The organism is Hydrogenophaga pseudoflava NBRC 102511, from assembly GCF_001592285.1.
In the GTDB taxonomy this organism is placed as follows: Bacteria; Pseudomonadota; Gammaproteobacteria; order Burkholderiales; family Burkholderiaceae_C; genus Hydrogenophaga; species Hydrogenophaga pseudoflava.
In genome coordinates this window covers 108,128-164,011 of record NZ_BCWQ01000001.1, presented here as the reverse complement: position 1 = coordinate 164,011, position 55,884 = coordinate 108,128, and the positions used below count along the sequence as shown (strand labels likewise).

53 protein-coding genes (1 of these 53 running past the window's edge) are annotated in these 55,884 nt (G+C 68.5%); 24 read left to right on the top strand and 29 right to left on the bottom strand.

Translation table 11 applies throughout. The features are described 5' to 3' along the window. Window positions 1-900, top strand: the 3' portion of a protein-coding gene (locus tag HPS01S_RS00815; protein ID WP_066149808.1) for a DNA glycosylase AlkZ-like family protein. Its footprint begins 192 nt before the window's first position; the window shows 900 of its 1,092 coding nt (coding positions 193-1,092); its start codon lies beyond the left edge, outside the window; its stop codon occupies window positions 898-900. Here HPS01S_RS00815 and HPS01S_RS00810 read toward each other — a convergent pair. The 7 genes from HPS01S_RS00810 to HPS01S_RS00780 all read right to left on the bottom strand — a co-directional run bounded on the left by HPS01S_RS00810 (window position 887) and on the right by HPS01S_RS00780 (window position 10,307). Continuing rightward, entirely contained in the window at window positions 887-1,870 is a 984-nt protein-coding gene (locus HPS01S_RS00810) for a Bug family tripartite tricarboxylate transporter substrate binding protein (RefSeq protein WP_066149805.1), read from the bottom strand. The two genes, HPS01S_RS00815 and HPS01S_RS00810, sit on opposite strands and share 14 nt — an antisense overlap. Before the next feature lie 22 nt (window positions 1,871-1,892). After that, window positions 1,893-3,116, bottom strand: a complete 1,224-nt coding sequence (locus HPS01S_RS00805; protein WP_066149802.1) for an FAD-dependent monooxygenase — start codon at window positions 3,114-3,116, stop codon at window positions 1,893-1,895. 168 nt (window positions 3,117-3,284) lie between these two features. Further along, window positions 3,285-4,352 carry a VWA domain-containing protein gene (locus HPS01S_RS00800; RefSeq protein WP_066149801.1) on the bottom strand — a complete coding sequence of 356 codons (1,068 nt, stop codon included), beginning with the start codon at window positions 4,350-4,352 and terminating at the stop codon, window positions 3,285-3,287. Continuing rightward, entirely contained in the window at window positions 4,349-5,377 is a 1,029-nt protein-coding gene (locus HPS01S_RS00795; protein WP_066149798.1) for a DUF58 domain-containing protein, read from the bottom strand. The genes HPS01S_RS00800 and HPS01S_RS00795 overlap by 4 nt, the downstream gene beginning before the upstream one ends. Window positions 5,378-5,390: 13 nt before the next feature. Further along, window positions 5,391-6,392 carry an AAA family ATPase gene (locus tag HPS01S_RS00790; RefSeq protein ID WP_066149796.1) on the bottom strand — a complete coding sequence of 334 codons (1,002 nt, stop codon included), beginning with the start codon at window positions 6,390-6,392 and terminating at the stop codon, window positions 5,391-5,393. Window positions 6,393-6,408: 16 nt separating this feature from the next. Continuing rightward, complete coding sequence (locus HPS01S_RS00785) at window positions 6,409-7,341, bottom strand: S1C family serine protease (RefSeq protein ID WP_066149793.1); 933 nt, start codon at window positions 7,339-7,341, stop codon at window positions 6,409-6,411. 65 nt (window positions 7,342-7,406) lie between these two features. Continuing rightward, the gene (locus HPS01S_RS00780) at window positions 7,407-10,307 is read right to left on the bottom strand and encodes an aconitate hydratase (RefSeq protein ID WP_255284123.1); all 2,901 of its coding nucleotides are present in this window, start codon (window positions 10,305-10,307) and stop codon (window positions 7,407-7,409) included. A 113-nt stretch (window positions 10,308-10,420) separates the two neighbouring features. On the opposite strand from HPS01S_RS00780, the gene trhP reads away from it, so the two are divergent. Next, the gene (gene trhP / locus HPS01S_RS00775) at window positions 10,421-11,800 is read left to right on the top strand and encodes a prephenate-dependent tRNA uridine(34) hydroxylase TrhP (RefSeq protein WP_066149788.1); all 1,380 of its coding nucleotides are present in this window, start codon (window positions 10,421-10,423) and stop codon (window positions 11,798-11,800) included. A gap of 7 nt (window positions 11,801-11,807) precedes the next feature. On the opposite strand, the gene HPS01S_RS00770 is transcribed toward trhP, so the two are convergent. The 3 genes from HPS01S_RS00770 to HPS01S_RS00760 all read right to left on the bottom strand — a co-directional run bounded on the left by HPS01S_RS00770 (window position 11,808) and on the right by HPS01S_RS00760 (window position 14,626). Continuing rightward, window positions 11,808-12,947, bottom strand: a complete 1,140-nt coding sequence (locus tag HPS01S_RS00770; RefSeq protein ID WP_066149784.1) for a M48 family metallopeptidase — start codon at window positions 12,945-12,947, stop codon at window positions 11,808-11,810. An 11-nt stretch (window positions 12,948-12,958) separates the two neighbouring features. After that, a complete protein-coding gene (locus HPS01S_RS00765) occupies window positions 12,959-14,122 on the bottom strand; it encodes a YjgN family protein (protein WP_066149780.1) in 1,164 nt (387 codons plus the stop codon). 102 nt (window positions 14,123-14,224) lie between these two features. Continuing rightward, window positions 14,225-14,626, bottom strand: a complete 402-nt coding sequence (locus tag HPS01S_RS00760; protein WP_066149778.1) for a hypothetical protein — start codon at window positions 14,624-14,626, stop codon at window positions 14,225-14,227. A gap of 112 nt (window positions 14,627-14,738) precedes the next feature. Here HPS01S_RS00760 and HPS01S_RS00755 point away from each other — a divergent pair, with 112 nt between their 5' ends. After that, window positions 14,739-15,566, top strand: a complete 828-nt coding sequence (locus HPS01S_RS00755; RefSeq protein WP_066150872.1) for a helix-turn-helix domain-containing protein — start codon at window positions 14,739-14,741, stop codon at window positions 15,564-15,566. After that, window positions 15,563-16,444 (top strand): Rossmann-like domain-containing protein, encoded by an 882-nt coding sequence (locus HPS01S_RS00750; RefSeq protein ID WP_066149775.1) that lies wholly within the window; start codon window positions 15,563-15,565, stop codon window positions 16,442-16,444. Before HPS01S_RS00755 ends, HPS01S_RS00750 begins: the two co-directional genes overlap by 4 nt. 13 nt (window positions 16,445-16,457) lie before the next feature. Here the strand turns inward: HPS01S_RS00750 and HPS01S_RS00745 are convergent, their stop codons facing one another. From HPS01S_RS00745 to HPS01S_RS00730, 4 genes are all read right to left on the bottom strand, one after another. Then, window positions 16,458-17,054, bottom strand: coding sequence for a hypothetical protein (locus HPS01S_RS00745; protein ID WP_066149772.1), 597 nt, complete (start codon window positions 17,052-17,054; stop codon window positions 16,458-16,460). Window positions 17,055-17,204: 150 nt separating this feature from the next. Further along, window positions 17,205-19,802 (bottom strand): bifunctional aconitate hydratase 2/2-methylisocitrate dehydratase, encoded by a 2,598-nt coding sequence (gene acnB / locus HPS01S_RS00740; protein WP_066149770.1) that lies wholly within the window; start codon window positions 19,800-19,802, stop codon window positions 17,205-17,207. Window positions 19,803-19,843: 41 nt separating this feature from the next. Next, complete coding sequence (locus HPS01S_RS00735) at window positions 19,844-20,827, bottom strand: HpcH/HpaI aldolase/citrate lyase family protein (protein ID WP_255284122.1); 984 nt, start codon at window positions 20,825-20,827, stop codon at window positions 19,844-19,846. Window positions 20,828-20,850: 23 nt separating this feature from the next. Further along, window positions 20,851-21,837 carry a malate dehydrogenase gene (locus tag HPS01S_RS00730; protein WP_066149765.1) on the bottom strand — a complete coding sequence of 329 codons (987 nt, stop codon included), beginning with the start codon at window positions 21,835-21,837 and terminating at the stop codon, window positions 20,851-20,853. Between the two features lie 189 nt (window positions 21,838-22,026). Between HPS01S_RS00730 and HPS01S_RS00725 the strand changes: the two genes are divergently transcribed. The 14 genes from HPS01S_RS00725 to HPS01S_RS00660 all read left to right on the top strand — a co-directional run bounded on the left by HPS01S_RS00725 (window position 22,027) and on the right by HPS01S_RS00660 (window position 34,780). After that, complete coding sequence (locus HPS01S_RS00725; RefSeq protein ID WP_066149762.1) at window positions 22,027-22,851, top strand: GntR family transcriptional regulator; 825 nt, start codon at window positions 22,027-22,029, stop codon at window positions 22,849-22,851. 150 nt (window positions 22,852-23,001) lie between these two features. Beyond that, complete coding sequence (sdhC, locus tag HPS01S_RS00720) at window positions 23,002-23,433, top strand: succinate dehydrogenase, cytochrome b556 subunit (protein ID WP_066149759.1); 432 nt, start codon at window positions 23,002-23,004, stop codon at window positions 23,431-23,433. Between the two features lie 23 nt (window positions 23,434-23,456). Next, on the top strand, window positions 23,457-23,822 hold the full coding sequence (sdhD, locus tag HPS01S_RS00715; RefSeq protein WP_066149756.1) for a succinate dehydrogenase, hydrophobic membrane anchor protein: 366 nt from the start codon (window positions 23,457-23,459) through the stop codon (window positions 23,820-23,822). A 3-nt stretch (window positions 23,823-23,825) separates the two neighbouring features. Further along, entirely contained in the window at window positions 23,826-25,628 is a 1,803-nt protein-coding gene (gene sdhA / locus HPS01S_RS00710) for a succinate dehydrogenase flavoprotein subunit (RefSeq protein ID WP_066149753.1), read from the top strand. A gap of 31 nt (window positions 25,629-25,659) precedes the next feature. Continuing rightward, window positions 25,660-26,364 carry a succinate dehydrogenase iron-sulfur subunit gene (locus tag HPS01S_RS00705; RefSeq protein WP_066149750.1) on the top strand — a complete coding sequence of 235 codons (705 nt, stop codon included), beginning with the start codon at window positions 25,660-25,662 and terminating at the stop codon, window positions 26,362-26,364. An 11-nt stretch (window positions 26,365-26,375) separates the two neighbouring features. Next, entirely contained in the window at window positions 26,376-26,672 is a 297-nt protein-coding gene (locus HPS01S_RS00700; protein ID WP_371836586.1) for an FAD assembly factor SdhE, read from the top strand. 18 nt (window positions 26,673-26,690) lie between these two features. After that, window positions 26,691-28,001 carry a citrate synthase gene (locus tag HPS01S_RS00695; RefSeq protein WP_066149747.1) on the top strand — a complete coding sequence of 437 codons (1,311 nt, stop codon included), beginning with the start codon at window positions 26,691-26,693 and terminating at the stop codon, window positions 27,999-28,001. A 135-nt stretch (window positions 28,002-28,136) separates the two neighbouring features. Next, on the top strand, window positions 28,137-29,078 hold the full coding sequence (locus HPS01S_RS00690; RefSeq protein WP_066149744.1) for a LysR family transcriptional regulator: 942 nt from the start codon (window positions 28,137-28,139) through the stop codon (window positions 29,076-29,078). Window positions 29,079-29,109: 31 nt separating this feature from the next. Further along, window positions 29,110-30,531 carry a 3-isopropylmalate dehydratase large subunit gene (gene leuC, locus HPS01S_RS00685; RefSeq protein ID WP_066149741.1) on the top strand — a complete coding sequence of 474 codons (1,422 nt, stop codon included), beginning with the start codon at window positions 29,110-29,112 and terminating at the stop codon, window positions 30,529-30,531. Between the two features lie 35 nt (window positions 30,532-30,566). Beyond that, window positions 30,567-30,818, top strand: a complete 252-nt coding sequence (locus HPS01S_RS00680; protein ID WP_066149738.1) for a hypothetical protein — start codon at window positions 30,567-30,569, stop codon at window positions 30,816-30,818. Window positions 30,819-30,829: 11 nt separating this feature from the next. Continuing rightward, on the top strand, window positions 30,830-31,477 hold the full coding sequence (leuD, locus tag HPS01S_RS00675; RefSeq protein WP_066149735.1) for a 3-isopropylmalate dehydratase small subunit: 648 nt from the start codon (window positions 30,830-30,832) through the stop codon (window positions 31,475-31,477). 25 nt (window positions 31,478-31,502) lie between these two features. Continuing rightward, entirely contained in the window at window positions 31,503-32,570 is a 1,068-nt protein-coding gene (gene leuB, locus HPS01S_RS00670; protein WP_066149732.1) for a 3-isopropylmalate dehydrogenase, read from the top strand. Window positions 32,571-32,751: 181 nt separating this feature from the next. Then, the gene (locus HPS01S_RS00665) at window positions 32,752-34,239 is read left to right on the top strand and encodes a protein adenylyltransferase SelO (protein WP_066149729.1); all 1,488 of its coding nucleotides are present in this window, start codon (window positions 32,752-32,754) and stop codon (window positions 34,237-34,239) included. A 94-nt stretch (window positions 34,240-34,333) separates the two neighbouring features. Continuing rightward, on the top strand, window positions 34,334-34,780 hold the full coding sequence (locus HPS01S_RS00660; RefSeq protein ID WP_066149726.1) for an SRPBCC family protein: 447 nt from the start codon (window positions 34,334-34,336) through the stop codon (window positions 34,778-34,780). 82 nt (window positions 34,781-34,862) lie between these two features. Here the strand turns inward: HPS01S_RS00660 and HPS01S_RS00655 are convergent, their stop codons facing one another. Continuing rightward, window positions 34,863-35,615: a tRNA-uridine aminocarboxypropyltransferase gene (locus tag HPS01S_RS00655; RefSeq protein WP_066149723.1), complete on the bottom strand. Its 753-nt coding sequence runs from the start codon at window positions 35,613-35,615 to the stop codon at window positions 34,863-34,865. A gap of 23 nt (window positions 35,616-35,638) precedes the next feature. Here HPS01S_RS00655 and HPS01S_RS00650 point away from each other — a divergent pair, with 23 nt between their 5' ends. Next, window positions 35,639-36,271, top strand: a complete 633-nt coding sequence (locus tag HPS01S_RS00650) for an MSMEG_1061 family FMN-dependent PPOX-type flavoprotein (protein WP_066149720.1) — start codon at window positions 35,639-35,641, stop codon at window positions 36,269-36,271. Window positions 36,272-36,289: 18 nt separating this feature from the next. Here the strand turns inward: HPS01S_RS00650 and HPS01S_RS00645 are convergent, their stop codons facing one another. Further along, entirely contained in the window at window positions 36,290-38,419 is a 2,130-nt protein-coding gene (locus HPS01S_RS00645) for an alpha/beta hydrolase family protein (RefSeq protein WP_066149717.1), read from the bottom strand. Between the two features lie 151 nt (window positions 38,420-38,570). Between HPS01S_RS00645 and HPS01S_RS00640 the strand changes: the two genes are divergently transcribed. From HPS01S_RS00640 to HPS01S_RS00630, 3 genes are all read left to right on the top strand, one after another. Beyond that, the gene (locus HPS01S_RS00640; RefSeq protein ID WP_066149714.1) at window positions 38,571-39,734 is read left to right on the top strand and encodes a Gfo/Idh/MocA family protein; all 1,164 of its coding nucleotides are present in this window, start codon (window positions 38,571-38,573) and stop codon (window positions 39,732-39,734) included. Beyond that, window positions 39,731-40,591: a peptidoglycan DD-metalloendopeptidase family protein gene (locus HPS01S_RS00635; RefSeq protein WP_066149712.1), complete on the top strand. Its 861-nt coding sequence runs from the start codon at window positions 39,731-39,733 to the stop codon at window positions 40,589-40,591. Before HPS01S_RS00640 ends, HPS01S_RS00635 begins: the two co-directional genes overlap by 4 nt. A 95-nt stretch (window positions 40,592-40,686) precedes the next feature. Continuing rightward, window positions 40,687-40,902, top strand: coding sequence for a hypothetical protein (locus HPS01S_RS00630; protein WP_066149709.1), 216 nt, complete (start codon window positions 40,687-40,689; stop codon window positions 40,900-40,902). A 9-nt stretch (window positions 40,903-40,911) separates the two neighbouring features. On the opposite strand, the gene serS is transcribed toward HPS01S_RS00630, so the two are convergent. From serS to HPS01S_RS00615, 3 genes are read right to left on the bottom strand one after another with little or no spacing between them, the layout of a single operon-like run. Further along, a complete protein-coding gene (gene serS / locus HPS01S_RS00625) occupies window positions 40,912-42,222 on the bottom strand; it encodes a serine--tRNA ligase (protein ID WP_066149707.1) in 1,311 nt (436 codons plus the stop codon). Between the two features lie 22 nt (window positions 42,223-42,244). After that, on the bottom strand, window positions 42,245-43,201 hold the full coding sequence (ispH, locus tag HPS01S_RS00620; RefSeq protein ID WP_066149704.1) for a 4-hydroxy-3-methylbut-2-enyl diphosphate reductase: 957 nt from the start codon (window positions 43,199-43,201) through the stop codon (window positions 42,245-42,247). Further along, complete coding sequence (locus HPS01S_RS00615; RefSeq protein WP_066149701.1) at window positions 43,201-43,650, bottom strand: FKBP-type peptidyl-prolyl cis-trans isomerase; 450 nt, start codon at window positions 43,648-43,650, stop codon at window positions 43,201-43,203. The genes ispH and HPS01S_RS00615 overlap by 1 nt, the downstream gene beginning before the upstream one ends. Window positions 43,651-43,782: 132 nt before the next feature. Here HPS01S_RS00615 and radC point away from each other — a divergent pair, with 132 nt between their 5' ends. After that, on the top strand, window positions 43,783-44,475 hold the full coding sequence (gene radC / locus HPS01S_RS00610; RefSeq protein WP_066149698.1) for a RadC family protein: 693 nt from the start codon (window positions 43,783-43,785) through the stop codon (window positions 44,473-44,475). Between the two features lie 34 nt (window positions 44,476-44,509). Next, the gene (locus HPS01S_RS00605; protein ID WP_066149695.1) at window positions 44,510-45,151 is read left to right on the top strand and encodes a Smr/MutS family protein; all 642 of its coding nucleotides are present in this window, start codon (window positions 44,510-44,512) and stop codon (window positions 45,149-45,151) included. Between the two features lie 12 nt (window positions 45,152-45,163). Here the strand turns inward: HPS01S_RS00605 and HPS01S_RS00600 are convergent, their stop codons facing one another. The 10 genes from HPS01S_RS00600 to HPS01S_RS00555 all read right to left on the bottom strand — a co-directional run bounded on the left by HPS01S_RS00600 (window position 45,164) and on the right by HPS01S_RS00555 (window position 55,560). After that, entirely contained in the window at window positions 45,164-45,577 is a 414-nt protein-coding gene (locus HPS01S_RS00600; RefSeq protein ID WP_066149692.1) for a group II truncated hemoglobin, read from the bottom strand. Between the two features lie 12 nt (window positions 45,578-45,589). Beyond that, window positions 45,590-48,133, bottom strand: coding sequence for an ABC transporter permease (locus HPS01S_RS00595; protein ID WP_066149690.1), 2,544 nt, complete (start codon window positions 48,131-48,133; stop codon window positions 45,590-45,592). 177 nt (window positions 48,134-48,310) lie between these two features. Beyond that, on the bottom strand, window positions 48,311-48,943 hold the full coding sequence (upp, locus tag HPS01S_RS00590) for a uracil phosphoribosyltransferase (protein WP_066149688.1): 633 nt from the start codon (window positions 48,941-48,943) through the stop codon (window positions 48,311-48,313). A 57-nt stretch (window positions 48,944-49,000) separates the two neighbouring features. Next, entirely contained in the window at window positions 49,001-49,879 is an 879-nt protein-coding gene (locus HPS01S_RS00585; RefSeq protein ID WP_066149685.1) for a formate dehydrogenase accessory sulfurtransferase FdhD, read from the bottom strand. Window positions 49,880-49,918: 39 nt separating this feature from the next. Continuing rightward, window positions 49,919-50,272 (bottom strand): hypothetical protein, encoded by a 354-nt coding sequence (locus HPS01S_RS00580; protein WP_066149682.1) that lies wholly within the window; start codon window positions 50,270-50,272, stop codon window positions 49,919-49,921. A gap of 16 nt (window positions 50,273-50,288) precedes the next feature. Then, window positions 50,289-51,497: a formate dehydrogenase subunit gamma gene (locus HPS01S_RS00575; protein ID WP_066149680.1), complete on the bottom strand. Its 1,209-nt coding sequence runs from the start codon at window positions 51,495-51,497 to the stop codon at window positions 50,289-50,291. Window positions 51,498-51,507: 10 nt separating this feature from the next. Next, a complete protein-coding gene (locus HPS01S_RS00570) occupies window positions 51,508-51,747 on the bottom strand; it encodes a hypothetical protein (RefSeq protein WP_066149677.1) in 240 nt (79 codons plus the stop codon). Beyond that, window positions 51,747-52,352, bottom strand: coding sequence for a formate dehydrogenase FDH3 subunit beta (fdh3B, locus tag HPS01S_RS00565; RefSeq protein WP_066149674.1), 606 nt, complete (start codon window positions 52,350-52,352; stop codon window positions 51,747-51,749). The genes HPS01S_RS00570 and fdh3B overlap by 1 nt, the downstream gene beginning before the upstream one ends. 11 nt (window positions 52,353-52,363) lie before the next feature. Further along, entirely contained in the window at window positions 52,364-55,324 is a 2,961-nt protein-coding gene (locus HPS01S_RS00560) for a formate dehydrogenase subunit alpha (RefSeq protein WP_066149670.1), read from the bottom strand. A 17-nt stretch (window positions 55,325-55,341) separates the two neighbouring features. Then, window positions 55,342-55,560, bottom strand: a complete 219-nt coding sequence (locus HPS01S_RS00555) for a formate dehydrogenase (RefSeq protein ID WP_066149667.1) — start codon at window positions 55,558-55,560, stop codon at window positions 55,342-55,344. Between the last annotated feature and the right edge of the window lie 324 nt (window positions 55,561-55,884).

Sequence of the window (55,884 nt, the reverse complement as noted above, 5' to 3'; positions counted from 1 at the left end):
CGTTACCCGAAGCTTGCGATCGAAGAGGACTTCTTCGTCAACTACGGCTTCGTCACACCCGAACTGCACGCGCTGATGCACCCGCGCTCGGACCTGCGCGAATGGCCCGCCGAACGCTGGGCGCAGGCCGAGGCGGTCTGGCACTTCGTGCAGGCGCGTGGCGAGGCGCACCCGCGCGCGGTGGACGAGCACTTCGCCCACGGCCACACCACCAACGGCTTCGGCGGCCGGTCCAAGGCCAGCACCCAACTGCTGGACGCGATGCACTACCGCGGCCTGCTGCGCGTGGCGCGGCGCGACAACGGCATCCGCCTCTACGCCGCCCACCAGCCGCAGACCGCGCCCGACGATGTGCCCGCCACGCTGGACCGGCTGGTGGACGTGCTGGTGAACAAGTACGCGCCCCTGCCCCAGCCCGGCCTGCGCCAGCTGGTGGCCATGCTCCAGCACGCGGTGCCGCAGTGGAAGGGCCTGTTGCGCGCGGCGCTGCAACGCGCCACCCAGCGCCTGCCGAGCGCCGAGCTGGACGGCGTGCGCTGGTTCTGGCCGGATGGCGAAGACCCGGCCGCGCGCCGCTGGAAAGTGGAAGAGCGCGTACGCCTGCTCGCCCCCTTCGACCCCGTGGTCTGGGACCGCGACCGCTTCGAGCGGCTGTGGGGCTGGGCCTACCGCTTCGAGGCCTACACCCCGCCCGCGAAGCGCGTGCGCGGCTACTACGCGCTGCCGCTGCTGTGGCGCGACGAAGTGATCGGCTGGGGCAACCTGTCGGTGGTGGGTGGGCGCCTGCAGGCCGACATCGGCCATGTCAACGGACAGGCGCCGAAAGACCAGGAGTTCCGGCAGGCGCTGGATGCCGAGCTGGCGGACATGGCCGCCAGCCTCGGGGTCAGTTCGGCTTGATGTTGTTCTTCTGGATCACTTCGGCCATCGCTGCCGTGTCCGCGGCGATGCGCTTGGCCAGGCCCTCGGGCGAGGTGCCCGCCACCTGCCAGCCCTGGTTCAGGATCTTCTGGCGGATCTCGGGGCGGCGCACGATCTCGGCCAGAAGCGTGGCCAGCTTCTGCACATGGGCCTTGGGCATGCCCACCGGTGCGGCCACCGCGTTCCAGATCTCCAGCTGCAGGCCCTGCACACCCGCGTCGGCCAGGCTCGCCACCTCGGGCACCACGCTGCTGCGGCCCGTGGATGTGACGCCGACCGCCTGCAGCTTGCCGCCCTTGACCTGGGCCATCGCCAGCCCCGGCGGCAGCAGCGCCATCTGGACCTGGCCGCCGATCAACCCGGTGATCACCTGCGGGTTGCCCGGGTAGGGCACATGCACCGGCGCGATGCCGGCCTTGGCCTTGAGCAGTTCCATGCCCAGGTGGGCCACCGTGCCCACGCCGGGGGTGCCGTAGTTGAGCTTGTCGCCCTGCGCCTTGGCCTGGTCGAAGAAGGCCTTGCCGACCGGTGCGCCTGCGGGCGCCGCCAGCACCAGCGGCGAGACCGCGATCAGCGAGACCGGCTGCAGGTCCTTGAGCGGGTCGTAGGTGGTGGCGGGGTTGAGGATCTTGGCGATGGTGAGGTTGCCGTTGATCATCAGCCCGATGGTGTGGTCGTCGGTGGCGCGGGCCACGGCGTCGGCACCGATGTTGCCGCCCGCGCCGGCCTTGTTCTCGACGATCACCGGCTGGCCGAGCGCCTGCGACAGCGGCTCGGCCAGCAGGCGCGCGGTCAGGTCGGGCGAGGATCCGGCCGGGAAACCGACCACCATCTTCAGCGGCTTGCTGGGCCAGGCGGTCTGGGCGAAGGTGGACGACGCACCGAGTGCAAAAAACATCCCTGCGGCGATGGTGGCGGCAATGGCTTGGCGGCGTGGCTGGCTGGGCATGGGTCGGCTCCTTGGAAAGTGGTCAGGCCGCGAGGGGATCGGGCGGCCCACTGTACAGCCAGGGATTGTCCATCAGCGATTCGCCCAGCACCGCCATGGCCGCATTGCGCGCCAGGCGCAAGGCTCCGCTGGCGTGGAAGATGGTGCCGTTGCGCTGCGAGCGGGCCTGCACGCGCGCGTTGCGCTGCCAGCGGGTCTGCGCGTAGCGCGCAAACAGCGTGGCCCAGTCGATGGGGCCCTGGGCCGCGCCGGCCAGGCGACCGAGCGTCCAGGCGTCTTCTATGGCCATGGCCGCTCCTTGCGCCAGGTAGGGCCGCAGCGGGTGGGCCGCATCACCCAGCAGGGCCACGCGGCCGCGGGCGTGTTCGCCGGGTCCGGCCACCGGCGAGCGGTCGTTCAGCGCCCAGAGCTTCCACTCCCCCACCCGGTCGAGCATGGCCCTGAGGTCCGGGCAGACCGGCCCCAGCGCGCGCAACAGGTCGGCCTGCCGCGCCTCGTGGCTCCAGCTCTGGGGGTCGCTGCCGGGCGGGCCGCCGTGGCCGCGACCGAGCAGCCCCTCGACCACCGCGACCACGTTGAACCACTCACCGCGCCGCACCGGGTAATGCACCACGTGCAGGCGGGGCCCAAGCCAGGCGGTGACCACCGGTTCGCGCATCACGTCCGGCAACTCGTTGGCCGCCACCATGCCGCGGTAGGCCAGGTGGCCGCTCACCCGCGCCGGCCGGTTGCCCAGCAGGCCGATGCGCACCCGGCTCCAGAGCCCGTCGGCCCCGACCAGGGCATCGGCCTCGTAGACGGCGTCGCGCTCGCAGGTCACGCGCAGGCCGTCGGCCGCCTCCTCGTACCCGGCCAGCCGGGTGTCCAGATGCAGCCGGATGCGGGACTCGCGCTGCACCGCTTCGAGCAGCAGGCCGTGCAGGTCGGCGCGGTGGATGGTGGCGTAGGGCGCGCCATAGCGGGCCCGGCTGGCGGCCCCCAGGCGGAGTCTGCCCAGAGAGGCCGCGTTGTGCGCGTCGCGCACCTGCAGCGACTCGGGAAACGCCGCACAGGCGCGCAGCGCACCGGACAGGCCCCAGGCCTCGAGCACCCGGACGGCGTTGGGGCCGAGCTGCAGGCCCGCCCCCACCTCACCGAACGCGGCGGCCTGCTCCAGCAGGTCCACCCCCACGCCAGCGCGCGACAGGGCCAGCGCACACGCCAGCCCACCGATGCCGCCACCGGCGACGACGACCTTTTGATTCATGGCGGCGATTGTGCCGGTGCGCCACCCGCCGGCGTTGACGAATGTCAGGGTTGTTTGCGACGGTCCGGCGCCGGGCCGCCCCAAGCCGGACCAGCCCCCGGACCCGGCAAGGACCGGGGCCCTCCCCGGTCCTGGGGCAGCGACCCGCGCAGCGACGGATCGTGGGGGCTACAGCACCCTGTTGAACCAGAACAGCGACAAGCCCGCAGACAACAGCACCAGCACCGCCGCCGCCAGCGCCAGCAGGCCCGAGACCTCGGTCTCCTTCTTCTCCACCGTCAGCCGCGTGCTCAGCGACTCGTACACCTGCTGGAGGTTCTCGGCCGTGCCGGCGTAGAAGTACTCGCCCTTGGTGTCGCGCGCCACCGCCTTGAGCGTGTCCTCGTCCAGCCGCACCCGCATCGACCAGCCCTCGAAACCGATCACCTCGCCGTCCACCGTGCCCACACCCACGGTGTAGACGCGCACGCCGCGGTCGGCCGCCATCTTGGCCGCCTCGTCCGTGTCGACACCGGTGGTGCGCTGGCCGTCGGTCAGCAGGATGATCGCGGCCGAACCGTAGGAGCCCGGCGGCACCGGCTCGAACGGCTTCTTCTCGGTCTGCGGCTGGTCGATGGCCCGGCCCTGCGGCGCGAACGGGTCGTTGCTGGCACGGCCGTAGGTCACACTGGCCAGATCGACTTCGCCCGGAAACAGCTCGGAGAGGGCCACCACGATGGCGCTGCCGATGGCCGTGGCGCGCTGCAGCTGGAACTTGTCGATGGCGACGTTCAGGTCTTCGCGGCTGAGCGTGACCGGCTGCACCACCTGGGCCGAGCCGGCAAAGGCCACGATGCCCACCTTCACATGCCGCGGCAGCTCCTTGAGGAAGGCCTTGGCCGCGTTCTGCGAGGCCACCAGGCGGTTGGGCTGCACGTCGGTGGCGCGCATGCTGCCCGAGACGTCCATGGCCAGGATGATGGTCTGCTGGGTCGAGGGCAGCGTGACGGTGGCCACCGGTCGCGCCGCGGCCAGCAGCATGGCGGCAAACGCCAGCAGCAGCAGCAGGGGCGGGATGTGGCGCCGCCATCCGGTTGTGCGGCCCATGGCTTCGCGCACGATGGACAGGCTGGCGTAGCGCAGCGCCACCTTCTTGCGACGGCGCAGGATCCACCAGTACAGCAGCACCAGCAGGGGCAGCACGGCCAGCAGCCAGAGGAACTGCGGCCAGAGGAAGTTGACGGGCAGGTCCTTCATGCGGCGGCTCCGGAAAGCGTGGGCGTGAGGTGGGCGGGCCGGCCCTGCCGCAGGCTGCTGCGGCGCTTGCGCAGGTCCACGAAACGCAGGATGGCGTCGGCCAGGTCGTCGCCGGTGGACAGCTCCAGCGTGTCCACGCCAGCGCGGCCCAGGCTCTCGCGCAGCGTGGCCTCGCGCTGCGCGGCCAGGCGGGCAAAGCGCTGGCGGAAGCCCTTGTCGGCGGTGTCCACCATCAGCTGCTCGCCGGTCTCGGCGTCGCGGATGGGGATCAGGCCCAGGTCGGGCAGTTCCAGCTCCAGCGGGTCCAGCAGGCGCACCGCCACCACGTCGTGGCGCCGCGCCAGCTCACCCAGCGGCTTCTCCCAGCCGGGCTCGCTGATGAAGTCGGACACCACGAACACCGTGGAGCGCTGGCGCACGCTGAGCGTCGCGGCGTGCAGCAGGTCGGCCAGGCGGGTGGCACCCGCTTCCTTCGTGCCACGCGGGGGCGGCGCCGAGGCATCGGCGCCGATGAGCTGCAAGAGCCGCAAGACCTGCAGGCGCCCGCCGCGCGCGGGCAGCACCGTGTCGACCGCGGCACCACCGCGCGCGCCATAGAGCATCGCGCCGACGCGGTTGCCGTGGCGGCTGATCATGCGCGCCAGCACGCCGACAAAGCCCTGCAGCAGCTCACGCTTGCGCTGCTCGCCCGAGCCGAAATCGACCGAGGGGCTGAGGTCCAGCAGGAACCAGGCGGCCATCTCGCGGTCCTCGGTGAACACGCGCACGTGCGGCGTCTGCAGCCGCGCGGTGACGTTCCAGTCGATGTGGCGCACGTCGTCGTGGTGCTGGTACTCGCGCAGGTCCGCCAGGTCCAGCCCAGTGCCGCGCATCAGCGTGCGGTGGTCGCCCTGCAGCAGGCCGTCGAGCCGTTTCAGGACCGTCCATTCCAGACGCCGCAGCAAGGCCTCCGTGCGCCCGCCGTCGCCCACCGGCAAATCGGCCGGTGGCGGTGGCGCCTTTCGCTTGAACAGGCTCAGCAGCATGGCGGTGCTCCGGTCAGGCCACCTTGCGCTCGTGCTCCAGCGGCTTGGCCGGGGCCGGCACCGCCTTCATGATGCGCTCGATCAGGGCGTCGCTGGTCAGCCCTTCGGACAGGCCTTCGTAGGACAGCACCACGCGGTGGCGCAGTACGTCGGGCACCAAGGCCACCATGTCCTCGGGCAGCGCGTAGCTGCGGCCGCGCAGCAGGGCCAGCGCCCGCGCGCCCTCGACCAGGCCGATGGTGGCACGCGGGCTGGCGCCGTAGGTGATCAGTCGGCCCACGTCCTTGAGCCCGTGCCTCTCGGGCGTGCGTGTGGCCGACACCAGCTTCACCGCGTACTGCACCAGTGAAGGATCGACATACACCTCGCGGCACTGGGCCTGCAGCGCCGCCAGCTGGTCGGTGGTGGCCACGGCGTTGACCTGCACCGCCGGGCCGGTGACGCGCTCGACGATGACGTATTCCTCCTCGTCGGTCGGGTAGTCCACCAGCACCTTCATCATGAAGCGGTCCACCTGCGCCTCGGGCAGCGGGTAGGTGCCTTCGGTCTCGATCGGGTTCTGCGTCGCCATCACCAGGAAAGGCTCGGGCACACGGTGCGTCTCGCCGGCGATGGTCACCTGCCGCTCCTGCATCACCTCCAGCAGCGCGCTCTGCACCTTGGCCGGCGCGCGGTTGATCTCGTCGGCCAGCAGCAGGTTGGCGAACACCGGGCCGAGCGCGGTGGAGAAGTCGCCCGTCTTCTGGTTGTAGATGCGCGTGCCCACCAGGTCGGCGGGCACCAGATCGGGCGTGAACTGGATGCGCTTGAAGCGGCCCTGCACAACGTTCGCCAGGGTCTTGACCGTCAGTGTCTTGGCCAGGCCGGGCACGCCCTCGACCAGCAGGTGCCCCTGCGCCAGCAACGCAACCATGACGCGCTCCAGGAACCGGTCCTGCCCGACCACCACGCGCTTGACCTCGTAGAGGATCTGCTCCATGAGCTGGGCGGTGTCGGGGCTGGTGTGGTCGCTCATGAAACGCTCCTTGGTGTCAGAAGGGAGGAAGACCGGCGGCGGAGGCCGCGCTCTCGATGGGCACAGCAAAACCGATGCCCAGGAAGGTCCGGGCGCGGGTCGGGTTGAGGATGCCGGTGACCACACCCACCACCTCGCCATCCATGGTGACCAGCGGGCCGCCGGAGTTGCCGGGGTTGGCGGCGGCGTCGAACTGGATCAGGTTGTCGATCTCCTGCGTGCCCTCGGGCGACTTGAAGGATCGGCCCAGGCCGGAGATCACGCCGGCCGAGGTCGAGGGGCCGATGCCGAAGGGGAAGCCCACCGCCACCACCTCATCGCCTGGCACCAGATCGGCGGTGGTGCGCAATGTGGCTGCGTGCAGGTCGTCTGGAAGGGTGTGGGCCTGCAGCACGGCCAGGTCGTGCTGGGCCTGCACGCCCGCCACGCTGGCCCGGGACTCGCTGCCGTCGGCGAAGGTCAGCTTGATGCCCTGGGCGGACTGCACCACATGCAGATTGGTCAGGATGATGCCCTCGTCCTGGATCACCACCCCGGTGCCCACGCCCTGCTCCACTTCCTCGCCCTTCTTGTCCTTGTCGTAGGCCACCACGCGCACCACGGCGGGGCGGATTTTCTCGGCGGCGCGCGCAGCGCGCGAGGGCAGGTTCTGGGTGCTGAGGGTGCGCAGGACGGCGGCGTCGATGTCCTTCTGTGTCAGGGCCCTGGGCGCCTTCGCGGACTGCTGCCACCAGAGACCGCCCAGCAGGGCCAGCACCAGCAGCCAGGCACTCCAGATCACGCGGTGGTCCCGGCCGGCGCCGGCCAGCCGCTGGCGCCAGTGCGGCCGGGGCGCTGCGGGTGCCGGTGCCGGTGGCGCCTCGCCCTGGACCACATCGCTCTTCACCCGCGCCGCCTCCGGCGCTGGGCCGGGGCGGGCCGATCGGCTGTAGAGCGGGGTCTGGCGCATGGCGGACTCCTGATGCGCCCGGCGCGGGCGCGTTGAACGGATGATGCCGGTTTGCGGCGCCGGGCTCAAGCGCCCAGCAACTGCCTCAACACGTAGGGGAGGATTCCGCCGGCCCGGAATTGGTTCACTTCCACCGGCGTGTCGATGCGCAGCACCAGCGGACGGGTCAGGCGCGTGCCATCGGCGCGGGTCACCACCAGGGTGGCTTCGCTCAGCGGCCGCAGGTCGGGCCGGGGCAGCACGTCGATCTGCTCGTCACCGCGCAGGCCCAGCGACTCCCAGGAATCGCCCGGCGCAAACTGCAGCGGCAGCACGCCCATGCCCACCAGGTTGCTGCGGTGGATGCGCTCGAAGCTGCGCGCCACCACCGCCCGGATGCCCAGCAGCTGCGTGCCCTTGGCGGCCCAGTCGCGGCTCGACCCGGTGCCGTACTCCTCGCCCGCGAACACCACCGTCGGCACGCCGGCCGCGCGGTAGCGCATGGCCGCGTCGTAGATGCTCATCTTCTGGCCCTGGCCCGTGCCCTCGTGCTGGTAGAGCGTCCAGCCGCCCTCCTCGCGCGAGCCGTCGGGGCCAGCGGGCAGCATCAGGTTCTTGATGCGCACGTTGGCAAAGGTGCCGCGGATCATCACCTCGTGGTGGCCGCGCCGCGCGCCGTAGCTGTTGAAGTCGGCCTTCTGCACACCGTGGGCCAGCAGCCACTGGCCGGCCGGCGAAGCTTCGGCAATCGAGCCCGCGGGCGAGATGTGGTCGGTGGTGATCGAGTCGCCGAACAGCGCCATGACGCGCGCGGCGCGCACGCCGGGGTCGGTCTGTTCCGGCGCCTGCAGCGCGAAGCCGTCGAAGAACGGCGGCTCGGCGATGTAGGTGCTTTGGGGCCAGGTGTAGGCCAGCCCGTCCACGCCACGGATGCGCTCCCACAGCGGGCCCGGCTCGGTGGCAATGCGCTCGTAGTTCTCCCGGTAGGCCTTGCCGTGCATCGCGGCCTTCATCAGCGCATGCACCTCGTCGCTGGAGGGCCAGATGTCGCCCAGGTACACCGCCTGCCCCCGGGTGCCGAAGCCGACCGGTTCGGTCATCAGGTCTCGCAGCACGGTGCCGGCGATGGCATAGGCCACCACCAGCGGCGGGCTGGCCAGGAAGTTGGCCTTGAGCCGGGGATGGATGCGCGCCTCGAAATTGCGGTTGCCCGAGAGCACAGCCGCGCAGACCAGGTCGTTCCGGGCGATGGCCTCGCCGATGTCCGGCCGGAGGTCCCCTGCATTGCCGATGCAGGTGGTGCAGCCATAGCCGGCCAGGGCGAAACCCAGTTTTTCCAGGTACGGCAACAGGCCGGTTCTGGTCAGGTACTCGGTGACGACCCGCGAACCGGGCGCGAGCGAGGTCTTGATGTGCGGCTGCACCTTCAGCCCAGCCTCGACGGCCTTCTTCGCCAGCAGCCCGGCGGCCAGCATCACGCTGGGGTTGCTGGTGTTGGTGCAGCTGGTGATGGCGGCGATCAGCACGTCGCCATTGCCGATGGTCAGCTGCTTCTGCGCCGCAGGCAGGGGCGGATCGGCCGGGGCGTGGGCGGTGGCGCGCGCGGGTTTGTTGGCCTCCATCTCGGCCACGAAGCGTGGTGCGCCAGGCGGGGTGGGCGTGGCGTTCTCGGGCGCCAGGGTGTCGGCCGGCTCACCCGGATCGGGCTGGTGGCGCGTGTGCAGCAGCGCCGCCGGCTGATTGAAGCCGTTTTCGGCGGCGGGCCGGCTGAACAGTTCGGCGAACTGCCGGGCCACATGGCCGAGTTCGATGCGGTCCTGCGGGCGCTTGGGACCGGCCAGGCTGGGCGTCACCTGCCCCAGATCCAGCCGCACCACCTGCGAGTAGTGGATGTCGCCCGCCGCCTGAGAGGCCCCCGCGGCCCCCGGCACACCGAACAGGCCCTGGGCACGGAAGTAGGCCTCGAAGGCCTCGATCTCGACGCTGCCGCGGCCGGTGCCGCGGAAGTAGTCGATGGTCTTGCCGTCGACCGGGAAGAAGCCCATGGTCGCGCCGTACTCGGGCGCCATGTTGGCGATGGTCGCGCGGTCGGGCAGGGAGAGTGAGGCCGTGCCCTCGCCGAAGAATTCGACGAACTTGCCCACCACCTTGTGCTTGCGCAGGATCTCGGTGACGGTGAGCACCAGGTCGGTGGCGGTGCAGCCCTCGCGCAGGCGGCCGGTCAGCTCGAAGCCCACCACATCGGGCGTGAGGAAGGCCACTGGCTGCCCCAGCATGGCGGCCTCGGCCTCGATGCCGCCCACACCCCAGCCCACCACGCCGATGCCGTTGATCATCGTCGTGTGGCTGTCGGTGCCCACCAGGGTGTCGGGGTAGTAGAGCCCGCCCTTGAGGTGCACGCCGCGCGCCAGGTGTTCGAGATTGACCTGGTGCACGATGCCGAAGCCCGGCGGCACCACGCCGAAGGTCTCGAAGGCCTGCATGCCCCACTTGAGGAACTGGTAGCGCTCCTTGTTGCGCTGGAATTCCAGCTTCATGTTCAGGTCCAGGGCGTTCTTCGTGCCGTAGTGGTCCACCATCACCGAATGGTCCACCACCAGGTCCACCGGCACCAGGGGTTCGATGCGCTTCGGATCGTGGCCCAGGCGCTGCGCGGTGCTGCGCATGGCGGCCAGGTCGGCCAGCAGCGGCACGCCGGTGAAGTCCTGCAGCACCACGCGCGCCACCATGAACGGGATCTCGTCGGTGCGGGGTGCGTCGGGCTGCCAGTTGGCCAGTTGCGCCACCTGCTCGGGCAGCACCTTCTCGCCGTCGCAGTGACGCAGCACGCTCTCCAGCACGATGCGCAGCGACACCGGCAGCCGGCTCACATTGGGGAACTGCTGCGCCAGGGCGGGCAGCGAATAGAAGCGCCCCGACTTGCCGGACGCAGTTCGAAAGGTTTTGACAGTGCTGGAAAACGGATGCTGGAAGCGGGTGTTCGGCACGGGGGCGTCTCCTTGGAATACGCGGCCCATTGTGGTCAGGGCGAATGCCTGTGCGGGGCGCGCGGGTATCCGGCAAGCACACAACCGGTCGATGCGGGACAATCCACACCCTGATGAAAGCCCCCGAACTGCTCCTGCCCGCCGGCTCGCTGCACCGCATGCGCGCCGCCTACAACTTCGGTGCCGACGCCGTCTACGCCGGCCAGCCGCGCTACAGCCTGCGCGCGCGCAACAACGAATTCCGCCTCGAACAGATCGCCGAAGGCATTGGCGAAGCGCACCAGCGCGGCAAGAAGTTCTTCGTCACCAGCAACCTCATCGCCCACAACGACAAGCTGCGCACCTACATCCGCGACCTGCAGCCGGTGGTCGAACTCAAACCCGACGCGCTCATCATGGCCGACGCCGGCCTGATCATGCTGGTGCGCGAGCAGATGGAAAAAGGCCTCTGGCCCGAGGTGCCGATCCACCTCTCGGTGCAGGCCAACACCACCAACAGCGCGGCGGTGAAGTTCTGGCAGAAGCAGGGCGTGACCCGCATCATCCTCAGCCGCGAGCTGAGCCTGGACGAGGTGCAGGCGATCCGCAACGACTGCCCGGACATCGAGCTGGAAGTGTTTGTGCATGGCGCGCTGTGCATCGCCTACTCGGGCCGCTGCCTGCTGAGTGGCTACTTCAACCGCCGCGACCCCAACCAGGGCACCTGCACCAACGCCTGCCGCTGGGAATACAAGACACAGGCCGCCACCACCGACACCGACACCGGCGACGCCGCCCCGGTGGCCACACTCGACGGCTTCAACTTCGCACAGGAAGACGAGGAGGCCGCCAGCGCCTTTTCGACGACGGGCTCAGGCCAGCGCCACCCCGAGGCCAACAAGGTCTGGCTGATCGAGGAAGCCGGCCGCCCCGGCGAGCTGATGCCCATCATGGAAGACGAGCACGGCACCTACATCATGAACAGCAAGGACCTGCGCGCCGTCGAGCACGTGGGCAAGCTGGCCGCCATGGGCATCGACTCGCTCAAGATCGAGGGCCGCACCAAGAGCCACTACTACGTGGCGCGCACCGCGCAGGTCTACCGCCGCGCCATCGACGACGCCATGGCCGGCAAGCCCTTCAACCCCGAGCTGCTGCTCGAACTCGAAGGCCTGTCCAACCGCGGCTACACCGGCGGCCTGATGGAACGCCGCCCGGCGCAGGACTACCAGAACTACATCACCGGCCACAGCGAAAGCCACCGCAGCCAGTTCGTGGGCGAGGTGCTGCAGGTGCGCGAAGACGGCTGGGCCGAGGTGGAGACCAAGAACCGCTTTGCGGTGGGTGACCGGCTGGAGGTGATCCACCCCAGCGGCAACCGCGTGGTGCAGCTGGACGCCATGCGCAACCAGGACGGCGAGGCCATCGACGTGGCCCAGGGCAGCCCCATCAAGGTCTGGGTGCCGCTGGCGGCGCCCAGCGAAGGCGCGCTGATCGCCCGGTTGATCGCCTGATTGGCTTTCAGCGCGCCGCGTCGCGGAAGAAGGCGGTGCGGTCCTCGTCTGCCGGGTGCGAGGCGAAGCCCAGTCCCCAGAAGCCGTCCGTCTCCTCGTCCTCTTTGACTTCGTTGCCTTTGGTCTGGCACACCGGCGCGCTGCCGGCCGGCACAGGCTTGAGGATGTCGTCGCCGCAGCGCTTGAACAGTGCGAAGCGCTCGAACAGCCGGGTCATCACCGCGGGCGACAGGCCCGCGTCGCGCAGCACGGTCACGCTGTAGGCGTCGGCCTCGCGCTCGGCCTCGCGCGAGTAGTGGGCCTGCCCCAGCCAGAGCGGCACCGTGGCCAGCACACCGCTGTAGTCGCCCCACAGGGTCGAGGTGACAAAACCCAGCACGCCCACCTGCACCAGCATGCGCACGCCATGCCGATGCTGCACATGCCCCAGCTCGTGCGCCAGCACGCCCGCGATCACGTCGGTGTCGTGCTGCAGCAGCCGTGCCATGTCGTCGGTCAGCAGCATGGTGCCGCCCGGCAGTGCCAGCGCGTTGGGACCGATGTCTTCGCTGCCGCGGATCAGCAGGCGCGAGGGCCGCACCGCCACGCCGCGCGCTGCCTGGGCCGCCGTGTGCGCGCGCAGCACCCGCTGCCAGGCCTGCTCGATGGCCTGTTGCTCCTGGGCGCTCAGCTGGCTGGGCTTCACGAAATCGTCGACCTGATCCAGCACCGTCTCGCCGATCTGCTGCTCGACACCTTCCGGGAAGCGGTCGGCCACCGCACGCGCCGCCCAGGGCAGGCCCCAGACGTAGCCAGCCACGCTCACTGCCACCAGCAGAAGCAGGCTGGCCAGCACGCCGCGCCAGCTCTGCTGCAGCCGCACCACCACCGATTCCACGTGACCCGCATCGCGGACCCAGGCGTCCCAGGCCGCCGCGTCGTCGGACTGGATGCTGCCGCCGTCGGGCAGCTGGGCGATGCGGGGCCCGCGCCGCGTGCGCTCGGGCCATTGCACCCGCCGGGCCTCGATCGTGCGGTCCACGTCCGGCCCCTTCAGGTGCAGCCGGCCCGCTGCGAGCGTGGCCTGCACCCCACGTGGCCGGCTGCTGCGGCCGTCGAAATAGCGGACCGCGAGGCCCTGGCTCGCGGACGGGGCCGAGGTGTCCATGCGTGCCGTGCTCAGAGGCCCACGTCCAGACCGAAGAAATCGCCGGCCGCGTCGCCCGCCGCCTCGGCGGGCCGATCGTGTTCCGCCGCCAGCAGGGCCTGCATGTCGGTGACGGTGCGCACGTGCACCGCCTCCAGCCGCAGGCGCGCCATGGCCACCTTGGCGAAGGGCCAGTACAGCCCCAGGGTGATGCCGATCAGCAGCCCGTTCTTTATGCTCATCCAGAGCATGTCGCGAAAACGCAGCTGGCTGATGAAGCGCATCTGGCCATTGCCGGTCTTGGTCCAGACCAGGTTCTGCAGGCGGGTGGTGATCCAGGGACCGATGCCCAGGAACATGAGCACCCAGAAGCCGACCACCAGGACAGGCAGCACCCACATCATCTCGCCCAGCAAGCCGCCCAGCGCGTCGGCGCTGCCGAAGCTGGTGACGACGTACAGCGCGATCAGCCCCATCACCCCGGCGAACAGCAGGAAGGGCTTGATCGCCAGCAGGTAGAACGAACCCACGCTGGCGCGGAAATCGGTCTGCAAGGGGCCGAGCGCGTAGTGCCGGTGCTGGTAGGCCTTCATGCGCCACAGCAGCCACGGCAGCGTCAGCACCAGCAGCACAAACGCCCCACCGAAGGACGCCATCACCCATTCGGGCGGGGCCTGCTCCGGGTCTTCGGGGATGGCAAAGGTCAGCAGCACCATCGGCAGCACCACCAGAAACGGCGGCAGGTGCGCGAGGTAGGCGTCGCGCAGCGAGCCCACGAAGCGGAACCGCAGGCCCCGCCAGCTGGTGTTGCCCATGCGGAAGGCCATGGACGAACGCCACAGGGCCGGCCACAGCGCGGCCAGCGCCACGAAGGCCACCAGGCTCGCCACGGCGGAGAAGCTGTTGGCCCAGTTGTAGAGCACGAACAGCACCCCGACCAGCACCCAGCCCTTGAACATCTGTTTGGGGTCGCCGTGAAAACCCAGCGGATCGCCGTCCACCAGGGTGTTGCCCCAGAAGTAGCGCTGGCGCCGCACCTTGGCCCAGGGCCAGTACAGGCCCAGCGTGACCAGGAGGAGGAGCAGGTTGACGATCCAGATGCGGAAGTACTCGCTGCCGGAGCCGGTGAATTCGATGGGCAGGCGGCGGACGGTGGCGACGGAGGAAGGCTCGATGTGGTTGTCGTTGAAAGGCATGTGACAGCGGGACAGTGGTGACAGACGCGGCATTGTGCCTCCCTGCCACCGGCGTCCCGCCGCGGCTGTCGCCTCCCGGAACCCGCCCGGCGGACCGAAGGCTCAGGCCATTGCCAGGCCCTGCGCCCGTCGTGCGCCGGCCCACTCCAGCTCGGCCAGGACCAGCACCATCAGCGCCTGCGCCAGCACCCAGCCCAGGCCCAGCGCGGTCAGCGACAGGCCGGCACCGAAGGCCAGCCAGAGGCTCGCCGCGACCCAGGCGAAGTTGCCCACCGCCAGCAGCTTGACGCCGCCCGCCGGGGGTTCGGCCCGGCTCGCGAGCCAGGCGGCCAGTGAGGCCGCGCCGAACACGACCAGCGCCGCCACCTGCAGCCAGGTGGCCGGAATGCCGGTCCAGCCGGACAGCGGTTCCGACAGCGCCAGATGGGACAGGCCCATGCCCAGGCCGCTGGCGGCATCGAGCCAGAGCACGCGGCGCAGGGTGGAAGCAGAGACAGTGAACATGGTGGACTCCTTGAAGTGAAACGATGGGAGCCCGATGCTCGCGGCGCCAGGGCATGGCGTCCATGACCTCGCGGGTCATGGTTCGCGCGGCGTCCGGGCCTACCATGTGCCCATGTCGAACGCCGCCTTTCCCCACGCCAGCCGCCGCCTCTCGGTCGGCGACCACCTGCGCCACTGGCGTCAGCTGCGCCACCTCAGCCAGCAGGACCTCGCCCTCGACGCCGAGCTCTCGACCCGCCACCTCAGTTGCGTGGAGACCGGCAAAGCCAGCCCCAGCCGCGAGCTGGTGCTGCGCCTGTGCGAACGGCTGGCGGTGCCGCTGCGCGAGCGCAATACGTGGCTGGTGGCGGCCGGCTACGCGCCCATGTACCGCGAACAGCGGCTGGACGAGCCGGCGATGGACGCGGCGCGGCGCGCGGTGCAGCACATCCTCGACAGCCACGAACCCTGGCCCGCCGTGGCCTTCGACCGCCACTGGCACATGGTGCTGTCCAACCGCATGGTCGCGCCGCTGCTGACCGACGTCGACCCGGCCCTGCTGCAGCCGCCGGTGAGCCTGCTGCGCGTGAGCCTGCACCCGGGCGGCCTGGCGCCGCGCATTGCCAACCTCGACCAGTGGCGCGAGCACCTGTTCGCGCGGCTGCAGCAGCAGATCCGCGCCACCGGCGACGAGGCCCTGGCGGACCTGCTCGCCGAGCTGCGCGCCTACCCGGGGCAGGCGCCCGGGTCGGCGGCGCGCCTGGCCGGCGAGCACCCGGGGGTGCTGATGCCCTTCCTGGTCCATACCCCGGCCGGCGTGCTGCACCTGATCAGCACCACCACCGTGTTCGGCTCGCCCGCCGACATCACCCTGCAGGAGCTGGCGCTGGAGACCTTCTTTCCCGGCGACGAAGCCACGGCACAGGCGCTGCGCGCGCTCGCCGCTACCATGGCTGCATGAACCAGCGCCAGAACCGGACTCCGATCTCCACCGCCCTGCTCCAGCAGCTCGCCGCCATCGCCACCCGATGGCCGAGTCCGAAGGTCCGGCGCCTGCACCTCCCGCAGCGCCCCGGCGAACCGGGCGAACACGACGCCGAGTTCTGCGCCATCGAGCTGGAAGACGGCGCCTTCGGCCTGTCCTACATCCTGCTCGGGGGCACGCTCGACCACCTGCTCGCCCGGCACGGCAGCGACCGGCACGACGCGCTGGCGGGCGCCGACCCGATGGCACTGGCGCAGCGGCTGGCCGGTGGCGACGAGGTGGAGCGCGCGGTCGCGCTGGCCGCGGTCAACGCGCTGACCGACTCGGTCTGGCGACGCATCGGCTACACGCCACCGCCGGCCGGCAACTCGCTGGGCGATGTGGTGCTCGGTCCGCAGGACCACCTGGGCATGATCGGTTTCTTCCCGCCGCTGGTGCGGCGTGTCGACGAAGCCGGCGGACGCCTCACCGTGGTGGAGATGAACGCGGAGATGGTGGCGCGGCAGCGGGAGCGTTTTCCGAAGGTCCACATCACGCTGGACCGCTCGGCGCTGGCCGCCTGCAACACCGTGGTCGGCACCTCGACCATGCTGCTCAACGATTCTCTGGACGAGATGCTGGCGGCGGCACCGAACGCCACACGCTTTGCCGTCATCGGCCCCTCGGCCGGGCTCTGGCCCGACGCGCTGTTTGATCGTGGCGTGACGCTGTTGGGCGGCACGCAGGTGGTCGATGGCGCCGCCTTCGCCGAGGCCATGGCCACCGGTGCGTCGTGGAGTTCTGCCAGTCGCAAGTTTGCGATTGCGCGCGACGGCTGGCCGGGCTGGGCGGCCCTCACGGGCGGCCCGGCCTGAAACGGACACCCGATCAGAAGGTGCGCGTTTCGTTGCGGCTGCCCGCCGCGATGGACAGTCCCCATTGCGCAAAGGTGATGGTGGAACCGTCGGAGGAGCCGTTGAAGCGCACGCCCAGCGCCTCCTCACCATCGATCCAGAGCACCTGGCTGGTGGTGGCCCCCTGCGACACGGCCACGGGCACCCGCTGGATCACTTCCCCCCGGGTCATGCCAGGGCGCAAGGCCAGGAAAGCCTGGTAGAGGGTGCCGGTGCCGCCACCGCCATTGCCCGCAAAGCGGAAGGTGCGCAGATAGGAGCGCCCGGTGGTGCGGTCGGTCCAGCGGGCCGTCGCGATCCGGTCGCCGGAGAAAGTCACCTCCAGGATTTCTGTATCGGTCTCCCAGCGCAGCACCGAGGCCGAGGTACCGGACACCGGCGCCCGGTTGACCAGGCGCTGCACATCGTCCCGGGTCATGCCGGCGCGCAGGTCGTTGAAGGCGGCGTAGAGCGGCTGGTCGTCGCCGTCATCGCCACCACCACAACCGGCCAGCGCCAGCCCGAGGCCGGACAGAAGACCCAGACCCAGCTGGCGACGGCTCAGCGCGGGATAGCGGAATGGCTTGTTCATTGTGAGTTCCTCCTGATGTATTGAAAGGCGTGGCAGGACGACCCGCCACGTCCGGGCCGGATGTTAGCGGCGGCCACCCTGTGCCAAACCGTCACCGGCAATGAAAAACGGCCCCGAAGGGCCGTTTTTCATTCATCGAAGGGATGCCGTTCAGGCCACCGTCTTCGCGGTCTCCACGTACTCCTCGATCTGGTCGAAGTTCATGTACTTGTAGATCTGGTCGGCCTTGGCGGTGATCACGCCGGTGGCGGCCAGGTACTCTTCCTTGGTCGGCAGCTTGCCCAGCTTGGACGCCACGGCGGCCAGCTCGGCCGAGCCCAGGAACACGTTGGTGTTCTTGCCCAGGCGGTTCGGGAAGTTGCGGGTCGAGGTGGAGATCACCGTCGCGCCTTCGCGCACCTGGGCCTGGTTGCCCATGCACAGCGAGCAGCCGGGCATTTCGGTGCGGGCACCGGCGGCGCCGAAGTTGGCGTAGTGGCCTTCCTTGGTCAGTTCGGCCGCATCCATCTTGGTCGGCGGCGCCACCCACAGCTTGACCGGGATGTCGCGCGCGCCGCCCAGCACGGTGGCGGCCGCGCGGAAGTGGCCAATGTTGGTCATGCACGAACCGATGAAGGCCTCGTCGATCTTGGTGCCGGCGACTTCGGACAGGAACTTGGCGTCGTCCGGATCGTTCGGGCAGCAGACGATCGGCTCGGTGATATCGGCCAGGTCGATCTCGATCACGGCGGCGTATTCGGCGTCCTTGTCGGCTTCGAGCAGCTCGGGCTTGGCCAGCCAGGCCTCGACCTTCTCGATGCGGCGCGCCAGGGTCTTCGCGTCCTGGTAACCGTCGGCGATCATGTTCTTCATCAGAACGATGTTCGACTTCAGGTACTCCTGCACCGGCTCCTTGTTGAGCTTGATGGTGCAGCCGGCGGCCGAGCGCTCGGCCGAGGCGTCGGACAACTCGAAGGCCTGTTCCACCTTCAGGTCGGGCAGACCTTCGATTTCCAGGATGCGGCCCGAGAAGATATTCTTCTTGCCGGCCTTGGCCACGGTCAGCAAGCCGGCCTTGATCGCGTACAGCGGAATCGCATGCACCAGGTCACGCAGGGTGACGCCGGGCTGCATCTGGCCCTTGAAGCGCACCAGCACCGACTCGGGCATGTCCAGCGGCATCACACCGGTGGCGGCGCCGAAGGCCACCAGACCGGAACCGGCCGGGAAGGAAATGCCGATCGGGAAGCGGGTGTGCGAGTCACCGCCGGTGCCCACGGTGTCGGGCAGCAGCAGGCGGTTGAGCCAGCTGTGGATCACGCCGTCGCCCGGGCGCAGGGACACGCCGCCGCGGCTGCTGATGAAGGCCGGCAGTTCGCGATGGGTCTTCACGTCCACCGGCTTCGGGTAGGCGGCCGTGTGGCAGAAGGACTGCATCACGAGGTCGGCCGAGAAGCCCAGGCAGGCCAGGTCCTTCAGCTCGTCGCGGGTCATCGGGCCAGTGGTGTCCTGCGAACCGACGGTCGTCATCTTGGGCTCGCAGTAGGTGCCGGGGCGCACGCCCTGGCCTTCCGGCAGGCCGACGGCGCGACCGACCATCTTCTGTGCCAGGGTGAAGCCGGCCTTGCTCTCGGCGGGCGCCTGCGGCAGGCGGAACTGGGTCGAGGCGGGCAGGCCCAGGAACTCGCGCGCCTTGGCGGTCAGCGAGCGGCCGATGATCAGGTTGATGCGGCCGCCGGCGCGCACTTCGTCGAACAGCACGTCGCTGCGCAGCTTGAACTCGGTGACGGTCTCGCCGTTCTTGACGATCTTGCCGTCGTAGGGCATGACTTCGATGACGTCGCCCATCTCCAGCTTGGAGACGTCCACTTCGATCGGCAGCGCGCCGGAGTCTTCCTGCGTGTTGAAGAAGATCGGGGCGATCTTGCCTCCCAGCGTGACGCCGCCGAAGCGCTTGTTCGGCACGAAGGGGATGTCCTGGCCCGTGGCCCAGATCACGCTGTTGGTGGCCGACTTGCGCGAAGAACCGGTACCGACCACGTCGCCCACGTAGGCCACGAGGTTGCCCTTCTTCTTCAGATCCTCGATGAACTGCATCGGGCCACGCTTGCCGTCTTCTTCGGGCTTGAAGGCCGCGTCGGGGCGCGTGTTCTTCAGCATCGCCAGGTAGTGCATCGGGATGTCCGGGCGGCTCCAGGCGTCCGGGGCGGGCGACAGGTCGTCGGTGTTGGTCTCGCCGGGCACCTTGAACACGGTGACGGTGATGCTCTTGGGCACTTCGGGGCGGGTGGTGAACCACTCGGCGTCGGCCCACGACTGCATAACTTCCTTGGCCTTGGCGTTGCCGGCCTTGGCCTTCTCTGCGACGTCGTTGAAGAAGTCGAACATCAGCAGGGTCTTCTTCAGACCTTCGGCGGCGACGCCTGCCACTTCGGCGTCGTCCAGCAGCTCGATCAGCGGGTGCACGTTGTAGCCACCCACCATGGTGCCCAGCAGCTCGGTGGCCTTGGCCTTGGAGATCAGGGCGACCTTTTCGTCACCATGGGCCACGGCGGCCAGGAACGAGGCCTTGACCTTGGCGGCGTCGTCCACGCCCGGCGGCACGCGGTGCGTCAGCAGGTCCAGCAGGAAGGCGTCTTCACCGGCGGGCGGGTTCTTGATCAGTTCGATCAGGGCGGCGACCTGCTTGGCGTCGAGCGGCAGCGGGGGAATGCCCAGGGCGGCGCGTTCAGCGACGTGGGCGCGGTAGTCGGTCAGGAAGGTCGACATGGCGTTCTCCGGTGGGGTGGGTGATGGTTGGTGTTCGAAAGTCATGCAAGAAACCAGCCGCGCACGGTCTCGGGCAGGGCATGCCCGGTCTGGTGCGCGCGCTCGATCACTTGCCAGTAATAGCGGTAGCTGGCGCGGTCGTGCAGCCGGCCTTCGTGCTGCACCGGCGCCCAATCAGCGGCCGCGGCGCGTTCGACGATGGCCAGCGCGGTCTCGATTTCAGCCTCGGCGGGTGAAAACGCGGCGACGATGGCGCGGATCTGGTCCGGGTGGATGCTCCACATGCGGGTGTAGCCGAGTTCGGTGGCCGCCTTGCGCACGGCGTTCTGCAGCGCGGGCAGGTCCTTGAACTCGGTCACCACGTTGTGTGAAGGCACCTTGCCGTGCGCGTGGCATGCCGCCGCCATCTCGATCTTGGCCCGCAGCACGTGCGGGTGGCTGAACTGCCCCGCCAGCGTCATCGCCGAGGCGGGAATCGCCCCGCCGTGGGCCGAGACGAAGTCCATCAGACCGAAGCTCAGGGATGCGACGCGCGGGTGGGCCGCGATGTCGAAGGCGCGGTGCACCGCGGCCGGCGACTCGATCAGCACATGCAGCGGCAAGGCGGCGGCGCCAGCGGCGTCCATGGCCGCCACGGCGCGTTCGACGTCGGCCACCGACTCCACCTTGGGCACCATGAGGTGGCACAGCCGCGCGCCGGCCTGACCGGCAATCGTGGCCACATCGGCCTCGAAGTGGGGATGGTTCACCGGGTGGACCCGGGCGGCGACGCGGGCGGCTGCTGGGGCGCCCAACGCCAGTTCCGTGACCAGGGCCGCGTGCTCGGCCTCACCACCGACGGGCGCCCCGTCTTCGCAGTCGAGCGTGACATCGAAGACGCAGGCGCCGAACTCGGCACTCAGTTCGGCCTGCAGCTGCAGGCTCTTCCTCATCCGCGCTTCGACACCGCTGTAGTGATCGCAGACCGGCAATGCAAATGCACCGGCCTGGGCTCCAACAAGGATGTCGCGCGGGTGAGGTTTCACGGAGTTACCAAGCGGTTACCAGCTCAGAGCAGGTGCTTGACGCCGTCCTTCTCGCCTTCGAGCTCGGCCAGGGTCTTGTTGATGCACTCTTGCGAGAAGGCGTCGATGGGCAGGCCTTCGACGATCTTGTACTCGCCACCTTCGCAGGTGACGGGGTAGCCGAACATGACTTCCTTGGGGATGCCGTATTCGCCATTGGACGGGATGCCCATGGTGACCCATTTGCCGTTGGTGCCCAGGGCCCAGTCGCGCATGTGGTCGATGGCGGCGTTGGCGGCGGAAGCAGCCGACGACAGGCCACGGGCGGCGATGATGGCGGCGCCGCGCTTGCCCACGGTGGGCAGGAACACGTTGGCGTTCCAGTCGTGGTCATTGATGGTGTCCTTGACAGACTTGCCGTTCACCGTGGCGAAGCGGTAGTCGGCGTACATGGTGGGCGAGTGGTTGCCCCACACAGCCAGCTTCTCGATGTCGCCCACGGCGCAGCCGATCTTGGCGGCGATCTGGCTGGCGGCACGGTTGTGGTCCAGGCGCAGCATGGCGGTGAAGTTCTTGGCCGGCAGGTCTGGGGCCGACTTCATGGCGATGTAGGCGTTGGTGTTGGCGGGGTTGCCGACCACCAGCACGCGCACATTGCGCGAGGCCACGGCGTTCAGGGCCTTGCCCTGGGCGGTGAAGATCTGGGCGTTGGCGGCCAGCAGGTCGGCGCGCTCCATGCCGGGACCACGGGGACGGGCGCCGACCAGCAGGGCGTAGTCGGTGTCCTTGAAGGCGGTCATCGGGTCGCTGTGAGCTTCGATGCCGGCCAGCAGCGGGAAGGCGCAGTCTTCCAGTTCCATGATCACGCCCTTGAGCGCGTTCTGGGCCTTCTCGTCCGGGATTTCCAGCAGCTGCAGGATCACGGGCTGGTCCTTGCCCAGCATTTCGCCGGAGGCGATACGGAACAGCAGGGCGTAACCGATCTGACCTGCGGCGCCAGTGACGGCAACACGGACGGGCTTCTTGCTCATGGTGAAAACTCCAGAAGGGACGTTGGGAAATTGAAATATCGATGGGGCTTGACCCCTTGGACAGCCCGCGAGTGTACCCGCGTAAACCCGTAGGCGTCAATTTGTCTTATGTCTTATATAAGATATGATTGCACATCAAAAATAGCGGGCCACGGCGTTGGGTCATTTGCCCGCTCACCCACCGACAACATGGCCTCCGCACATCCTTCGCAGCCCGACCTGTCCCAGGAGGAATCGCGCGCACCTGCCGACTCGGCGGGCACCGGACCGGCCGCGCCTCTTCCGCCAACACCGGCTTTCAGCCCCCTGTACCAGCAGATCAAGTCGCTGATCCTGCGCAGCCTGCAGGCAGGCGAATGGAAACCGGGCGACATGATCCCCAGCGAGTTCGACCTGGCCGCCCGCTTCCGCGTGAGCCAGGGCACGGTGCGCAAGGCGATCGACGAACTGGCCACCGACAACCTGCTGGTGCGCCGCCAGGGCAAGGGCACCTTCGTGGCCACCCACGCCGAACAGCACATCCAGTACCGCTTCCTGCGTGTGCTGCCCGACGCGAGCGCGCCGGAAGCCCAGGGCCCGGCCGAGCGGCGCATCATCGAATGCCGCCGCCTGCGTGGGCCGGCCGAGGTGGCCCGGCAACTCGACCTCAAGGGCGGCGACTCGCTGGTACAGGTCCGGCGCGTGCTCTCGTTCTCCGGCACGCCTGCCATCCTGGAAGACATCTGGCTGCCCGGCGCGCCATTCAAGGGCCTGAGCATCGAAACCCTGTCCAGCGACAAGGGTCCCATGTACGCCCTGTTCGAAGCACAGTTCGGCGTGCGCATGGTGCGCGCGACCGAGAAGATCAAGGCCGTGGCCGCCGATGCCGATGCCGCAGCACTGCTGGGGGTCGAAGTGGGCCACCCGCTGCTGAGCGTGGAACGTCTGGCCTACACCTACAACGACGTGCCGATGGAACTGCGGCGCGGCCTCTACCGCACGGAAACCCGGCACTATCACAACGAACTGAACTGAGTCGCCAACGCGCCGGAGCCCGACACGTCAAGGCCAGATGTCAGGCCTGGGTATGCTGCGTTGCAATAGAATTTCAAGGTTTGTAATTCGGGTTACCACCGAGTTACAAGCTCCCTTCCAACCCCGAACCCCACGGAAGAAAGCCCCACCATGACCGAGTTGACCAAGAAGCGGCCTGAGTTCCGCAACATCAACGCCTTCAAGGATCTGACCACCTACCGCCTGCCTCTGGCCGGCTGGGTGTCGATCCTGCACCGCGCCAGCGGTGGCCTGATGTTCATCCTGCTGCCCCTGATCGTCTGGCTGTTCGACACCTCGGTGTCGTCCGAGATCTCTTACGAACGTTTCAGCGCAGCCTTCTCGGGCGGCATCGGACTGGTTCCCGGCTGGCTGTTCAAGCTGGTGGTGCTGGCCATCATCTGGGCCTACCTGCACCACCTGATTGCCGGCCTGCGCCACCTGTACATGGACATGACGCACTCGGTGACCAAGGAGTTCGGCAAGTCCTCCGCCATCGTGACGCTGGCCCTGTCCATCGGACTGACGCTGATCCTCGGCGCCAAGCTGTTCGGCCTGTACTGATCCCGCGAAAGAAGGAGACCAACATGTCCGTCAATTACGGTTCCAAACGCGTCGTCACCGGCGCCCACTACGGGCTGCGCGACTGGCTCGCCCAACGCATCACCGGCGCGCTCTTCGCCCTGCTGACCCTCATCGTGCTGGCCAAGGTGCTGCTCACCAGCGGCCCTCTGGGTTACGAGGGCTGGGCCGGCATCTTCGCCCCCCAGTGGATGAAGGCACTGACCTTCGCGGCCTTCATCGCCATCGCCTATCACATCTGGATCGGCATGCGCGACATCTGGATGGACTACGTCAAGCCCACCGGCATCCGCCTGGCCCTGCACATCTTCACCATCGTCTGGCTCGTGGCCTGCCTGGGCTGGGCTGTTCAAGTTCTCTGGAGACTCTGATCCATGACCACCACCGCATCCCTTTCCAAGCGCAAGTTCGACGTGGTCATCGTCGGAGCCGGCGGCTCCGGCATGCGTGCCTCTCTGCAACTGGCCCGCGCCGGCCTCAAGGTGGCCGTGCTCTCGAAGGTCTTCCCGACCCGCTCGCACACCGTTGCAGCGCAAGGTGGCGTGTCCGCCTCGCTGGGCAACATGAGCGAAGACAGCTGGGAATACCACTTCTACGACACCGTCAAGGGTTCCGACTGGCTCGGTGACCAGGACGCCATCGAGTTCATGTGCCGCGAAGCGCCCAAGGTCGTGTATGAGCTCGAACACTTCGGCATGCCGTTCGACCGCAACCCCGACGGCACGATCTACCAGCGTCCGTTCGGCGGCCACACCGCCAACTACGGCGAAAAGCCAGTGCAGCGCGCCTGCGCCGCGGCCGACCGCACCGGCCACGCCATGCTGCACACGCTGTACCAGGCCAACGTGTCGGCCAAGACCACCTTCTTCGTGGAGTGGATGGCGCTGGACCTGATCCGCGACGCCAGCGGCGACGTGGTGGGCGTGACCGCCCTCGAAATGGAAACCGGCGACACCTACGTGCTCGAAGCCAAGACCGTGCTGCTGGCCACCGGTGGTGCCGGCCGCATCTTCCAGTCCTCGACCAACGCCTTCATCAACACCGGCGACGGCCTGGGCATGGCCGCCCGTGCCGGCATCGCGCTGCAGGACATGGAGTTCTGGCAGTTCCACCCCACCGGCGTGGCCGGCGCGGGCGTGCTGCTGACCGAAGGCTGCCGCGGCGAAGGCGCCATCCTGCTCAACAGCAATGGCGAGCGTTTCATGGAGCGCTACGCGCCCACGCTGAAGGACCTGGCACCGCGCGACTTCGTGTCCCGCTGCATGGGTCAGGAAATCCTGGAAGGCCGTGGCTGTGGTCCCAACAAGGACTACATCCATATGAAGCTGGACCACCTGGGTGCCGACACCATCCACAAGCGCCTGCCCTCGGTGTATGAGATCGGCGTGAACTTCGCCAACGTCGACGTGACGCGCGAGCCGATCCCGGTCGTGCCCACCATCCACTACCAGATGGGTGGCATCCCGACCAACATCCACGGCCAGGTGGTCGAGCGCTTCAACGGTGAAGACCGTCCGGTCAACGGCCTCTACGCGGTGGGCGAATGCTCCTGCGTGTCGGTGCACGGCGCCAACCGCCTGGGCACCAACTCGCTGCTGGACCTGCTCGTCTTCGGCAAGGCCGCCGGCAACCACATCATCGCCAACGTCAACCCCAAGCAGGAGCACAAGGACCTGCCCAAGGACGCCGCCGACAAGACCCTGGCCCGCCTGGCCCGCCTGGACAGCGCCAAGAACGGCGAGTACGCCCAGGACGTTGCCAACGACATGCGCGCCATCATGCAGACGCACGCGGGCGTGTTCCGCAGCCAGGAGTCCATGGACGCCGGTGTGCAGAAGATCAACGCCCTGCGCGAGCGCGTGGGCGCCATCGGCCTGAAGGACAACTCCAAGGTGTTCAACACCGCGCGCATCGAAGCGCTGGAAGTCGAGAACCTGATGGAGGCCGCCCAGGCCACCATGACCAGCGCGGCCGCCCGCAAGGAATGCCGCGGCGCCCACCTGGTGCGCGACTACGAACACGACGTCAACCACCCGACCTGCCCGCTGGGCCGCAACGACGCCGAGTGGATGAAGCACACCCTCTGGTACCAGGACGGCAACAAGCTGGACTACAAGCCGGTGCGCATGAAGCCCCTGACCGCCGAAACGGTGCCCCCGAAGCCCCGCACCTTCTGACCGGAATCAGCGAACACAAGGACACTGAAAAATGGCACAACGCACTTTCAAGATCTACCGCTACGACCCGGACAAGGACGCCAAGCCGTACATGCAGACCATCCAGGTCGAACTGGACGGCACCGAGCGCATGCTGCTGGACGCCCTGATCAAGCTCAAGGCCGTGGACCCCACGCTGTCGTTCCGCCGCTCCTGCCGCGAAGGCGTGTGCGGTTCGGACGCCATGAACATCAACGGCAAGAACGGCCTGGCCTGCCTGACCAACCTGAACACGCTCAAGGGCGACATCGTGCTCAAGCCGCTGCCCGGCCTGCCGGTCGTTCGCGACCTGATCGTGGACATGACGCTGTTCTTCAAGCAGTACCACAGCATCAAGCCCTACCTGATCAACGAGACCCCCGCCCCCGAGCGCGAGCGCCTGCAGAGCCCCGAAGAGCGCGAAGAGCTCAACGGCCTGTACGAGTGCATCCTGTGCGCCAGCTGCTCCACGAGCTGCCCCAGCTTCTGGTGGAACCCCGACAAGTTCGTCGGCCCCGCCGGTCTGCTGCAGGCGTATCGCTTCATCGCCGACAGCCGCGACCAGGCCACCGCCGAGCGTCTGGACAACCTGGAAGACCCGTACCGTCTGTTCCGCTGCCACACCATCATGAACTGTGTGGACGTCTGCCCCAAGAGCCTGAACCCCACCAAGGCCATTGGCAAGATCAAGGAACTGATGGTGCGCCGCGCCGTCTGATCCCGCGTTTTATGACCATGAATGCCAGCCCCGGTGACGCCGTGCTCGATGCCCCGGCATTGAGCAAGCTGCGCTGGCGCTGCCGCCGTGGGCTGCTCGAGAACGACCTGTTCATCGAGCAGTTCTTTGCCAGACATGAGTCTGGCTTGACTGTCAGGCAGGCCGAAGCTCTGGGGGTTCTAATGGACCTTTCCGACAACGATCTGCTTGATCTGTTGCTCGGCCGCAAGAAGCCCGAGGGCCTACAGGCCAGTGACGACGTCACTCAGGTGCTGGGCATGCTGCGCGCTGCCCGACGACCCGATTAACCTCTACCAGGAAACCGCATGAAACTCGTAGACAACAAAGCCACCCTGTCGTTCTCCAACGGCAGCCCCAGCGTCGAGATGCCGGTGTACGGCGGCAGCATCGGTCCGGACGTGATCGACATCCGCAAGCTGTATGCACAGACCGGCATGTTCACCTACGACCCCGGCTTCCTGTCCACGGCGTCCTGCCAGTCGGCCATCACCTACATCGACGGCGACAAGGGCGAACTGCTGTACCGCGGCTACCCGATCGAGCAGCTGGCCACCCAGGCCGACTACCTCGACACCTGCTTCCTGCTGCTCAATGGCGAACTACCCAATGAGACGGAGCGAGGCGACTTCCACAAGCTCGTGACCAACCACACGATGGTCAACGAGCAGATGCAGTTCTTCCTGCGTGGCTTCCGGCGCGACGCCCACCCCATGGCCGTGCTGACCGGTCTGGTAGGCGCCCTGTCGGCCTTCTATCACGACAGCACCGACATCAACAACCCCGAGCACCGCCGCATCGCCGCGATCCGCCTGATCGCCAAGATGCCCACGCTGGTGGCCATGTCCTACAAATACGGTGTGGGCCAGCCCTACATGTACCCGCGCAACGACCTGAGCTACTCGGGCAACTTCCTGCGCATGATGTTCGGCACGCCCTGCGAGGACTACAAGGTCAACCCGGTGCTGGAAAAAGCGCTGGACCGCATCTTCATCCTGCACGCCGACCACGAGCAGAACGCCTCCACCTCCACCGTGCGCCTGTGCGGCTCGTCGGGCACCAATCCGTTCGCCGCCATCGCAGCCGGTGTGGCCTGCCTCTGGGGCCCCGCTCACGGTGGCGCCAACGAGGCCTGCCTGAACATGCTGGAAGACATCCAGCGCAACGGCGGCGTGGCCAAGGTCGGCGAGTTCATGAACCAGGTCAAGGACAAGAACAGCGGCGTCAAGCTGATGGGCTTCGGTCACCGCGTGTACAAGAACTACGACCCGCGCGCCAAGCTGATGCAGGAAACCTGCAACGAGGTGCTGGCCGAGCTGGGTCTGGAAAACGACCCGCTGTTCAAGCTGGCCAAGGAACTGGAAAAGATCGCCCTGGAGGACGACTACTTCGTGCAGCGCAAGCTCTACCCGAACGTCGACTTCTACTCCGGCATCGTGCAGCGCGCCATCGGCATTCCGGTCAGCCTGTTCACCGGCATCTTCGCGCTGGCCCGCACCGTCGGCTGGATCGCCCAGCTCAACGAAATGCTGGCCGACCCCGAGTACAAGATCGGCCGCCCGCGCCAACTGTTCACGGGCGCCGCTCGCCGCGACGTCCCCGCCAGTTTCAAGCGCTGATCCCGCCTTGCCCCACAAAACCCGCCTCTGGCGGGTTTTGTTTTTTGCGGGGCCTGACATCGCCAATGACGATGCCAAAGTCACCTCAAAATCAAGAGAATCCATGAAGTCATCTTGAAACACGATGACTTCCTCATGAACGCCCCCGACCGCGCCTTCACCCGCCGACTTGACCTGACCACGCTGCAGCTGTTCGTGGCGGTGTGCGAGCGCGGCAGCATCGGCAAGGCGGCCGAGACCGAGTTCATGGCACCGTCGGCGGTCAGCAAGCGGCTGTCGGATCTGGAGACCACGGTCGGCACGCCGCTGCTCATGCGCCACGCACGCGGCGTCACGCCCACCCCGGCTGGCCAGAGCCTGCTGCACCACGCCCGCTCGGTGCTGTTCAGCCTCGACAAGATGCAGGGCGAGCTCTCGGAGTACGCCGACGGCGTGCGCGGCCATGTGCGGGTGCACGCCAACATCTCGGCCACGGTGCAGTTCCTGCCCGAAGACCTGGGCGGTTTCATCCGCGCGCACGACGCGATCAAGATCGACCTTGAAGAACACCTGTCCACCGAGGTGCTGCGGGCGGTACAGGAAGGCGCGGCCGACCTGGGCATCTGCCATGTCGGCGGCGACGACCCGATCCAGGGCCTGCAGACCCTGCCCTACCGGCAGGACCGCCTGGTGCTGATCGTGCCGGCCCGCCATCCGCTGACCGGACACACGGCCATGGCCTTCGCCGACAGCCTCGAATGGGACCACGTCGGCCTGCACGCCAACAGTTCCATCTACCGTGCCATGCACGCCGCCGCCACCGCCAGCGGCCGCAACATCCGGCTGCGCATCCGCGTCTCGGGCCTGGACGCCATGTGCCGCATGATCCACAACGGACTGGGCGTCGGCCTGATGCCGCGCCGCGCCTTCGAACTGATGCAGGGCGCCGGCGACCTGCAGGCGGTCGATCTCACCGACGACTGGGCCACGCGCCACATCGACCTGGTGGCGCGCGACTTTTCCAGCCTGCCCGTCAGTGCCCGGCTGCTGGTGGACCACCTGTCCACACCGCCCGCCGGGTCCGCCACCCCGACCTAGAATTTCAAGCCCCACAGGAGAACCCCACCCCATGGCACGCACGCTCTACGACAAGATCTGGGACGAACACGTCGTCCACACGGAGGAAGACGGCACGTCCGTCCTCTACATCGACCGCCACCTCGTGCACGAGGTCACCAGCCCGCAGGCCTTCGAAGGCCTGCGCCAGGCCGGCCGCAAGGTCTGGCGCGTGAGCTCGGTGGTCGCCACCGCCGACCACAACACGCCCACCACCGGCTGGGAACTGGGCTACGACGGCATCACCGATCCGATCAGCAAGGAACAGATCACCACGCTGGACAGCAACATCAAGGAATTCGGCGCTGCGGCGTTCTTCCCCTTCATGTCCAAGCGCCAGGGCATCGTGCACGTGATCGGCCCCGAGAACGGCGCCACCCTGCCCGGCATGACCGTGGTCTGCGGCGACTCGCACACCTCCACCCATGGCGCCTTCGGCGCGCTGGCGCACGGCATCGGCACCTCGGAAGTCGAGCACGTGATGGCCACGCAGACCCTGCTGGCCAAGAAGGCCAAGAACATGCTGGTCAAGGTCGAGGGCCAGCTCGCCAAGGGCGTGACCGCCAAGGACATCGTGCTGGCCATCATCGGCAAGATCGGCACCGCCGGCGGCACGGGCTACACCATCGAGTTCGCCGGCAGCGCGATCCGCTCGCTGTCCATGGAAGGCCGCATGACGGTCTGCAACATGGCCATCGAAGGCGGTGCGCGCGCCGGTCTGGTGGCCGTGGACGAGAAGACCATCGAATACGTCAAGGGTCGCCCGCTGGCCCCGACCGGCGTGGAATGGGACCAGGCCGTCGCCTACTGGAAGACGCTGCACTCCGACGCCGATGCGGTGTTCGACGCCGTGGTCGAACTCGACGCGACGCAGATCCTGCCGCAGGTCACCTGGGGCACCTCGCCCGAGATGGTGCTGGGCGTGGACGCCCGCGTGCCCGATCCCGAGAAGGAGAAGGACGCCAGCAAGCGCGGCGCCATGGAGCGGGCGCTGACCTACATGGCGCTCGAACCGGGCAAGCCGCTGGCCGACATCTTCGTCGACAAGGTCTTCATCGGTTCCTGCACCAACAGCCGCATCGAGGACATGCGCGAAGCCGCCGCGGTCGTCAAGAAGCTGGGCCAGAAGGTCGCGAAGAACATCAAGCTGGCCATGGTCGTGCCGGGCTCCGGGCTGGTGAAGGAACAGGCCGAGCGCGAAGGCCTGCACGAGATCTTCAAGGCCGCCGGCTTTGAATGGCGCGAGCCCGGCTGCTCGATGTGCCTGGCCATGAACGCCGACCGGCTGGAGCCGGGCGAGCGCTGCGCCAGCACCAGCAACCGCAACTTCGAAGGCCGCCAGGGCGCCGGTGGCCGCACCCACCTGGTCTCGCCCGCGATGGCCGCCGCCGCCGCGATCCACGGTCATTTCGTCGACATCCGCACCATCGCCTGAACGTCTTTCCCGAGCACTTTCCCAAGGAGCCCACCATGTCCTCGTTCAAGACCCTGCTCGCCACCGCCACCCTGATGTCCCTGGCCGCCTGCAGCACCAACACCGTGCAAGGCGTCAAACAGGACGCCCACGTCGTCAAGGACAAAGCCATCGAGGTCAAGGACGTGGTGGTCGACAAGGCCATCGAGATCAAGGACAAGGCCGTCGAAGGCGGCAAGTCCGCCGGCCAGGCGGTCGGCTCCGGGCTGGAGAAAGCCGGCGAAGCCGTCAAGGGCGCGACCAACTGAACACCCACACCATGCAGACATTCACCATTCACCAGGGCCTCGTGGCCCCCATGGACCGCGAGAACGTCGACACCGACGCCATCATTCCCAAGCAGTTCCTCAAGTCGATCCGCAAGACGGGCTTTGGCCCCAACCTGTTCGACGAGTGGCGCTACCTGGACCAGCCGGGCGAACCCGGCGTGCCCGAGAGCGCACGCAAGCCCAACCCCGACTTCGTGCTGAACCAGCCGCGGTACAAGGGCGCCTCGGTGCTGCTCACGCGCCGCAACTTCGGCTGCGGCTCCAGCCGGGAGCACGCGCCCTGGGCCATCGACCAGTACGGCTTCCGCGCCATCATCGCGCCCAGCTACGCCGACATCTTCTTCAACAACTGCTTCAAGAACGGCCTGCTGCCCATCGTGCTGAGCGAAGCGCAAGTGGACCAGCTCTTCAACGAAGTGTTCGCCTTCCCGGGCTACCAGCTGACCATCGACCTGGAGCGCCAGGTCATCGTCAAGCCGCAGGGCGAAGAGATTCCCTTCGAGGTCAATGCCTTCCGCAAATACTGCCTGATCAACGGGCTGGACGACATCGGCCTGACGCTGCGCCACAAGGACAAGATCGAGGCGTTCGAGAAAGAGCGCCTGGCGACCAAGCCCTGGCTCGCCCACACCATGTGATTCACCCCAACTTCAAACCCACCCTATGAAAATCGCAGTTCTCCCCGGTGATGGCATCGGCACCGAAATCGTCGCCGAAGCGGTCAAGGTCCTCGACGCGCTCGACCTGAAGTTCGAGATGGAATCGGCCCTGGTCGGTGGCGCCGCCTACGACGCGCACGGTCACCCGCTGCCCGAGTCCACGCTCAAGCTCGCCAAGGAAGCGGACGCCATCCTGTTCGGCGCCGTCGGCGACTGGAAGTACGACAAGCTCGACCGCCCGCTGCGCCCCGAGCAGGCCATCCTGGGCCTGCGCAAGAACCTGGGCCTGTTCGCCAACTTCCGCCCCGCCATCTGCTACGAGCAGCTGGTCGGCGCCTCCAGCCTCAAGCCCGAGCTGATCGCGGGCCTGGACATCCTGATCATTCGCGAGCTGACCGGCGACATCTATTTCGGCCAGCCGCGGGGCCGCCGCGAGGCCCCGGATGGCGAGTTCAAGGGCGCACCCGAGGCCTTCGACACCATGCGCTATTCCAAGCCCGAGATCGAGCGCATCGCCCACGTCGCCTTCCAGGCGGCGCGCAAGCGCAACAAGAAGGTGACCTCGGTCGACAAGGCCAACGTGCTGGAGACCTTCCAGTTCTGGAAGGACACCATGATCGAGGTGCACGCCCAGTACCCCGATGTCGAGCTGCAGCACATGTACGTGGACAACGCCGCGATGCAGCTGGTCAAGGCGCCCAAGGCCTTCGACGTGGTGGTCACCGGCAACATGTTTGGCGACATCCTGTCCGACGAGGCCTCGATGCTGACCGGCTCGATCGGCATGCTGCCCTCGGCCTCGCTCAACAGCAGGAACCAGGGCCTGTACGAGCCGAGCCATGGCAGCGCGCCCGACATCGCCGGCAAGGGCATCGCCAACCCGCTGGCGACCATCCTGTCGGCTGCCATGATGCTGCGCTTCTCGCTCAACCAGGAAGAAGCCGCCCAGCGCATCGAAGCCGCGGTGCAGAAGGTGCTGGCCCAGGGCCTGCGCACCGGCGACATCTGGAGCGAAGGCACGACCAAGGTCGGCACCGTGGAGATGGGCGACGCGGTGGTGAAAGCGCTGTAACGCCCCCCTGCGCCGCTGCGCGGCTTCCCCCCTCTCTGGCGCGCCTGCGGCGCTGGGAGGGGGGGGACGCACCCTGTGGCCCGGCGGAGCCGGTTCCACGGGTGCCCTGGAGGCAGACACGCGTTCCTCAAGGTTTTTGGGGTCTGGTCACAATGAGTGTTTTCCTGCTCTTGGCCTGCCCGTGTCCTCCCCCCTCTTCTCCTTCGACAACTCCTACGCGCTGATGGAGGGCATGTCCGTGCCCTGGCAGCCGGCGGCGGTGCCGGCGCCGCGCTGGTTGCATCTGAACCGGACGCTGGCCGACGAGCTCGGGCTCGATGCCGATGCCCTGGCGTCCGACGAGGGCCTGGCGGTGTTCGCGGGCAACCGCGTGCCCGAGGGTGCCACGCCAATTGCGCAGGCCTACGCCGGCCACCAGTTCGGCGGCTTCTCGCCACAGCTGGGTGACGGTCGCGCGCTGCTGCTGGGTGAGGTGCTGGACGCGCGAGGACAGCGCCGCGACATCGCGTTCAAGGGCTCGGGGCGCACACCGTTCTCGCGCGGCGGCGACGGCAAGGCGGCCGTCGGGCCGGTGCTGCGCGAGGTGCTGATCAGCGAGGCCATGCACGCGCTGGGCATCCCCACCACGCGCGCACTGGCGGCCGTGGCCACCGGTGAAACCATCCGCCGCGAGCGCCCGCTGCCCGGTGCCATCCTCACGCGCGTGGCGGCCAGCCACATCCGCGTCGGTAGCTTCCAGTTCTTCGCCGCGCGCAACGACACCGAACGCGTCCAGCAGCTCGCCGAACACGCCATCGCCCGCCACGACCCGGCGCTGGTCGGCCGCGAGGACCGGCTCCTCGCTTTCTACGAGGCCGTGGTGCAGCGCCAGTCGAAACTGGTCGCGTTGTGGATGTCGGTCGGCTTCATCCACGGCGTGATGAACACCGACAACATGACGGTCTCGGGCGAAACCATCGACTACGGCCCCTGTGCGTTCCTGGAGGCCTACGACCCGCAGACGGTCTTCAGCTCCATCGACACCCACGGCCGCTACGCCTTCGGCAACCAGCCGGGCATCGCGCAGTGGAACCTCGCGCGGCTGGCCGAAACCCTGCTGCCACTGTTCCACACCGGCGACGAGCAGGCCGTGGCCGCCGCCACCCGGGTGCTGGACGGCTTCGGCGCGCTTTTCGACCGGCACTGGCTCAACCTGCACCGCCTCAAGCTAGGCCTGCGCAGCGACAGCGCCGACGACGAGGCCGACCGCGCCCTGGTCAATGAGCTGCTGCAACTCATGCACGGGCACCGTGTCGACTTCACGCTGGGCTTCCGCCGTCTCTCGGCCGTGCTGCGCGGGTCGCCGCAGGACTGGCTCGTGCTCTGGGGCGATCAGCCCGCCGTCGCCGGCGAGTGGCTGGCGCGCTGGCAGCGGCGCCTGACCGCGCAGGGTGAGCCGGCGCACGAAGTGGCCGCCCGCATGGACGCCACCAACCCGCTGTTCATCCCGCGCAACCACCTGGTCGAGAACGCACTGGACGCCGCCAGCGAGTCCGGCGACCTGCGGCCTTTCGAGCGCCTGCAGGCCATCGTGACCGACCCGTACACCGAGCGCACTGAAGACGCCAGCGCCGCCCTGCCCGGCACGCCCGAACAGACCCAGGGCTACCGCACCTTCTGCGGCACCTGAGGCCGCGGATGTCGAAAACGGCGGCCCTGTTTCGTCGTCGTTCCAAGGCCTTGGGCCTTGCCGTTCACCGACACCCCGACCAAGGAGCAACCCCATGAGCACCGGCACCGTCCGCTTCCACCGCATCCTCAAGGCGCCGCCCGAGCGCGTCTACCGCGCTTTCCTCGACCCCGACGCGATGGCCAAATTCCTGCCGCCGCACGGCTTCACCGGCCGCGTGCTGGAGATGGACGCGCGCGTCGGCGGCGTCTACCGCATGCAGTTCACCAACTTCTCCAGCGGCCACACGCACGCCTTTGGCGGCAAGTACCTGGAACTGGTGCCGAACGAGAAGATCGTCAACACCGACCTCTTCGACGACCCCAACCTGCCCGGCCAGATGATCACCACCATCAGCCTCAAGGCCGTCTCCTGCGGCACCGAGCTGACGGCCGTGCAGGAGGGCATCCCCGCGGCGATTCCGGTCGAGATGTGTTACCTCGGCTGGCAGGAGACGCTGGCGCTGCTGGCCCAGCTGGTGGAGCCCGAGATCCCTGGCTGAACAGGCCCCCACGCTCCGCCGCTGCGCGGGTCGCTGCCCCCCGAGGGGGCTGTTTCGGCTTGGGGCGGCCCGGCGCCGAAACTCACTTCGTGGGCAGCGCGCGCACTCGCTGCGTCGCCTCGCTGTCCACCGACAGCGGCTGGTGGCCCCGCGCGCTCAGGTAGCGCTCGCTGAACAGGCCGAACCAGGCGTCCAGCGCGTCGGCGGCGGCGGCGTCACCGGCCAGGTCCAGGCACATCGCCGCGACCTCGGCGGTGCAGAAGTGGTGGTCCTGCGCCGAGCGTCGCAGCTTGTAGCGCGAGGCGTGCGCCGGTTGCAGCCCCAGCACCGGCGCGCTGTCCAGCCAGGGGCTCTTGCGGAACATCTTGCGCGCCTCGGACCAGGTGCCGTCCAGCAGCACGAACAGCGGCCGGCGCCCGTCGTCCACCACCGGCGCCGTCACGGCGCGCGACGGTGCGGCGTACTCGGTCGGGAACACCACATGGGGTCGCCATTGCGGATCGGCCAGCAGCGCCAGCAGGGCGGGGTCGACCTCGGTGCGCGACCAGCCGAAGGCCCAGGTGTCGGGCACCACGTCGGCGATCAGCCAGCCGGTGTTGGTGGGCTTGAGGGCCTCGATGTCACCCAGCAGCAGGCAGAAGCCCGCGTTCGACGGCACCACCGGCCGCAGCGCGCAGATGCAATGGGTGGCGGGCAGGCGGCAGCCGCTGCAGCGCACCAGACCGGCGCCGCGGGCGACATAGGGCTTGCTGGACGCCGCCAGGCGCAGCGTGCGCTGGCGCGCGACCGCGTGGGGAAAGGAGGGAGCGACGGCTTCCGGGGTGGCAGGAGACATCCGTCAAATGTATGCTCCCCGCGATGAACATCCTGACCTCCCTCGACGCCCTGCGCGCGCTCTACGACCCGGTGCGCGAGCGCTCGTCCAAGAAAGAGATTCCGCAGCTCGACGCTCACGCGCGCCGCTTCATCGGGCTTTCGCCCTTCGTGGTGATCGGCAGCGGCGATGCCGCGCACGGCATGGACACCTCACCGCGCGGTGGTGCGCCCGGCTTCGTGCACGCGCCGGACGTCCACACCCTGCTGATCCCCGACGCGCCGGGCAACAACCGGCTGGACACGCTGGAGAACATCGTGCGCGGCGGCGAGGAAGGCGCGCCGGTCGGGCTGCTGTTCCTGATCCCGGGCGTGGACGAAACCCTGCGCGTGAACGGCCGCGCCCTGCTCAGCACCGACCCGGACGATCTGCAGCGCTGCGCCGAACCGCACCGCCTGCCCAAGCTCGCGATCCGGGTCACCGTGCAAGCCTGCTACCTGCACTGCGCCAAGGCGCTGATGCGCTCGCACCTCTGGGACGCACAACACCAGGTCGAGCGTTCAGCGCTGCCCAGCATGACCGAGATGATGCGCGACCAGATCCGCGAATTCCGCGGCGAGGAGGTCGCCGCGGAAACGCAGGAGCAGATGCTTGAGCGCTACCGCCAGACGCTCTGACGGCGCTCCAGCCCAGCCTCAGGGCAGGAAGTTCAGCCCCTCGGGCAGCGGCGGCACCAGCGGCACCTCGAACAGCGGCCCGGGGCCGTCGGGGTCGATCACGAGGCTGCCGCCACTGCGGAAGAACTCCGCGATCTGCGTCTGCGCCAGCACCGCGATCGTCGGTCCCGCCGGACTCGCCAGCCCGGTCAGGAAGGTGTGCGGGTTCTTCGGCACCGCCGGGTTCGCGGCGAAGGCCAGGTCGTTGCGGAAGTAGGTGGTCTGCGCCTGCAGGCCACCGGCGCGCACGATGGCGGTGGTGGTCGGGTTGGGCACCGTCTGGTCGCCCTTGGCCATCTGCAGGATCACCGGCTTGGCCGCGCTGCCCGGCAGCGGCTGCTGGCGGATCAGGTGGGCGTAGGACACCGGGTTGCCCGCCTGCTGCACCCACTCCCAGCGGTCGATCACCTGCGCGATCTCCATTGCGCCCGGCACGTTGTTGACCACCGGCGGCAGGTCGCGCAGCGGCATGTTCTCGAAGAAGTTGAACGGCACCGGCAGGCTGGCCGACGGCGGCAGGTTCAGCAGCTGCGGCACCCGGGTGGCCAGCGCAAAGCCGGTCAGGCCGCGGAACGCGCCCAGCCGCGCCACCTCGGTGATCGAACCGCCCGGCACATTGGGCACACCCGCCTGGATGGACGGCTCGACGCCCAGCAGGATGGTGCCGTAGATGCCGCCAAAGGACTGGCCGGCGTAGTAGATGCGCTGGGCGTCCAGGTCGGCGCTGCCATCGCCTTCGACATCGATGCCCGCCTCCACCTGGCGCACCAGCTGCATCAGGTCGATGGCGGTCTGGCGCAAGCCGTCGCGGCTGGAGACCGCGGTGCGCGGCGGCGCGGCGCTCGATCCCTCGGTGCTGTCGATGGCGCCGTTGCCGTCCTGGTCGAAGCCGCGGCCGCCGGAAGGCACCGACACCACACCGCCGGCGGTGGTCAGGTTGAGCACGCCGGCCGCGCCGCCGCCGTGGCCCACCACGTTGATCGACAGCGTCGCAATGCCGCGCGAGGCCAGCACGGAGGCCACCGTCCACGGCGCGCCGAACATGCTGTCGGTGAAACCGTGGCCGAAGATGGCCACCGGCCAGCCCGCCGCGGGTTTGGCGCCGGCCGGCAGGAAGAGCTGGAACACCAGCTCGTTCGTGCCCTGCGGTTGCGGCCGGCCCACCAGCGTCGGGGTCGCGGGGATGTACTGGCCGGCGGCGAGGTAGTTGGGCGACTGGTAGCGGCCGTAGGCGATCAGGCCGACGGCGCCGGGCACCACATAGAGCGCACCCAGCGGCACGGCCTGCGGCGCCAGCGCGCCCGGGGCGGCCCCGACCTGGCGCTGCAGGTCGACCGCCGCCACACCGTTCAGCGGAAACACCGCGCGCACCGGTGCGCCGGCCGCGCTGCCGATCATGAAGTCCACCGGCGCCGGGTTCGTTGCCTTGATGCGGCGCATCACCTTCACCAGGTCCCCGGTGGCGCTCTGCGTGGTGAACACCGAGGCCGCCGCCACCGCCAGCCCGCGCCCCAGGCGCACCGCCGACGCCCCTTCGTGCATCTCGCGGTGGTGTTCGGCGCGGTGGCGCCCGCCGCCCAGCGCGGCACCGGGCACGATGCGCCGGCCCCTGGTGTCGCGCACGCCGTTGGTCACCACCAGCACGTAGCGCGAGCGCTCGGCCAGCAGCTCGTCGGGCTCGAACACCAGCGTGCGCGTGGCCGGGTCCCACAGCACCTGGTTGATGCCCACCTTCTGGCCGAAACCGCGCAGGGTCTGCGTGTCGCCCAGGTTGTAGAGGAACACGGTCTCGCTGCTGACCGAGGCCACATCGATGTCGCCGGTGAACGGCACCGTGATGCGCGGCTGGGTCGAGAAGCCGTCCAGCGTGTTGATCACGTCGATGTCCTGGCAGTCGCTCACCCGCACCGCGCAGTCGGGCCGGGGCAGGTTGACGCGGCGGAAGGTCGCGTTGCCGAAGTCGACCACCGTGTGGCGGTTGCTCGGGAACGGACCGGCCGTGTCGTCGTCGCGCACCGACACGTTCTGCGTGAACGCGGCGGCGGGCAACGACACCAGGGGCAGCACCAGGGACAGCGACAGCAGCAGGCGACGGGAAGCAACGGCCATGGCAGGACTCCTCTGTGTTGGAATGGACCCCGCTTGTACGCCGAAAGACTTCGTCCGGCCAGAGGGGATCACCGGTGGCAGGCCCGCCGGCTGTCACCTTGGTTGCGTATGCTGGAGGTCGTTTCTTGTTCTTTCCTCTCTAGATCCTGCCGTGAACGACCTCAACCCCGTCATCGCCCTGCTCGGGCGCCGCATTCGCCTCGCTGTCATCGGCGGCGGCCCGGGCTCCTTCATCGGGCCCATCCACCGCATGGCAGCCCGCCTGGACGACCGCTACGACATCGTCGCCGGCGTGCTCTCGTCCGACCCGCAGCGCTCGGTGGCCGCCGGCCTGGCGATGGGCCTGGCCCCGGACCGCTGCCACCCCGATCTGTCCACCCTGCTGGCGGTCGAATCGCAGCGCCCCGACGGCATCGACGCGGTCGCGATCATGACGCCCAACGACGGCCACTTTCCCGCTGCGATGGCGGCGCTGGAGCACGGCTTCGACGTCATCTGCGACAAGCCCATGACCAACACCCTGGCGGAGGCGCAGACGCTGCTCGAGAAGGTCCAGGCCAGCGGCCGGGTGTTCTGCCTGACCCACAACTACAGCGGTTACCCCATGGTGCGCCAGGCGCGCGCCATGGTGGCCGACGGCCAGCTCGGCGAGATCCGTCTGGTGCAGGTGGAGTACGTGCAGGGCGGGCGTGCCAAGCCCGGCCCCGGCCGCGTGGCCTGGAAGGCCGACCCGGCGCGCGGCGGCCCTTCGCTGGTGATGGGCGACATCGGCACCCACGCCCACCAGCTGCTGCGCTTCATCAGCGGGCTGGAGGTCGGGGAGGTCGCGGCCGAGCTCGGCTGCGTGGTGCCCGAGCGCAGCGCGCACGACTTCGCCGGTGTGCTGCTGCGCATGGCGGGCGGTGCGCGCGGCAGCTTCTGGGTCACCCAGGCCGCCGCAGGGGTGGAGAACGGCCTGCGCATCCGCGTCAGCGGCTCGCGCGGCTCGCTCGAATGGCAGCAGGAACATCCGCAGGTGCTGGACTTCAAGCCGCTGGACGCCCCCGCCCAGCGCCTGACGCCGCGCGGCCCGGGCGCCCTGCCGCTGGCGCTGCGCGGCACCCGCGTGGCCGCCGGCCACCCCGAGGGCTTCCCCGAGGCCTTCGCCAACCTCTATTCGGACGCGGCCGAGGCCATCGCGGCGCGGCGCACCGGCCAGAACCCCGACCCCTTGGCCCTGCACTTCCCCAACGCGCACGACGGCTGGATGGGCATGCGCTTCGTCGACGCGGTGATCCGCTCGGCGCAGGCCGGTGGCGCCTGGACGGCCGCATGACGCGGCCCACGCGCTCCCGCCGCCAGGTGCTCGGCACCCTGGCCGCCATGGGTCTGGGTGCGCTCAGCGTGGCCCGGGCCGACACCACAGGTCTGCCGACCACCGACTGGCCACAGGCATCGGCCGTGCCCGGCGGCGTGGCCCGGCTGGCCCTCGGCCCAGCCACGGACCGGCCCAGGGCCTGGGCCGGCGAGGCGCCCCTGCTGGTGGTGGGCGATCCGGCGGGCTGGACCGCGCTGGTCGGTATACCGCTGTCGGCCACCCCCGGGGACGCACAGATCGAGGTTGAGACCGGTGGGGGTCGGCGCGCCCTGCCCTACCGGATCGGCCCCAAGGCCTACGCCGAGCAGCGCCTGACGGTGGCCCCACGCACGGTCGAACTCTCGTCCAAGGACCTGGCGCGGCACGAGCGCGAACGGCTCCACCAGCAGGCCGTCATCGCCCGCTTCACCGAACCGGTGCCGCGCGACCTGCGCATGCAGGCGCCGGTGGACGGGCGCCGCTCCAGCTCCTTCGGGCTGCGGCGCGTGTTCAACGGGCAGGCGCGCCAGCCCCACAGCGGCATGGACATCGCGGCCGCGACCGGCACGCCGGTGGTGGCCCCGCTGGCGGCCCGGGTGGCCGACACGGGCGACTACTTCTTCAACGGCCAGACCGTCTGGCTGGACCATGGCGGTGGCCTGCTGTCCATGCTGTGCCACCTCAGCCGCACCGATGTGCGGGCGGGCGATTCGCTGGCGGCCGGCCAGCCGCTGGGCGCGGTGGGCGCCACCGGCCGCGTCACCGGCCCGCACCTGCACTGGAGTGTGCTGCTCAACCGGACCTCGGTGGACCCGGCGTTGTTTATTCACGCTTGATCCCGTTTTTTGGGGCGGGGAATGGCGGCCGGCCGGAGCGCCGCGGGCACAATGCGCGCTCCCCTTGTTGCCCGAATGTCCGCCCCGGAGGCCCCGTGTACCGTTTGCCGCTCGCCATCGCCGTCCTCATCGCCCTGGCGGCGTGCTCATCGACCAAGCGGCAATGGCAGAAGGAAGGTGTGAGCGCCTTCGACACCGCCAACGTGGAGTCGGAGTGCAAGTTCCAGACCGGACTTGCCAAGATCAAGGGCGACCAGGCCGAAGAACTGGTTCGCCACTGCATGCAGGCGAAGGGGTTCCGGCTGAATTGATGGCCCGGCTCAGCCGCCGATGCGCTCCAGGCCACCCATGTAGGGCCGCAGCACCACGGGCACGGTCACGCTGCCGTCGGCGTTCTGGAAGTTTTCCAGCACCGCCACCAGCGCACGCCCCACGGCGAGGCCGGAGCCGTTGAGGGTGTGCACCAGCTCGTTCTTGCCCTGGGCGTTCTTGAAGCGCGCCTGCAGGCGACGCGCCTGGAAGGCCTCGCAGTTGGACACCGAGCTGATCTCGCGGTAGGTGCCCTGCGCCGGCACCCAGACCTCCAGGTCGTAGGTCTTGCTGGCGCCAAAGCCCATGTCACCCGTGCACAGGCTCATCACCCGGTAGGGCAGGCCCAGCGCCCGCAGGATGGCCTCGGCGTGGCCGGTCATCTCTTCCAGCGCCTCGTAGCTCTTCTCGGGGTGCACGATCTGCACCATTTCCACCTTGTCGAACTGGTGCTGGCGGATCATGCCGCGCGTGTCGCGTCCGGCGCTGCCCGCCTCGGAGCGGAAACACGGCGTGTGCGCCGTCATCTTGATCGGCAGGTCGGCCTCGGCCAGCACGGTGTCGCGCACCACGTTGGTCAGCGTCACCTCGCTGGTCGGAATCAGGTACAGCGCCTGGTTCTCCTCAGCGCCCTCCTGCCCGCCCTTGTTCGCCGCGAACAGGTCGGCCTCGAACTTGGGCAGCTGGCCGGTGCCACGCAGGGTGTCGGCGTTGACGATGTAGGGCGTGTAGCACTCGGTGTAGCCGTGCTGCTGGGTCTGCGTGTCCAGCATGAACTGGGCGAGCGCGCGGTGCAGGCGGGCAATTGGGCCGCGCATGAAGGTGAAGCGCGAGCCGGCCAGCTTGGTGCCGGTGTCGAAGTCCAGGCCGAGCTTCTCGCCGATGTCCACGTGGTCGCGGACCGGGAAGTCGAAGGTCTTCGGTGTGCCCCACTGGCGCACCACCACATTGCCCTCTTCGCCCGCGCCCACCGGCACGCTCTCGTGCGGCAGGTTGGGCACGGCCAGCAGCAGGGTCTGCAGCTCGCCCTGGATCACGTCCAGCCGCGCGGCCGAGGCTTCCAGCTCGGCCTTCATCTCGCCCACCTGGGCCATCACCGCGTCGGCCTCGGCGTGTTGTCCCTTGCCCTTGAGCATGCCGATCTGCTTGGAAAGGCTGTTGCGCTGGGCCTGCAGGCTTTCGGTGCGGGTCTGCAGCGCCTTGCGCTCGTGTTCCAGCGCCTGGTAGGCGGACACGTCGAGGTAGGGCTGGGGGTTCTTGCGGGTTTCCAGGCGCGCGACGACGGCGTCCAGGTCTTTGCGGAGTTGGAGGATGTCTAGCATGGGGGAATTGTAGGGACCGGGTTCAGTGCAGATGGTCGATGGCGCCCTCGCCGTCGATCTTCAGCCCCTTGGGCAGCGGGAACTTGATGGTCTCGGTGATACCGTCGAGCTTGCGCACCGAAATCGCGCCGAGTTCGCGCAGGCGGTCGATCACCTGCTGCACCAGGATGTCGGGCGCCGAGGCACCAGCCGTCAGGCCCACACGTTGCTTGCCATTGAACCATTCGGCCTTCAGCTCGCTGGCGTTGTCGACCATGTAGGCCTCGGTGCCCAGGCGGTGGGCCACTTCGCGCAGGCGGTTGCTGTTGCTGCTGGTCGGGCTGCCGACCACGATGACGATGTCCACCTGCGGGCTCAGCAGCTTGACGGCGTCCTGCCGGTTCTGCGTGGCGTAGCAGATGTCCTGCTGCTTGGGCTCGCGCACCTTCGGGAACCGCGCCTTCACCGCGGCCAGGATGCCCGCCGTGTCGTCCACGCTCAGCGTGGTCTGCGTCACCACCGCAAGCAGCTCGGTCTGCTTCGGCTGCACCTTGGCCACGTCGTCGATGTCTTCGACCAGGTGGATGCCTTCGCTGAGCTGGCCCATGGTGCCCTCCACCTCGGGGTGGCCCTTGTGGCCGATCATCAGGAACTCGTAGCCCTCCTTGAACAGCTTGGCCACCTCGACGTGCACCTTGGTCACCAGCGGACAGGTGGCGTCGAAGATGCGGAAGCCCCGCCGCTCGGCCTCCTTCTGCACGGCCTGGCTCACGCCGTGGGCCGAGAACACCAGCGTGGCACCGGGCGGCACCTCGTCCAGCTCCTCGATGAAGATCGCGCCCTTCTCCTTCAGGTCATTGACCACGTAGGTGTTGTGCACGATCTCGTGGCGCACGTAGATGGGCCGGCCGAACTTGGCCAGCGCGCGCTCGACGATCTCGATGGCGCGGTCCACACCGGCACAGAACCCGCGCGGCTCCGCCAGAAGGATCTCGCTCATCAGAGCACTCCGATCAGCTGGACTTCAAATTTCACCGGCTGACCCGCCAGCGGGTGGTTGAAGTCGAACAGCACCGCACCGTCCTCGCGCACCTCGACCACGGAACCGGCGTACTGGCCCAGACCGTCGGGTGTGGGGAACTGCACCACGTCGCCCGCGGTGTACTTCTCGTGCGGGTCGCCCAGTTCGTTGAGCAACTTGCGCGCGACCCACTGGACCATCTCGGGCTGCCGTTCGCCGAAGGCCTCGCCAGCGGCCAGGTCGATCACCGTGGTCGTGCCCTCTTCCAGGCCGATCAGGCGCTGCTCGATGGCGGGCGAGAGCTCGCCGGCGCCCAGGCTCAGGGTGGCGGGCTGGCCCTGCTCGAAGGTGTCGATCACCACCTTGCCCTGGGGGCCGGACAGGCGGTAGTGCAGGGTGAGAAAGGAGCCTTCTTGGACGTGTGTCATGGACAAATGGGGGATGAAACAGGGGGTGCGGCGGACGCAGCGCGCACAGGACGACCCGGACGACGGCGCCGGGCGAGGGCCTCTATTGTAAAAACCGGCGACCGCCCCGGCGGCAACAGGGAGTACACACAGATGAATGGTTTGGCCGCCACCGGGCTCAAGAGCCTGCCTGCCGACGCGCGCCCGCGCGAAAAACTGCTCAGCCGGGGCCCCGGCGCACTGGGCGACGCCGAGCTGCTGGCGCTGCTGCTGCGCACTGGCATCAGCGGCAAACACGTGATCCAGCTCGCACAGGAACTGCTCGACCGCTTCGGCGGTGTCGGCGGGCTGCTGCACACCAGCGCGGAGGCACTCAAAACCGTCAAGGGTCTGGGGCCGGCGAAACGGGCCGAGGTGGTGGCGGTGCTGGAACTGGCCCGCCGGGCGCTGGCGCAGGAGCTGCAGCAGCGCCCGCTGTTCGACAGCCCGAAAGCAGTGCGCGAGTACCTGCAACTGCAGTTGGGCGCCCGCGCGCACGAGGTGTTCTGCGTGCTGTTCCTCGACAGCCAGAACCGGCTGCTGGCGCTGGAGGAGCTGTTCCGCGGCACCCTGTCGCAGACCTCGGTCTATCCGCGCGAAGTGGTGCTGCGCGCCCTGCACCACCATGCAGCCGCCGTGGTACTGGCCCACAACCACCCGAGTGGCGAAGCCCGCCCGTCGCGCGCCGACGAATCGCTGACGCAGTCGCTCAAGGCCTCACTGGCGCTGGTGGACGTGCGGGTGCTGGACCACTTCATCGTCACCCGCGACCAGGCCGCCTCGATGGCCGAAATGGGCCTGGTCTGACAGGTCATGCCCCCTGGGCGAGAATTGCGCCACCATGAAAGTGCGCGCCCTCGCCGACCTCAAGACGCTGCAGAAGGTGATCGCCCAGCGGGCGGCGGCCGAAGCCGCGGCGCGCGAGGCCGAGCGCCTGCACGCGCTGCGCATGGACCGCGAAAAGCGCCTGTTTGAACTGGCGGTCGGTCCGGTGCGGCCCCTGCCCCACCAGCGTCGGGTGGTCCATCCGCCCGCGCCGGTGTCGACCGAGCCGCGACAGCGGCAGCTCGACGAGCACGCGGTGATGCGCGAGGCGCTGTCGGACGAGTTCGACGTGGAGACCCTGCTGCACACCGACGAGGCGCTGAGCTACCGCCGACCGGGCCTGGGTCCGGATGTGACGCGCAAACTGCGCGAGGGCCACTGGAGCATCCAGAAACACATCGACCTGCACGGCCTGCGCACCGACGAGGCGCGCGAGGTGCTGGGTCGCTTCATTCGCGAGGCACACCAGCTGGGTCTGCGCTGTGTGCGCGTGGTGCACGGCAAGGGGCTGGGCTCGCCAGGGCGCACGCCGGTGCTCAAGGGCCGGGTGCAGCGCTGGCTGGTGCAAAAGAAGGAAGTGCTGGCCTTCGTGCAGGCGCGGCCGGCCGAAGGTGGCGCCGGGGCCTTGGTGGTGCTGCTCAAGCCAGTGGGGCGTTGAGGTCCCGCCGACTCACTGCGGCGTGTTCCGCATCCAGTCGGCGGTCTTGAAGAAACTGTCCCTCAGACGTGTCCGCAGGACTTCGGGCACGCCGGTTTCGCCCATCGCCTGGTCCATGCAGGCCAGCCACTGGTCGCGCTCGACGATGCCGATCTTGAAGGGCATGTGCCGCATGCGCAGGCGCGGGTGGCCGAAGCGGTCTTCGTAGTGCGAGGGGCCGCCGAGCCAGCCGCAGAGAAACCAGAACAGCTTCTGGCGCGCATCGTCCAGCGTGCTGCCGTGCGCCACCCGCAGCTCGTGGTAACCCGGTTCGATGTCCATCAGGTCGTAGAAGCGGTCGACCAGGGCGCGCACACGGGCTTCGCCGCCGATCCACTCGAACGGTGTGGCGGGGGATACGGGGACGGACGTTTCTTGTTCGTTCATGTTGTTTGAAGTTCAGACTGCAGCTCGACGCAGCGTTTCGACCACCGGCGTGCGCAACACGCTGCGCAGGCCCCACCAGCCCGCCGCCAGCGCCAGCACGCCGCCCGCCAGGCCGCCGGCCAGCGGCACCCAGGGGGACGGCTGCCAGCTGAACTCGAAGGCGTATTTCGCCAGCGCCCAGCCGACGGCGATGGCCACCACCGACGCGAGCACGCCCGCCAGCAGGCCCACGCCGAGCAGCTCGACCCGCTGCACGTCGCGCAGCAGCTTCGAACCCGCGCCCACCGCGCGCAGCACCGCGAACTCGCGCTCGCGCTCGCCGCGTGTGGCCGTGATCGTGGCCAGCAGCACCACCAGACCAGCCGCCAGCGCAAATCCGAACAGGAACTCCACCGCGCTGATCACCTGACCCAGCACGCGCTGCACCTGCGCAATGGTCTGGCTCATGTCGACGTTGGTGATGTTCGGAAACTGGCGCACCAGCGCGTTGTCAAAGGTTTTGTTGGCATCGGGCACGCGGTAGGCGCTGATGTAGGTGGTGGGCAGATCGGGCAGCTGCGACACCGGGAACAGCACGAAGAAGTTCACCCGCATCGAACCCCAGTCGACCTTGCGCAGGCTGGTGATGCGGCCCTCGACCGGAATGCCGGCCATCTCGAAGCCGAGCCGGTCGCCGAGTTTGAGACCCAGTTCTTTGGCCAGCCCTTCCTCCACGCTGAGCCCGTCCTGTTCCTCCGGCGTCCAGCGGCCGGCGACGATGTCGTTGTGGACCGGCGGCTGGGCGCTGTGCGAGAGGTTGAACTCGCGCTCGACCAGGCGCTGGGCGCGGTCGGTCTCGAAGTTCTCCGGCTGCACCGCGGCGCCGTTCACGCTCACCAGGCGGCCGCGGATCATCGGATACCAGTCGTACTGGCCGATGCCGCCGTCGGTCAGTGCCTGCCGGAACGGATCGGCCTGCTCGGGCTGGATGTTGATGACGAAACGGTTGGGCGCATCGGGCGGCGTGGCGTTGCGCCAGCTGGCGATCAGGTCGGTGCGCAGCAGCACCAGCAGCACCAGGGCCAGCAGCCCCACCGCGAGCGCGCTGATCTGCACCACGGCGTAGGCCGGCCGGGCGGAGAGCTGGCGCGTGGCCAGCACCAGCGCGCGCGGCGCGGTGCTCTCGTTGACGCTGCGGCGCAGCAGCCAGACCGCCGCCCAGCTCACCAGCGCAAACACCGCCACCGCGGCGGCAAAACCACCGACCGCGATGCCGCCGAGCTTGAGGTCGCGGCTGGCGGCCAGCAGCAGCACCGCAAAGCCTGCCACACCCAGGCCCAGCACCGCCAGCGTGGCGGGCTTGAGCTGGCCGACGTCGCGCCGGATCACCCGCAGCGGCGGCACCTGCGCCAGCTGCAGCACCGGCGGCAGGCCGAAGGCCATCATCAGCGTCAGGCCCATGCCCAGGCCCAGCAGCACCGGCCAGAACGTCGCGGCCGGCAGCGCCGACTCGACCAGCCCGGAGAGCAGCAGCACGAACACGTAATGCAACCCGAAGCCCGCCAGCACCCCCAGGCCGCTGGCCACCAGGCCGACCACGGTGAATTCGAAGGCGTAGGCGCGCGCCATGGTGCCCTGCGACAGGCCAAGCACGCGCATCATGGCGCAGTCGTCCAGGTGGCGCTGGGCAAAGCCGCGCGCCGCGATGGCCACCGCCACCGCCGACAGCAGGGCCGCCAGCAGCGCCACCAGGTTGAGGAATTTTTCGGCGCGTTCCAGCGTTTGCTGCATCTCGGGCCGGCCGCCTTCGAGCGACTCCAGCCGCAACCCGCGAATCTCCGGTTTCTTCAGTTCGGCCTCTGCCCAGGCCACGTACTGCTTCACTGCGGGGTCGGCGCCCGCCACCGCCAGCCGGTAGCCGACGCGGCTGGCCGGCTGCACCAGGCCGGAAGCGGGCAGGTCGGCGGCATTGATCATGACGCGCGGCGCGAAGCTCATGAAGCCGGCGCCGCGGTCGGTCTCGACCACGATCACCTTGGCCAGCGTGAGGCTCGCGTCGCCCAGCAGCAGCGGCTGGCCGATCTGGAGCTGCAGCGCCGACAGCAGGGCCGCGTCGACCCAGGCCGTGCCGGGGGCGGGAATGTCGCGGGTGGGCGCGTCGGCCGCCTCGGGGCCGTCGGCCACGCGCAGGCTGCCGCGCAGCGGATACCCGGGTGCCACCACCTTGAGCGCCACGAGGCGCGCCGCGCCGCCCTCTTCGTCCCGCGCCCTGCCCATGGTCGGGAAACTCAGGGTCTGCACCGTCTGCAAGCCCAGCTCGGCGGCCTTGGCGGCAAACGCCGGGGGTGCCGGCTGGTCGCTCTGGATCACCGCGTCGCCACCGATCAGCGCCCGCGCGTCGCGCTGCAGGCCACCCTGCAGCCGGTCGGCAAAAAAAGCCACCGCCGTCAGCGCCGCCACCGCCAGCGTCACCGCCAGCAGCAACAGCCGCAACTCGCCCGCGCGCCAGTCGCGCCAGAGTGAACGCCAGCCCAGGGACCAGAACGACACCGGAAGGGAATCAGGAGCAGCAGCCATCTGGCGACCTTACCCCAAGCGCATCAACCGCGCGCGACCGTATGGATATGCACGAAACACAGCCGGAGCGCGTGTCCGGTTCGAGAACGCGGCGGAACTGGCTCCGCCAGGCCGCTCGCGTTGCCCCTTGAGGGGCGGAGCCGGCTACACGCAGTGAGCCGGCGATGGGGGTGGGCCTTATTTCGTGCCGAAGATCCGGTCGCCCGCGTCGCCCAGACCCGGCACGATGTAACCATGCTCGTTGAGCTCACGGTCCACCGCCGGGGTGTAGATCGGCACGTCGGGGTGCGCGTCGTGGAAGGTCTTGATGCCCTGGGGGCAGGTGACCAGGCACACGAAACGGATCGAGCGCGGGTTCGTGGCCTTGAGCCGGTCCACCGCGGCAACAGCCGAGTTGCCGGTGGCCAGCATGGGGTCGAGCACGATCACGTCGCGCTCCTCCATGCCGCTGGGCATCTTGAAGTAGTACTCCACCGCCTTGAGCGTGGCCGGGTCGCGGTACAGGCCGATGTGGCCCACGCGCGCGCCGGGCAGCACCTGCAGCATGCCGTCCAGAAAGCCATTGCCGGCGCGCAGGATGGAGGCCAGCACGATCTTCTTGCCATCGATCACCGGCGACATCATCTTCTCCAGCGGCGTCTCGATCTCGATCTGCTGCATGGGCATGTCGCGCGTGAGCTCGTAGGCCAGCAGCGCCGACAGCTCGTGCACCAGCTCGCGGAAGCTCTTGGTGCTGGTGTCCTTCTTGCGCATCAGCGTGAGTTTGTGCTGGACCAGGGGGTGATCGATGATGTGGACGTCGCGGCTCATGAACGGGGACTCGAAAAAATGAATGGCCAGCCACCCTGGGCTGGCGCTGCCGCAAGTTTATGCCGCGGGGGGCGGCATGTCGTCGAAGACGATGCGCTGGGGGTGCGAGAAGCACAGGAAGCGCCTGTGCGTGGCCCGGCCGACGGCGCACAGGCCCACGCGCTGGGCCACGTGCAGTCCCATTTCGGTGATGCCGCTGCGCGAAACCACCACCGGCACCCCCATCTGGGCCGACTTGATGACCATCTCGCTGGTCAGGCGGCCGGTGGTGTAGAACACCTTTTCGCCTGCGGGCAGCGGCTGCTGCAGGGCCATCCAGCCCGCGATGGTGTCGACCGCGTTGTGGCGGCCCACATCTTCCACGAACAGCTGCAGGTCTTCGTTGACGAACAGCGCACAGGCGTGCACCGAGCCGGCGGTCTTGTAGGTGCTGTCGTGCAGGCGGATGGTGTTGACGATGCCGTACAGCTGCGACTGACGCAGCGTGGCTTGCGGCGGCAGCACGATGCGGTCCACATCGTCCATCAGGCCACCGAACACACTGCCCTGGCCACAGCCGGTGGTGACCACGCGGCGTGCGGTGCGCTCCTCGATGCGGTCGATGCCCGCGCGCGTCACCACGGCGGCGGCTCCCACGTCCCAGTCGACGGTGATGGACTCGATGTCGTGCACGCCGCCCACCAGCCGCTGGTTGAGCAGGTAACCCAGCACCAGCCATTCGGGGTGGGCCCCCAGGGTCATGAGGGTGACCAGCTCGCGCTTGTCCACGTAGACCGTGAGGTCGCGCTCGGCCGGGATGCGGATGGCGCGCGGCTGGCCGGACTCGTCCACCACCGTCACCTCGCGGGTGAGGTCGGCATGGGCCTGCGTCAGGCGCGGCCGCAGCGCAGCAGCTTGGTCGGGAGCGACGGCGTGGGGCAGATCGGCCAGGTTCATGCGGTCGAGGATACGCCGCCGCGCGGGCGGCGAAAGCCGTCAGGACTTCTTGGCAGGGGCTGCCGCGGCAGGTGCGGGCGCCGCCGGGGCTGCAGGAGCCGCCGCCGAAGCCGGCGCCGGCCAGACAAAGGGGCCCGGATCGGCGCAGGGCGGCGTGGCCGTGGCCGGCTTGGCCGCCTTGCCCGCGGCGGCCAGGGTCTTCTGGTGGTTGGCCGCCGCCTTGTCCATCGACAGGCAGAGCTTGTAGGCGTCCACCTTGCCGGCGTGTGCGGTCTTGGCCTTGGCCTCCTCGGCCTTGGCCTTGGCGGCGTCGTCCAGCACGGGGGCGGGCAACTTGGCCAGCGTGGCCGTGGACACGGCGGCCAGCGCCATCAGCAGGAATGTCTTCTTCATGGTGTCGTCCTCAGGGTCAGGCCTTGGCGGGCGCCTGCAGCGGTGCGGCCGGACCGGACTTGCTGCGCTGGGCGGGGATCTTGCCGGCCTTGACGTCGTCGTACCACAGCTCGTGGTGTTCCTTGGCCCAGGCCTCGTCCACATAGCCCGTCTTCATGGCGCCATAGGCGCCCTTGACGCCGACTGTGCCCATGTAGATGTGGCCCATGATGAGCGTCATCATCAACAGCGCGCACACCAGATGCAGCATGTGGGCGATCTGCATGTCGCCACGCAGGTACAGCATGCCCGGCAGCAGCTTGTCCAGGAACAGGCCCGAGCCCACCACCACGATGCCGGGAATGGTCACGCCCCACCAGAACAGCCCCTTCTCACCGGCGTTGAAGCGGTGAGAAGGCACTTCCTTGTCACTCAGCATGCCGCCGGCCTTGCTGAGCCAGACGAAGTCGGCGGCGTTGGCGATGTTGTCCTTGATGAAGGTGATCACGATGATCAGCAGCGACACCGCGAACAGCGGGCCCACGAAGTTGTGGACATTCTTCAGCGCGAAGGTCAGCCAGCCAAACAGCGTGCTGCCGATCACCGGCAGCAGGAAGAACTTGCCGAAGGCCATGACGATGCCCGAAACCGCCAGCGCGATGAAGGCGCCGGCGTTGGACCAGTGGGCGGCGCGCTCGAACGGGGTGAAGCGCTCGATCTTGCGGCCGGTGTCGGGCAGGTGGCCACCCAGCGGGCCCTTGGTCTTGTAGAAGATAGCCAGCGTCAGCAGCACGATGAAGAGCAGCGCACCGCCGTAGGGGATCAGCCAGTTGTTGCGCACCTGGCGCCAGGCCTCGCCCGCAGTCGTCAGGCGCGAACCCGGGTACTGCACGAAGGGCTGGATCAGGTTGCCGGCCTCGGGCGCCTGCGTCACCGGCAGGCTGCTGTAGCCGGTCACGCCCTTGCCCACATCGCGCCACATGGGCGCGTTGTTGCCGGGCTGCACCAGCTTGCGCTGGGCATTGGTCTGGCTGGCGTAGTTCGGGTCGGAGCTGGCGTCGGGCGCGATCTCGAAGATGTTCGCGCTCTTGACGCCGCCCACGGCCGGGGCCGCCTGCTGGGTGGCGGGCGGTGCGGGATCGTCGGGCGGGGTGCTGGCGGCCTGTGCGTGGACCAGGCCCAGCGTCCCGGCCAGCGACAGCGCCACGCCCCAGCCGCGCAGTCGGGCAAAGGTAGGTTGGCTCATGCGCGGTTCCTCACTGAGAGCTGACGCGGGTGTAGTCGTTCATGCCGTACTGGGCCCGCGCCTTGAGCTGCTGCTCCCAGCTGGCCTTGTCGCCGACCGTCCATCCCGGCTGCTGGTACTGGCTCTTGCCGACGCCGGCATAAGGCGCGGTGTCCTGGCGCACACCGGTGGTTTCCTGGGGCTTCTCGCCGCAGGCGGAGAGGACCGCGGCGCACGCCAGCAGCCCGAAGATGGTCAGGGTCTTGCGCATCACGACTTGGTCCCTCCCTGTGCGGTGCCGTAGGCCGTGCCCCAGCCCCAGACTTCGGCGCCCTTGCCACGGCGCAGCACGCGGCTGCGGAAGATGTCGGCCACCACGTCGCCGTCACCCGCGAGCAGGGCCTTGGTCGAGCACTGCTCGGCGCAGGCCGGCAGCTTGCCTTCGGCCAGGCGGTTGCGACCGTACTTCTCGAACTCGGCTTCGCTGCCGTGCTCCTCCGGGCCACCGGCGCAGAAGGTGCACTTGTCCATCTTGCCGCGCACACCGAAGGTGCCCTGGCTGGGGAACTGGGGGGCGCCGAAGGGGCAGGCGTAGCTGCAGTAGCCGCAGCCGATGCAGACGTCCTTGTCGTGCAGCACCACACCTTCGTCGGTGCGGTAGAAGCAGTTGACCGGGCAGACCGCCATGCAAGGCGCGTCGCTGCAGTGCATGCAGGCCACCGAGATCGACTTCTCGCCCGGCACGCCGTCGTTGAGCGTGACCACGCGGCGGCGGTTCACGCCCCAGGGCACCTCGTGCTCGTTCTTGCAGGCGGTGACGCAGCCGTTGCACTCGATGCAGCGCTCGGCGTCACAGATGAATTTCATTCGTGCCATCGCGCGTCTCCTTATGCTTTTTCGACGTTGCAGACCGTCGTCTTGGTTTCTTGCATCATGGTCACGATGTCGTAACCGTAGGTCGTGGCGGTGTTGATGGCTTCGCCGCGCACCACCGGCATGGCGCCGGCCGGGTAGTAAGCCTTCATGTCCTCACCCTGCCAGCGGCCGGAGAAGTGGAAGGGCATGAACACCGTGTGCTCGTCCACCCGCTCGGTCACCAGGGCCTGCACGTTCAGGCGCGCACCGGTGGGGGTGCTGACCCAGACGCGCTCGCCGTTGCGGATGCCGCGCGCCGCCGCGGCGGCCGGGTTGAGCTCGATGAACATCTCCTGCTGAAGCTCGGCCAGCCAGGGATTGGAACGCGTCTCTTCACCGCCACCTTCGTACTCGACCAGCCGGCCCGAGGTCATGATGAACGGGAATTTCTCGTGGACCTTGTCCTCGACGTTTTTCTGCTGCAGCGACTTGTAGAGGATGGGCAGGCGCCAGCGGTTCTTCTGGTCGTCGTGGCTCGGGTACTTGGCCACCAGGTCGGGACGGATGCCGTAGATCGGCTCGCGGTGCTGAGGGATGCCGTCGGGGAAGTTCCAGACAATCGCGCGCGCCTTGGCGTTGCCGAACGGGTGGCAGCCGTGGGCCATGGCCACGCGGATGATGGCGCCCGTCGGGTCGGTCTTCCAGTTCTTGCCTTCGGCCTTGGCCTTCTCGGCATCGCTCAGGTCGTCCCACCAGCCCAGCTTCTTGAGCAGCAGGTGGTCGAACTCGGGATAGCCGGTGGTGATCTCGGCACCCAGCGAATGCGAGCCGTCCTCGGCCAGCAGGCTCACGCCTTCACGCTCGACGCCGAAGTTGGCGCGGAAGTTGCCGCCACCGTCCATCACGTGCCTGGAGGTGTCGTACAGGTTGGCCGAGCCCGGGTGCTTGATCTCGGGCGTGCCGTAGCAGGGCCAAGGCAGGCCGAAGTAGTCGCCGGACATGTCGTAGCCGGTTTCCTTGTCCACCACCTTGCCCTTGCACTTGAGCGTCTTGATGTCGAAGGCGCCCATGTTGCGCATGTGGGCCTTCAGGCGCTCGGGGCTCTGGCCGGTGTAGCCAATGGTCCAGACGCTGCGGTTGATCTCGCGCAGGATGTCCTCGGGCACGGGCTCGTCCAGACCCTTGACCTGCTGCATCTTGTAGTTCTTGCACAGCTCCTTGTCGAAGCCCAGCTTCTGCGCGAACTGGTACATGATCATGTGGTCGCTGCGGCTCTCCCACAGCGGGTCGATCACCTTCTCGCGCCACTGGAGGGAGCGGTTGGATGCGGTGCAGGAACCGCTGGTCTCGAACTGCGTGGCCGCCGGCAGCAGGTAGACCGCGCGGTCGGGGTTCAGGTCTTCAGGCTTGCCGGGCATGGCGGCCATCGCCGCGGTGGCCGAGGGGTAGGGATCGACCACGACCAGCAGGTCCAGCTTGTCCATCGCGCGCTTCATCTCCAGACCGCGGGTCTGCGAGTTGGGCGCGTGGCCCCAGAAGAACACGCCGCGCAGGTTGTTCTCCTGGTCGATCAGCTCGTTCTTCTCCAGCACACCATCGATCCAGCGCGAGACGGTGATGCCGGGCTTTTCCATCATGCCCTCGGCGTACTGGGCCTTGATCCAGTCGTACTCCACACCCCAGGCGGCCGCGAAGTGCTTCCAGGAGCCGGCGGCCAGGCCGTAGTAACCCGGCAGCGAATCGGGGTTGGGGCCGACGTCGGTGGCGCCCTGCACGTTGTCGTGGCCGCGGAAGATGTTGGTGCCGCCACCACTCTTGCCCACGTTGCCCAGCGCCAGCTGCAGGATGCAGGATGCACGCACCATGGCGTTGCCGATCGAGTGCTGGGTCTGGCCCATGCACCAGACGATGGTGGCGGGTTTGGCTTCGGCCATCATCTTGGCCACCTTGGCCATCTGCTCTTCCTTGACACCGCAGGCCTCTTCGACGGCCGCCGGCGTCCACTTGGCCAGCACCTCTTCACGCACCTTGTCCATGCCATAGACGCGGTCGTTGATGTACTGCTTGTCTTCCCAGCCGTTCTTGAAGATGTGGTGCAGCAGCCCGAACAGGAAGGGAATGTCGGTGCCTGAGCGGATGCGCACGTATTCGTCGGCCTTGGCGGCTGTGCGGGTGAAACGCGGGTCCACCACGATCATCTTGCAGCCGTTCTCCTTGGCATGCAGCATGTGCAGCATGGACACCGGGTGCGCCTCGGCCGCATTGGAGCCGATGTACAACGCGCACTTGCTGTTCTGCATGTCGTTGTACGAGTTGGTCATCGCGCCGTAACCCCAGGTGTTCGCGACGCCGGCCACCGTGGTGGAGTGGCAGATGCGCGCCTGGTGGTCGCAGTTGTTGCTGCCCCAGAAGCTCACGAACTTGCGCAGCAGGTAGGCCTGTTCGTTGTTGTGCTTGGACGAGCCGATGAAGTAGACCGAATCCGGGCCACTGGCTTCCTTCAGCGCCTTCATCTTGGCGGTGATTTCGTCCAGCGCCTGGTCCCAGCTGATCTTCTGGTATTTGCCGTCGACCAGTTTCATCGGATAGCGCAGGCGGTATTCACCGTGGCCGTGCTCGCGCAGGGCCGCGCCCTTGGCGCAGTGCGATCCCAGGTTGATCGGCGAGTCGAACACCGGCTCCTGGCGCACCCAGACGCCGTTCTCCACGATGGCGTCGGTCGCACAGCCCACCGAGCAGTGGGTGCAGACGGTGCGGCGGACCTCGATTTTTCCAGTGCCGTCGATCGAGCCACCCGCAGCGGCCTTGGCCTTCTTGACCAGGGTCAGCTGCGAGGCGGCGATGCCGACGCCGACACCCAGACCCGAGCGGCGCAGGAAGGACCGGCGGTCCATGGTGGGCAGCGCCGACGCCAGGCCGCGCTGCAGGCTGTGAACAAAGGCGTGGCTGCGGCCAGTGGCGGCCGCGCCCGCGGTTTTTTTGGTGAGCAACATCGTGGGGCTCCTCGGGTTCAGATCCGGGTGGTCTTGTAGTACTGCTTGACGTGATCGGTCAGGCTGTAGCCACCGCCCCGCTCGGGAGCCGGGCGGGCGGCAGCCTCGGGTTCGGGCGTGCCCTGCACTGAGGGCAACAGGCTGGTCGCAGCGGCCAGCGCACCGACGGTGCCAGCGCCCGCAAACAGCGTGCGGCGGCTCAGGCGGCCGCGGGATTCGGGTTGGGGCTTGCTCATGCGTGTCTCCTGTGGAACGACGTCCGGCTGGCGTGCACGGCACATCATGTGGACTTTTTGCATATGTGGAATCTAACCAAGGCCCAGTGCCGGCGCAAGCCGACGCCATGTGCCGACCCTCAGCGCCGGAGCGGGTTGACAGCCCGGCCGACGCGCCCCATTTGCGCCGGCATGAAAGCGACGACAACCCAGCGAGAACCATGCCAACCCGACACCAGCACCTGTGACGGTATCCGGGGCGCTTGATCGCCCTTGAAACATCCGAATTCAAGGGAATACCCGCACCTCAGGCACCGCAGTCGCCCATCACGCCGACAAGCTGTC

Bases quoted from the DNA above. Each gene is read 5' to 3' on its own strand.
- HPS01S_RS00725 (WP_066149762.1), top strand. From the start codon at position 22,027: ATGGCCTCCGCACATCCTTCGCAGCCCGACCTGTCCCAGGAGGAATCG.
- HPS01S_RS00645 (WP_066149717.1), bottom strand. From the start codon at position 38,419: ATGGCCGTTGCTTCCCGTCGCCTGCTGCTGTCGCTGTCCCTGGTGCTG.
- HPS01S_RS00765 (WP_066149780.1), bottom strand. From the start codon at position 14,122: ATGCCTTTCAACGACAACCACATCGAGCCTTCCTCCGTCGCCACCGTC.
- HPS01S_RS00575 (WP_066149680.1), bottom strand. From the start codon at position 51,497: ATGAGCCAACCTACCTTTGCCCGACTGCGCGGCTGGGGCGTGGCGCTG.
- HPS01S_RS00755 (WP_066150872.1), top strand. From the start codon at position 14,739: ATGTCGAACGCCGCCTTTCCCCACGCCAGCCGCCGCCTCTCGGTCGGC.
- HPS01S_RS00605 (WP_066149695.1), top strand. From the start codon at position 44,510: ATGAAAGTGCGCGCCCTCGCCGACCTCAAGACGCTGCAGAAGGTGATC.
- HPS01S_RS00560 (WP_066149670.1), bottom strand. From the start codon at position 55,324: ATGTTGCTCACCAAAAAAACCGCGGGCGCGGCCGCCACTGGCCGCAGC.
- HPS01S_RS00690 (WP_066149744.1), top strand. From the start codon at position 28,137: ATGAACGCCCCCGACCGCGCCTTCACCCGCCGACTTGACCTGACCACG.
- leuD (WP_066149735.1), top strand. From the start codon at position 30,830: ATGCAGACATTCACCATTCACCAGGGCCTCGTGGCCCCCATGGACCGC.
- HPS01S_RS00760 (WP_066149778.1), bottom strand. From the start codon at position 14,626: ATGTTCACTGTCTCTGCTTCCACCCTGCGCCGCGTGCTCTGGCTCGAT.
- HPS01S_RS00570 (WP_066149677.1), bottom strand. From the start codon at position 51,747: ATGCGCAAGACCCTGACCATCTTCGGGCTGCTGGCGTGCGCCGCGGTC.
- HPS01S_RS00600 (WP_066149692.1), bottom strand. From the start codon at position 45,577: ATGAACGAACAAGAAACGTCCGTCCCCGTATCCCCCGCCACACCGTTC.
- leuC (WP_066149741.1), top strand. From the start codon at position 29,110: ATGGCACGCACGCTCTACGACAAGATCTGGGACGAACACGTCGTCCAC.
- HPS01S_RS00585 (WP_066149685.1), bottom strand. From the start codon at position 49,879: ATGAACCTGGCCGATCTGCCCCACGCCGTCGCTCCCGACCAAGCTGCT.
- HPS01S_RS00705 (WP_066149750.1), top strand. From the start codon at position 25,660: ATGGCACAACGCACTTTCAAGATCTACCGCTACGACCCGGACAAGGAC.
- HPS01S_RS00785 (WP_066149793.1), bottom strand. From the start codon at position 7,341: ATGCGCCAGACCCCGCTCTACAGCCGATCGGCCCGCCCCGGCCCAGCG.
- HPS01S_RS00805 (WP_066149802.1), bottom strand. From the start codon at position 3,116: ATGAATCAAAAGGTCGTCGTCGCCGGTGGCGGCATCGGTGGGCTGGCG.
- HPS01S_RS00660 (WP_066149726.1), top strand. From the start codon at position 34,334: ATGAGCACCGGCACCGTCCGCTTCCACCGCATCCTCAAGGCGCCGCCC.
- HPS01S_RS00555 (WP_066149667.1), bottom strand. From the start codon at position 55,560: ATGAGCAAGCCCCAACCCGAATCCCGCGGCCGCCTGAGCCGCCGCACG.
- sdhC (WP_066149759.1), top strand. From the start codon at position 23,002: ATGACCGAGTTGACCAAGAAGCGGCCTGAGTTCCGCAACATCAACGCC.
- HPS01S_RS00700 (WP_371836586.1), top strand. From the start codon at position 26,376: ATGACCATGAATGCCAGCCCCGGTGACGCCGTGCTCGATGCCCCGGCA.
- HPS01S_RS00615 (WP_066149701.1), bottom strand. From the start codon at position 43,650: ATGACACACGTCCAAGAAGGCTCCTTTCTCACCCTGCACTACCGCCTG.
- HPS01S_RS00745 (WP_066149772.1), bottom strand. From the start codon at position 17,054: ATGAACAAGCCATTCCGCTATCCCGCGCTGAGCCGTCGCCAGCTGGGT.
- HPS01S_RS00680 (WP_066149738.1), top strand. From the start codon at position 30,567: ATGTCCTCGTTCAAGACCCTGCTCGCCACCGCCACCCTGATGTCCCTG.
- HPS01S_RS00790 (WP_066149796.1), bottom strand. From the start codon at position 6,392: ATGAGCGACCACACCAGCCCCGACACCGCCCAGCTCATGGAGCAGATC.
- sdhD (WP_066149756.1), top strand. From the start codon at position 23,457: ATGTCCGTCAATTACGGTTCCAAACGCGTCGTCACCGGCGCCCACTAC.
- fdh3B (WP_066149674.1), bottom strand. From the start codon at position 52,352: ATGGCACGAATGAAATTCATCTGTGACGCCGAGCGCTGCATCGAGTGC.
- HPS01S_RS00635 (WP_066149712.1), top strand. From the start codon at position 39,731: ATGACGCGGCCCACGCGCTCCCGCCGCCAGGTGCTCGGCACCCTGGCC.
- HPS01S_RS00730 (WP_066149765.1), bottom strand. From the start codon at position 21,837: ATGAGCAAGAAGCCCGTCCGTGTTGCCGTCACTGGCGCCGCAGGTCAG.
- radC (WP_066149698.1), top strand. From the start codon at position 43,783: ATGAATGGTTTGGCCGCCACCGGGCTCAAGAGCCTGCCTGCCGACGCG.
- HPS01S_RS00800 (WP_066149801.1), bottom strand. From the start codon at position 4,352: ATGAAGGACCTGCCCGTCAACTTCCTCTGGCCGCAGTTCCTCTGGCTG.
- ispH (WP_066149704.1), bottom strand. From the start codon at position 43,201: ATGAGCGAGATCCTTCTGGCGGAGCCGCGCGGGTTCTGTGCCGGTGTG.
- trhP (WP_066149788.1), top strand. From the start codon at position 10,421: ATGAAAGCCCCCGAACTGCTCCTGCCCGCCGGCTCGCTGCACCGCATG.
- HPS01S_RS00655 (WP_066149723.1), bottom strand. From the start codon at position 35,615: ATGTCTCCTGCCACCCCGGAAGCCGTCGCTCCCTCCTTTCCCCACGCG.
- upp (WP_066149688.1), bottom strand. From the start codon at position 48,943: ATGAGCCGCGACGTCCACATCATCGATCACCCCCTGGTCCAGCACAAA.
- HPS01S_RS00810 (WP_066149805.1), bottom strand. From the start codon at position 1,870: ATGCCCAGCCAGCCACGCCGCCAAGCCATTGCCGCCACCATCGCCGCA.
- HPS01S_RS00650 (WP_066149720.1), top strand. From the start codon at position 35,639: ATGAACATCCTGACCTCCCTCGACGCCCTGCGCGCGCTCTACGACCCG.
- serS (WP_066149707.1), bottom strand. From the start codon at position 42,222: ATGCTAGACATCCTCCAACTCCGCAAAGACCTGGACGCCGTCGTCGCG.
- HPS01S_RS00770 (WP_066149784.1), bottom strand. From the start codon at position 12,947: ATGGACACCTCGGCCCCGTCCGCGAGCCAGGGCCTCGCGGTCCGCTAT.
- HPS01S_RS00695 (WP_066149747.1), top strand. From the start codon at position 26,691: ATGAAACTCGTAGACAACAAAGCCACCCTGTCGTTCTCCAACGGCAGC.
- HPS01S_RS00750 (WP_066149775.1), top strand. From the start codon at position 15,563: ATGAACCAGCGCCAGAACCGGACTCCGATCTCCACCGCCCTGCTCCAG.
- HPS01S_RS00795 (WP_066149798.1), bottom strand. From the start codon at position 5,377: ATGCTGCTGAGCCTGTTCAAGCGAAAGGCGCCACCGCCACCGGCCGAT.
- sdhA (WP_066149753.1), top strand. From the start codon at position 23,826: ATGACCACCACCGCATCCCTTTCCAAGCGCAAGTTCGACGTGGTCATC.
- leuB (WP_066149732.1), top strand. From the start codon at position 31,503: ATGAAAATCGCAGTTCTCCCCGGTGATGGCATCGGCACCGAAATCGTC.
- HPS01S_RS00580 (WP_066149682.1), bottom strand. From the start codon at position 50,272: ATGAAGAAGACATTCCTGCTGATGGCGCTGGCCGCCGTGTCCACGGCC.
- acnB (WP_066149770.1), bottom strand. From the start codon at position 19,802: ATGTCGACCTTCCTGACCGACTACCGCGCCCACGTCGCTGAACGCGCC.
- HPS01S_RS00595 (WP_066149690.1), bottom strand. From the start codon at position 48,133: ATGGCTGCTGCTCCTGATTCCCTTCCGGTGTCGTTCTGGTCCCTGGGC.